This is a genomic window from Flavobacterium flavipallidum, from assembly GCF_038289905.1.
GTDB lineage: Bacteria > Bacteroidota > Bacteroidia > Flavobacteriales > Flavobacteriaceae > Flavobacterium > Flavobacterium flavipallidum.
Genome location: NZ_JBBYHU010000017.1, coordinates 1 through 57,671, shown reverse-complemented (window position 1 = coordinate 57,671; position 57,671 = coordinate 1). Strand labels below are relative to the sequence as shown.

Sequence of the window (57,671 nt, the reverse complement as noted above, 5' to 3'; positions counted from 1 at the left end):
ACAAAGCACAAAAACACATCCTTTAATCTTTTTATCGTTTAAAATATAAAATTGAAAACAAGAATTGCCATCAATGGTTTTGGTCGAATTGGCCGAAACCTTTTTCGTCTACTTTTAAATCATCCTGAAATAGAAGTTGTTGCTATTAATGATATCGCCGATACAAAAACTATGGCACATCTCATTAAATACGACAGTATTCATGGAGTTTTACCAAATCAAGTAAGTGCGGATGAAAAAGGCTTTTCAATTGATGGAACACATTTTGCCTTTTTTCACGAAAAAAACATTTCAAACCTTAATTGGTCTGATCTCAACATTGATTTTGTAATAGAATCAACCGGAAAATTCAAAACCTACGAAGACTTAAACCAACATATCATTGCGGGAGCTAAAAAAGTTATTCTTTCGGCACCATCAGAAGTAGATACCATCAAAACGGTAGTTTTAGGAGTAAACGAACATATTCTTGATGGAACTGAAAAAATCATTTCCAATGCCAGTTGCACCACAAACAATGCAGCTCCTATGATTAAGATAATTGATCAATTGTGTGGCATTGAACAAGCTTATATCACTACAATCCATTCCTTTACTACTGACCAAAGTTTACATGATCAGCCACATAAGGATTTGCGCAGAGCCAGAGGTGCCAGCCAATCGATTGTTCCTACCACAACAGGAGCGGCTAAAGCATTGACAAAAATTTTCCCTATCTTAGAAGGCAAAATTGGAGGATGCGGAATCCGTGTTCCAGTTCCGGATGGCTCACTTACTGACATTACTTTTAATGTAAAAAAAGCGGTATCCATCGAAGAAATAAATGAAGCTTTTAAATTAGCTTCGCAAAATGAACTAAAAGGAATTCTGGATTATACCGAAGACCCAATCGTTTCAGTGGATATTGTAGGGAACAGAAATTCCTGCTTATTTGACGCCCAACTTACTTCTGTAATTGATAAAATGGTAAAAGTTGTTGGATGGTACGATAACGAAATTGGTTATTCATCACGTTTAATCGATTTAATACTTTTGACTAAACCCAACTAATTGAATGAAATATAAAATCATTTTTTTACTGATTTTCTCTTTTTTATTTAATTCCGCTCTGTTTTCTCAAAACAAAGAAACAGACAGCATTAGCTATTACAACAATTTAGCCGATGCTAACATTAAAACTAACAAATACAAAGAAGTCTTTTTTTATACTCAAAAAGCAATCAATTACGCTCAGGAAAACTCCTTAAAAAAAGAGCAGGCAATTCAAACAGCCAAACTCGGTAGATTATATTTTTTATTAAAAAAACTAGACGATGCTATTGAAAAATTAACCGAAAGTATCAGTCTTTTTAAAACAATAAGACCTAATCCTGAATATGCCAAAGCGTATTATTACCTAGGACTGTCATATATTGAAAAAAAGAACTTTTTTGCTGCCGAAATTTGCATCAATAAAACAATCTCTATTTCTGCAGCACTAGACATCAAAGAAAACGATGATTTAATCCTGCTGCAAAAAGCTATAATCAACATAGGAAACAAAAAATATAATTTAGCAACAAAACAACTTGAGTTAATACTTTCCAAACCAAATTCAGCCGGAAAACTTGATACTAAAGCAGAGGCCTATTACCAAATGGGACTTATTGAAGAACAAAACTCCCGCAATAATTTAGCCCTAAGCTATTTCAACAAAGCTTTAAGTTTAAATTCTAAAAGCCAAAATGTCGAACAAAAATCGGAAATTTTACTGGCAATAAGTTCTGTTTACGATAAAATGCTCGATAAAAGCAGTGCTTATTCTTATCTAAAATTACATCTTAATTTAAAAGAAAATATTGCTATTGCCAATAATGAAAAATTAGGTATCGACGACTATGAAGCATTTAAAGAAAGTCAACGAAAAATTCATCAGGCTCGAATTGACAAAAAGAGAAAAGAACAAGAACGTACTGAAAATTTTTCCCGTTTAATCAATTATTTATCTATTGCATTAATTGCAATTCTTTCCTTGTTATGCTTTTCTTTATACAAAAACAATAAAATCAAAAAGAAAACAAATTTATTATTACAGGAAAAAAATAACGAACTAATCAAAGCTAAGGAAAAGGCCGAAAAAGCCTCTAATGCCCGAGCTGATTTCTTATCAACTGTAAGTCATGAATTGCGAACTCCTCTTAATGCAATCAATGGAATCACGCATCTTTTATTAGAAGAAAACCCTAAAAAATCGCAATTACATTACCTTAGTTCTTTACAATATTCCGGAAACTATCTCACGGCTTTTATCAATGACATTTTAGAAATTAATAAAATTGACTCTAACAAAATTGAATTAGAACATATCAATTTTAATCTTCTAAAATTATTAGAAGACATTAAAAATTCCTTAATTGAAATTGCCACTAAAAACAGAAATGAATTTATTTTGGATTTTGATTCACAAATTCCAACTCATTTTATTGGTGATCCAATTCGACTTTCGCAAATTTTCATCAACTTAATCAACAATGCACTTAAATTCACTAAGAATGGAAAAGTGAGTATTGTAGCTAAACTAAAGTCGCTCGAAAATGAAACTGCAACGATCTCTTTCGAAATCAGTGACACTGGAATTGGAATTCCGGAAGAAAAGTTGGAAAGTGTTTTTGAAAGTTTTTCTCAGGGTTCAACCGAAATCAACCGAAAATACGGTGGTACCGGTCTGGGTTTAACCATTGTAAAAAAATTATTGAATTTATTAGAAAGTGAAATCCATTTAACCAGTCAGGTTGGAGAAGGTTCTACTTTCGCATTTGATTTAAAATTAGCAATTGCTAAAAATCAAATTGAATTAAAACCTCAAAAAGAAATTAGCTTTGACCTTTCAAAAATAAAAGGTAAAAACATCTTAGTAGTCGAGGACAACAAAATCAATCAAATGATTACTAAGCGAATGCTTGAAAACAAAGATATTCACTGTGAAGTAATTGATAACGGAGAAGAAGCGATTGAAGTTATTAAAAACAATAAATTCGATTTAGTGCTTATGGATGTTCACTTACCAGGCATTAACGGAACTATTGCTACTCAAGAAGTCAGAAAATTTGATGCTACAACGCCTATTATTGCAATGACGGCAATTTCACTAAATGAAAACCGTGAAATGCTACTTTCTTTTGGAATGAATGATGTGATTACCAAACCTTTCATCCCTAATGACTTCTACTTGATGCTCACCAAGTACCTTGCGGATTAACTATTTACAATCAACTCTTTTATCAGCAATCGCACCTTAGGTTCTGCTTTACGGGCAGCTTCTAAAACTTCGTCGTGAGAAATCGTTTCTATGCTGTCTTCATTACCCATATCGGTAATAACCGAAACACCAAAAGTTTCTAAATCCATATGACGCGCTACAATCACTTCAGGAACGGTAGACATTCCTACACAATCAGCTCCTAGAATTTTTACCATTTTGTATTCTGCCAAGGTTTCAAAAGTAGGCCCTTGTAAACCCAAATAAATGCCGTCTTTGACTTCGATATTGTTTTTTTGTGCCAAATCTTTAGCCAAGGCAATCATTTTTTTCGAATAAGGCTCACTCATATTGACAAATCTCGGCCCAAAACGCTCGTCATTTTTTCCACGCAAAGGATGTTCAGGAACTAAGTTGATATGATCGTGAATCAGTACAATGTCCCCAACATTATAATTTGGATTTACTCCTCCCGAAGCATTCGAAACAATCAATTTTTGAACCCCTAAATACTTCATAACACGAACCGGAAAAGTAACTTCATGCATGGAATAGCCTTCATAATAATGAAAACGCCCCTGCATAGCCACAATTTTTTTGGCACCTATAGTTCCAAAAACCAAGGCTCCTTTATGACCTTCAACGGTTGAAACGGGAAAATTTGGAATCTCAGCATAAGGCAAAGTAAATTCAACTTGAATATCTTCGGTAAAATTGCCTAATCCTGAACCTAAAATTACACCGAATTCAGGTGTAAATTCTGTTTTCTCTTTGATGAAATTAACGGTTTGCTGTACTTGCTCCCACATATTCTAAAATCTTCTTGTCAAATAAATCAGCTGCCGAAAGCAACTTACTTTGTATTGGTAAATAAAAAAGTTGTTCCTGAGGTAATTTTCCTTTTAAACGCACATAATCTTTTTCAGTAGTTATAATAATGGCATCCTGAGCTTTAACGATAATTTCCTGAATATCATTTTCAGAAAAATGGTGATGATCCGGATATGTCAAACACAAATCATTATCATTCTCTAAATAAGTATAAAAAGGTTCCGGCTTAGCAATTCCGGCCAAAAGTAATTTCTTTTCTTCTTTAATTTCACTTACTTCAATTTTCTCCTTTTCAGAATAAATGTAATCATCATAAGCAATACAGCTAAAAAACAATTCCTGAGAATCGGATAGTTTTAATTTCTTTTTTATCAAAAGCTGTTCTGCTTCTGGAAGATTCTGTGGGCATTTAGTAACAACTACTAAATCGGCTCTTTTGGAACCAGAGCGACTTTCTCGCAAATTACCTGTTGGCAACATAAAATCATCGGCATAAATATCGCCGTAAGCCGTCAGTAATATATAAAATCCCGCTTTGACTTTCCGATGTTGGTACGCATCATCTAATAAAATCACATCCGGTTTTTCTTTTTGCCAAAGCAATTGCTCGATACCATTTTTTCGGTTAGCATCAACAGCCACCTGAATTTCCGGAAATTTTTCAAAAAACTGAAAAGGTTCGTCACCAAGGATTTCAGCATTTGCATTGGCATCAGCCAAAACAAAACCTTCAGATTTTCGTTTGTATCCGCGACTTAGTGTTGCTACTTTGTATTTTGCAGAAAGTAATCGAATTAAATATTCAATTTGTGGCGTTTTCCCTGTTCCTCCTACTGACAAATTCCCAACAGCAATCACAGGCAAATCAAAACTATAGGATTTTAAAATCCCTTTATCAAAAAGAAAATTACGAATTCCGGTTATCAAACCGTATAAAAAAGCAAAAGGAAAGAGTATTTTTCGGAGTACATTCATAAGTACGAAAGTAATTTTTTTATTTCAAAGTAAATTTGTAATTCGTTAATTTGTTTAACCTAAAAAACCAAAAGATGAAATCGAAGATTCACGAACACCATAAAAATAAAAACAGTGAGTAAAATCAAAGAAATAATTTCCGTACTCGAAGAAATGGCGCCTCTTGCCTATGCTGAAGATTTTGACAATGTAGGTTTACTAGTGGGCGATCAAACTGACGAAGCTACCGGAGTTTTAGTTTGCCATGATGCACTGGAAAATGTAATTGATGAAGCTATTGCTAAAAATTGCAATTTGGTAGTTTGTTTCCACCCTATTTTATTTTCCGGAATCAAAAAAATAACAGGCAAAAACTATGTGGAACGTGCCATTCTGAAAGCTATAAAAAACGACATCGCTATTTATGCTGTTCATACTGCTTTAGACAATCATCAGCAGGGTGTGAATAAAATTTTCTGTGATGCTTTAGGCTTAACAAAAACAAAAATATTAATTCCGAAACAGCAATTTATTCGAAAATTAATCACTTATACGATTCCTGAAAATGCTGAGAAACTTCGCAATGCCTTATTTGATGCAGGAGCTGGAAAAATAGGAAATTACGAAGATTGCAGTTTTAATTCAAAAGGAATTGGGACTTATATGGGCAATGAAGACAGTAATCCGGAAATTGGGGAACGATTCGAATTTGTAGAAAGTGACGAAATCAAAATAGAAGTTACTTTTGAAAAATATTTGGAATCTAAAATTTTAAAAGCCTTGTTCAAAAATCATGTTTACGAAGAAGTCGCCTATGAAATTTACGATTTGCAAAATGCGCATCAAAATATTGGTTTAGGAATGATAGGCGAACTGGAAAAGCCTATGGATGAAAAAGCCTTTTTAGAATTGGTTAAAAATAAAATGCAGGCAGATGGCATTCGGCATTCACAATTTTTAGGTAAAAAGATTCAAAAAGTTGCCGTGTTGGGAGGTTCCGGAAGTTTTGCCATCAAAAACGCCATTCAGGCCGGAGCGGATGTTTTTTTGACCGCCGATTTAAAGTATCACCAATTTTATGAAGCTGAAAACCGACTTATTTTGGCCGATATTGGACATTTTGAAAGTGAACGTTATACAAAAAATTATATTGTTGATTATCTTCGAAAAAAAATTCTTAATTTTGCAATCATTTTATCAGAAGAAAATACAAATCCAGTTAAGTACTTATAATATATAATATGACTAATACGAAAGAATTAAGTGTTGAGGACAAGTTAAGAGCCATTTACGATTTACAATTAATTGACTCTAAAATTGACGAAATTAGAAATGTAAGAGGAGAACTTCCTCTAGAAGTGGAAGATTTAGAAGATGAAGTTGCCGGTTTAAGCACTCGTTCTGAAAAATTAAAAGCAGAGCTTGAAGTTATTGAAGAGCAAATTAAAGCTAAAAAGAATAGCATCGATGAGCACAAAGAAGCTATTAAAAAATATACAAAACAACAAGAAAGCGTTCGTAACAACAGAGAATTCAACTCTTTGACTAAAGAAATTGAATTCCAGGAGTTAGAAATTCAATTAGCTGAAAAGCAAATGAAAGAAATGAAAGCTTCTATCGAACACAAAAAAGAGATTATTGCTCAATCTAAAGAAAAATTAGAATTGAAATCGAATCACTTAAAACATAAAAAATTAGAGTTAGATGATATCATGGCAGAAACTGCTAAAGAAGAAGAATTCCTAACTCAAAAATCAGCAGAATTTCAAGAGCAAATCGAAGAAAGATTATTAGCTGCTTACAAAAGAATTCGTTCAAGTGTTCGTAACGGATTAGCAGTAGTTTCTATAGAAAGAGGTGCTTCTGCAGGTTCATTCTTCACTATTCCACCACAAACTCAGGTGGAGATTGCTTCCAGAAAGAAAATCATCATCGATGAGCATTCCGGAAGAATTTTAGTCGACAGCAGCTTAGCTGAAGAAGAAAAAGAAAAAATGGAAAACTTATTCGCAAGTATTTAATTATATTTAAGTCCCGATTCACCATCGGGACTTTTTTATTATGAAGAAAGCCCTTTATTTTATATTTACTAAATCAATTGGTTTATACCTTAACCTATTGAGTTTTATCTTTCCTGAAAAAGCAATTCAAATTGCGCATGGCTTTTTTAGTATGCCCAGAAAAGGAAAGTTCAAAAAAAACAAAATCCCAAAATTTTTAGAAGAAGCCCAGCTCGAGACAATTTCGAACAATGGCGAATCGATTCAAACGTATATTTGGAAAGGGAATGAAACCATCATTTTATTAATTCATGGATGGGAAAGCAATTCATCCCGATGGAAAAAAACATTAGCACACCTGAAGCAATCCGGCAGTACCATAATTGCAATTGATGGTCCTGCTCAGGGATTATCAAGCGGAAAAGAATTCACCGTTCCAAAATATGCCGAATTTATTGATATCGTTGCAAAAAAACATAAAATAGACTACATCATCGGACATTCTTTAGGTGGAAAAACTTGTTTGTATTACCAATACAAATATCAAAATCCCAATATTCAAAAAATGGTTATTCTGGGAGCTCCAAGTGATTTCACTATTATATTTAATAATTTTATTACGCTTCTTAGCTTAAACAATAAGATCGTAAAAGCTTTAGAAAATAAATATGTAAACATTTTAAAACAAAGTTTACACGAATTTAGCGCACATGAATTTGCTTCAAAAATAGAAGTTAAAGGATTCCTGGCTCACGATATAGAAGATCGCATCGTACTATTCAAAGAAGGAAAAAAAATTGCTCAATCTTGGAAAAATGTCCAATTTATTGAAACAAAAGGTTTAGGCCACAAACTTCATGATGAAGAATTGTACCAAAAAATTGCGGCTTTTTTATTTCCAAAAAAATAAAAACAATTACCGGAAATAGATTCTAAACATTTTCAAAATTACAAATCATCGCATTTTCAAATTGCTTACTTTTGCAGCATGGAAGAAAATCTAAAACGTCTTAATAAATTCATTGCCGAAACCGGTTTTTGTTCGCGTCGTGAAGCCGATAAATTTATCGAAGAAGGTCGCGTGACCATTAATGGGGCTGTCCCTGAATTAGGAACGAAAGTTGGCCCTAATGACGAAGTACGTATTGACGGAAAATTAATTCATGAAAAAAGCGAAAAACCAATTTATCTGGCATTCAACAAACCTGTGGGAATTGAATGTACGACCAATTTAGACGTTCGCAACAATATTGTAGATTATATCAATTATCCCAAACGAATTTTCCCCATCGGACGATTAGACAAAGCTTCCGAAGGCTTGATTTTCATGACAAATGATGGTGATATCGTTAACAAAATTTTACGTGCCCGAAACAATCACGAAAAAGAATATACCGTAACAGTAAACAAACCCATCACCGATCGTTTTATTCAAAGAATGGGTAATGGCGTGCCTATTTTAGACACTGTAACCCGAAAATGTAAGGTGGAACAAATAAGCAAATACATTTTCAAAATCATTCTGACACAGGGCTTAAACCGCCAAATCCGAAGAATGTGTGAGTATTTAGGTTATGAAGTAACGGCATTAAAACGCATCCGTATCATCAATATTTCACTGGATGTTCCTGTGGGACGCTACCGCGAATTGACCGATGCCGAAATTAAAGAACTCAACCAACTCATCGCTCCTTCGAGCAAAACAGAAGAAGCGAGTTTACCTAAAACGGAAACTCCAAAACGAAGAACAGAATTCATCAAAAAAGATGATCCAAAGTTTAGAAGAAGAAACTCTTAAATACAAAAATCCCATCTCGTTTTAAAACAGATGGGATTTTTTTAACTTATTTTACTTCTACGAACTCATAATAGAGCGCTTTAGACAAAAAAGAATCATTTCGATGATTTTCAATTTCATAGCTCTTTTCCTCTCCTTGTTTGGGATGTAATTTCAAATATTCATTAAATGCTTTATGATTATACTCTAAACTTCTTAAAAACCGTACTTCTACTCCTCTAATAACAGAAATATTATATCGGGTAATTAAATCCCCCCAGTTCACATAACTACATAATAAAATTGTTCCATAACAATACCAAACCATTTGGTTGAATAAGTAAAAATTTTTTTTTTGCCTGATGATTTTTATAAAAGAAAAAAACAAACCAATCAAAGCCAAAATCAAAAAGGCATAAACACCTAATCGCTTATAAGTCAAACCATAATATGAAACATATTCTGCATTTTTAATTAATGCACTAACAATCAAAACTCCGTTTAAAGCAATCCAAATTTTAGCTAATTTTTTAAGCGATTTTGCTTTTGCATCAAAATTAAATCCACCTTTGAAATAAAACAAAATCACACCTACTGCCATTATAATCGAAAAAATAACCGCATTGACTCTTTCGTGTGTATCGGCACTAAGATTTGATTTTTGAACTACCTCAAAAAACTGTTCGTAATTATAGGTTGCTATAAAAACAAAAAGTAAAATATTTAATAAAAACAACGTAATCTCACCACTTTTCCTTTCAAAATCGATATCCAAAAAAGAAAATGAAGAAACTGCTTCTATCTTCTCGTTTTTATTAAAATCATTATCCAAAAGGCTGTTCTTTTCGTAACAAAATTCAGGAATCCAATAATTCCAAAAAGTAAAGGAAAAGTAAAAACCCAAAATGGCAATTACAACAAGATGCCAAACATCCAAATCCAAATAATAATCTGTGAAAAGCGATGAAAAATGATTACTGCCATAAGAGTAAACTATAAAAAACAAACCTAAAAAAACTGCTGGAATTACTCCATATGCAATGAGTTTTTTGGCCAAATTATTATTCACTTTTCGCTTAGGTAAATATTGAGAAAACATAAAAACACGGCCCAAAGTTGTTATTCCATTTAAAAAAATCAATGGAAAAACCTGAACCAACTTAAGACTGGAATCCTGAACTTTAAATTGCAAAAAAACAATTGAAAGAAATAATGCTAAAAAAGAAACAAAATCACCATACCAGGCAAAAGCAAAACAGGATAAAACCGACGTAATTACCAAAAAAAGATGAAGCCTTTGCGAAAATTTTTCCTGAAAGAAATAACAAATAAAAGCTACTAAAGCTAAGCCAAAAAGAGCCAGATTCACCCCTACTTCTTCATTGTAAAATAAAAGTGTAAAAATCAGACTACTGAGCAAAATAAAATGGATTTTTTTCATAATAAATAAATTTAAAAGTACTTTGTGTTTCAAAGTTTATTGATAAAAATTTTTTAACTATTCGATTTCAACAATATTTCAAGGCTATCTAAATGAGCTTTAAAAGCTTCGCGCCCTTTTTGAGTAACACGATAGGAAGTTTTAGGCTTCTTACCTACAAATTCTTTCTTTACTTCAATATATTGCGCTTTTTCCAATGCGGTAGAATGACTCGCTAAATTACCGTCAGTAATATTCAAAAGCGATTTCATTTCAGTAAAATCAACCCAGTCATTGACCATCAGTACAGACATTATACCTAATCTGACCCGACTTTCAAAATCCTTATTTAACTGATCTATCATTCCCATTGGTAAATTATTTGTATTTTTTGAACATTACTAATCCGTAAAAAATGTGCAAAATACCAAAACCAAAAATCCAAAACAACAAACCGTATCCTAAATAAAAAAGAGAAATACATCCAATAAGGATTTCACAAAAACCTAAATACTTAATATCTGAAAAAGTATATTTTTCAGCATTAACTAATGCTAAACCATAAAAAATTAAAGTAACAGGAGCAACCAAAACAAAGAATTGATGATAAAGTAAAGCCAGACAAAAAACTCCCCCGGCAACTAATGGAATAGCTAAATTGAACAACATCTTTTTGGTTGTTGAAGTCCAGATAGGCAAATCATTTTTTTTACTTTTTCGCACTGTAAAAAGAATACCAAAGCCTAAAGCAGAAACAAAAATCAACAATCCAATAATTATGAGTTGCAGAATTAAGTCATGTGAAAATTCAACTTCATTGCTTTCAAAATAGCCAACACCTTCTTTTTCCAATAATTGACACGCATACAAACCGCCAATAAGTGCCGAAAGTCCAGCAAAAACACCTGAAAGTCCGCTCAGGGAAATAAATCGGGAAGAACGTTCCATCATGGAACGGATATGCATTAAATCTTCTTGATGCTTCTGATTCATAATTAAAGTACTTTGAAACACAAAGTTATATTTTATTTTTGAATAACAATACAAAAAATGAGCAATTTTTATTTTTAAAATAAAATTCCCAACAAAAGAAATTCATTTGAAAACTCTTGTTGGGAATACATTGTCTTAACTATTTTTTACAACTCCTTCTCTAAAATTTTCTTTAATTCTTCATTAGAATGTTGCCCTAACTTTGGATTGATAACTTGTCCATCCTTACTCACTAACATATAATGTGGAATCCCTGATATATTAAATTTTGCGGCTAAATAATTCCATTCGTCGGTTGATAATCGATAATGCTCCCCTTTTATATCTGGAATCATAGCTGAATAAGTTTGTTCTGGAGAACTTTGATTAGTAAGATAAACAAAGACAATACCTTTATCTTTCATCTCTTCTTTCAAAGGTTTGATACGCTCAATTCCAGAACGACATGGCCCACACCAAGTGGCCCAAAAATCAACATAAACAAGCTTGTCTTTATATTTATTCATAATTTCGGCAAATAATTTATCAGCTTCCGTTTTTGGTGTTTCGTTAAGCACATAACCCGTTTTCAATTTATTTACTTGAATTTTTGCCAATGATTCATTATTACATTTTTTAATATAATCTGCAATAAAAGGAGTTTGTATGGATTGTTGTTGTCGTATTAATTCCTCTTGAGACAAAGGAGTAAGCTGATCCACTACTTTATTACAAATATCCTGAGACTTCATAATATCGGTTGCGAAACCTTCTTTGATAGTAAATAGTTCAGCTAGTTTTTTATTTCTGAAAGCAGCTCTTTTCTCATTATAAATTTGACTCAAAAGAATTTGATGTTTTTGATAAAAAGAATTAAGCGCTTCATATACAGCAAAATTTTTCTTAATTTGTTCCGGAGATGTCTCTTTTGCTAATCTTTTTTCTGCCTTTATAAAATCTTTTTCTTCTTTTGAAATTGGGATATTATTTTTGATTAAATACGCTTCTAAATCAGAAGTATTGTAAATACCATCTTTTCTTATTTCTTTAATTATTTTTTGGTGTTTGGTAAAAAAAGAAGCACTTATTTCCCCATATTTTTTCTCAAATTCTTTTTGAGCAGGTCGATTTTGAAATGCTTCAACATCTTTAAAATCAATCAATAATTGTTGTTCTTCTTTAGTTAAAGAATAACCACTTTTTTCGATTTCATCAGCGGTTTCTAAAAACGAATTTGAAAAATTCCCTAATCTTAATAAATCTAAAAACTGCAAGCTATTAATAACATTTTGGTAACTATGCGTAGAAATTACCGCTAATGGATTATTAATAACATCATCTGTCAAAAATTGATAATAATCAGCAGTAAGAGTATCTTTTTTTAGGCTGATTTCCATTTGATTATTTGGTATTTTATTTTTTAATCGAAAAGCAGTTTCTTTATCGCGCTGATAATTCATCATCTGAGCAATAGCATTGTATTCAATTTCCAATTTTCCTATTTGATAAGCTTTGCTGCCAATGGCATTTGATTTTCTTATAGATTCCAATGACTCCATTTTTTTATTAGCTATGCCTTGACAATATATTTTATAGTCTTGCGGATTCATATCTAAAATAATACGCATCATATCTTCATAATCCGAACGTCTTACATTTTGGGTTCTTAATAAATCGGCGTTTATTCTGGCTGATTCCCCCATAAAAATCGTTTGTCTATCCCCTAATAGTTGAAAAACATCTTTCCCTGGTTCCAAATAAACCGAACCATTAAAAATAGAAGAACGCACCCAAACTTCGTGTGGATAGTACAACGGAAGCTTTATAGAGAAAAAACCATTATTATTAATTTGTGCCACAAAAGTATTTTGCGCTCCGGTGATAATATCATCAATATGAATCGCGATAGTTTTTACAGCGGCCTTAGGACTATAATTCTTTATATATCCGCTATATGTTGCTGAATCAGATTTAAAAACAGGCATTTCATAAACTACATCTTTTGGAATTGTTTTTAATAGTTCATCCGTAAAAGAGTTCGAAAAAGCATTAAGTGATTTAAGATTTTCACCTATAAAATAGCTTCCTTCTTTTCCTTTTTTAACAAGCAAAGTCACATTTTTGTCTTTATTGCTAAGCCTTACTGATCCATTACCATTTTTTAAAGTTACTTTTTCATAGTTCCAAACTTGGTTTTTATAAACTACATTGTTATCAAAAAAGCCTATTTCCCAGTTTCCATTATTAGTATTAAACCAATTTCCTTCTAATTCCTTATTAATACCTGATGGATTAGGTACATCCTGTAATGCAATATCGTGTATAAACCAATCCCCTCCATCATTTGCTTCACCATATTCAATTTTAGTAACTGACTTATCTAATTTTCCAAATATCAATTTATAATTTAAAACACCTGATTCCGGAACTACATTAACTCCCTTCATCGAAACACCTTCGGCACTTTTGATAAATAACTTTTCATCTTTTAAAACATCTTTGATATACGTTTTCTTTGGAATGGAAAACTTATAACCTGAATATTGAGAAATTTGAAATGAAACAACTGTCATTGAATCTGTCATTTCAATATTATTAATAAATAAGTAAGGAACTGTAGAAAAACCCGTTTTAGGATTTTTAATGATTTTTTGTGAATAGACAGAAATCACAAACATCAAAGACATTAATACAATAAGATTTTTTTTCATGGTTATGGATAGCTTGTTAATAGTCCCGAAAGTTAAAAAGATTTATCTTACACAGTATCCTGTACTGTAGGGTAATTTGTATTTATAGATATAATTAATCATTACAATAAATTAACTTTTTCATCCCATTCAATTAATACAAGAACATGTGTTAGCCTATAATTTTGTATTTAAAAAATACCATTGAAATTTTCAGTCCCAAAAGTTCGTGATTTTAGAGTCCAAATCTTTATATCATTTTCAGCGATGATTTTTCTAATTCTGGTTTGGTTCCTAACTTATCTTACAATAGATCGAAAAATCGACAACCTCAATAATTTTAGCTATCAATCTTATCGGATTTCACAGGATTTTAGTGCCAATATCAAGCGTTTTCAGAACTTTTTACTTTATGGATATAAAGAAGAAGGATTTTATATCAATAAAAATCAAAAAGATTTAAAACAATACATTACTAATCTTAAAGAACAAAGAAATGATATTAACCAAATTTTTAAAGAATCTCAAGACCTACGTATAAAAGTTGACAGTAATACACAAGCCTACTTATTTAATAAAATTGACCAATTGATTATTACGATTCAATTGTACAAAAAACTGGCGCTTATACGAGGTTTCAAAGATTATGGAATTGAAGGTAAAATGCGAGAAAAAGCACATGATCTTGAAGAAAAAGGATATTTAACGTCATCAACTATTCTTCAATTTAGACGTCATGAAAAAGATTATCTCTTACGCTCTGAAAAAAATTATATCAATAAATTTCAAGAACTTTATAATACAACAATTGCATCGGGTGAAATCAATTCAAAAACAAAACAAATCATCAAAGAATATAAATCCTATTTTGATAAGTTAGTACTTATAAGTAACCAATTAGGTCAAACTCATGACACAGGACTCAACGGAAAAATTAATCAACTTAATGAACAAATAGAAATTAACCTTAATCAAATAATTTCCCAAAACGAAAACCGAATCAATGATTTAAAAAAACAGTTATTCTATTTTCAATTAGGGCAGTCTGTTTTAATGATTGCAATCGCTTTATTTCTATGTATTTACATTTCAAAATATTTCACTAAAGACATCAAATCCCTTTCTTTAGATATCTCGAATTTTATCTTTTCAAATTTCAAAAACACAAAATCGAGTCTTAATGAAAAATCATCTATCAAGGAAATTGATTACCTATTTACCAGCTATAGAATATTAAAAGAGAAACTAGCCGAAAATGTTATCTCACTTGAAAAAAATACAGAGGCAGCCAACAATACCGCAAAATTCAAAACCCAATTTTTGGCCAATATGAGTCACGAAATTCGTTCACCATTGAATGGTGTTATTGGCATGTTGAACATCTTAAAAACAAGTCCTCTTAACAACGACCAAACTGAATATATAGAAATTGCAGAACACAGTGCTAATCATTTATTAGGCATCGTCAATATGATTTTAGATCATTCTAAAATGGAAGCCGGAAAAATGAAATTGGAAACCTATCCTATTCATTTAGAAAAAGAATTATCTAAACTCATTCGTTTATTCGAATACCGAATTAAGGATAAAAATATAGCGCTACTTTTTAATTTTGACCAAAAAATAAACAGCAATCTTCTGGCCGATAATCTAAGGCTCCAACAAGTACTAATCAATCTATTAGACAATGCTATAAAATTTACTTCGGAAGGAAAAGTTACATTAGAAATAAGCTGTATTGAGCAAAAAGAAAATACTCAACATATCAATTTTCGGGTTATGGATTCAGGTATCGGGATTGATATAGAAAAAACAGAACAATTACTTCTGGCCTTTGAACAAGCCGACTTAACAACCACTCGAAAATACGGAGGAACTGGTTTGGGGTTAACTATTTCAAATCAATTAATCCAATTAATGGGAGGTTCCAGATTGAACATATTAGCGCTAGAAGAAGGCGGATCTAGTTTTAGTTTTTACATTCCATTTCAAATAAACACAAAAATCACTAATCTCAAACCTGATTTAGTTTCTATTACGCAGTCAGATAACTACAAAATAAAAAAAGCGCTCATTGTTGAAGACAACATAGTTAATCAAAAAGTTCTACGAAAGTTATTGGATAAAATTGATATTCCTGCAGATATAGCCAATAACGGACTTGAAGCTGTGGAGCTTTTTGAAAAATACGATTATGACATTATTTTTATGGATTTACATATGCCTGAAATGGATGGTTTTGAAGCCACTCAAAAAATACATTCGATGGCTAAATACCTATTGAAAAATGTACCAATAATCGCTGTAACTGCCAGCGCATTTGATGAAGATAAAAACAAAGCCATTGCTAATGGCATGGACGACTTTATCAGCAAACCCATTGTCCTCAGTAATCTTGAAGAAACAATTGCCAAACAAATGAGACAACATATTACAATATAAACAAGAAACCCAGAACTTTCATTCTGGATTTTTCATCATATTTTTAAAACCATCGCTTTCTTTTAAACAAAAACACTCCTAACAGTGACAACAAAAATGAAACAGAAATAACAATCCACACTCCATAGCGATTATTTTCTAAATTATTAGGAACATTCATTCCGTACAAACTCGCAATTAATGTTGGAATCATTAAAATAATCGAAACAGAAGTAAGCTGCTTCATAATAATATTCATATTATTAGAAATAACCGAAGCATAAGCATCCATTGTCCCCGTTAAAATGTCGCTATAAATATTAGTAGTTTCCTGTGCCTGACGCAATTCAATCTCGACATCTTCTAATAATTCAGGATCAAAATATTCTTTTTGAGATTTTATATTTCGAATGCGATGTAGCAAAATATCATTCCCTTTCAACGAAGTCATAAAGAAAACCAAGCATTTTTCAATTTGTAAAAGTGCCTGTAATTCTTCATTCTTGATGGATTTTTCTAAATTATCTTCAGCCTTTTTAATGTTTTGATTCACCAGTTTTAAATATTTCAAGTACCAAACACTGGAAGACAATAGTAAGCGAAGCACTAAATCAAAATGATCTTTTATATTAATTCCTTTTTTTTGAGTGTAGCTTACAAAATCAGTTAACATATCTGTTTTATAAAAACTCAAACTCACACAAATTTCATTCTTAAAAACAATCCCAACCGGAATAGTTTGAAAAGGCAATTTAACATCATTGCTTTTTACCGGAATTCTTATGATAATTAGTGTCCAGCCATTTTCAATTTCAATACGCGGTCTTTCATCAATATCTTCAATATCGTTATAAAACGCTTCGGGAATCTGAAGTTCATCAAGCAGGTATTTTTTTTCTGATTCGGTTGGACATTCAATATTGATCCAGCAGTTAGATCTCCAGGTATCAATTTTAACTAATCCGTCATTATTTTGATAAAATGTTCTCATTATAAAATGCTATAAGGGTTGAATAGCATTTTGAATAATGTTTCAAATGCTATATTAAAATAGTAATTCCGAATAATAATCGTCCATTAGAAGGATTGTTTTTTAAAAGTGGTACAAAAGTATTGTTTAAATCTTGTAACAATAGCGCTTTAAAAAAAAATTATAGTTTTTTTAATATAAAAAAAGCCCTAAACTTTCGTTTAAGGCTTTCTTTTGAAAATATTTTGTCGCTTATTTTCTACTTCTGATTTTTCGTGCCAATAAAGTATTTTTCAACAACATCGCGATTGTCATTGGTCCTACTCCACCTGGAACAGGAGTAATGAAAGACGATTTTTGGCTTACACCATCAAAATCAACATCACCTTTAATTACATAACCTTTAGGGTTAGTAGCATCTTCAACACGAGTAATTCCCACGTCAATAATAACTACTCCGTCTTTTACCATATCTGCTTTTAGGAATTCAGGAACTCCTAAAGCCGTAATAATGATATCGGCATTTTTAGTAAACTCCGCTAAGTTTTTAGTACGACTATGAGTCAAAGTAACCGTTGAATCACCAGGATTTCCTTTACGGCTCATTAAAATACTCATTGGACGTCCTACAATATGACTACGACCAATAACTACAGTATGCTTCCCAGAAGTTTCTACTTTGTAACGCTCTAACAATTCCATAATTCCAAATGGAGTTGCTGGTAAGAAAGTTTCCATTTCCAGAGCCATACGTCCAAAGTTGGTTGGATGAAAACCATCAACATCTTTTTGTGGATCAATTGCTAAAAGGATTTTTTCCTCGTCGATATGTTTTGGCAAAGGCAACTGAACGATGTAACCATCTAAATTATCATCTTCGTTCAACTCTTTAATTTTTGCCAATAATTGCTCTTCTGTAGTTTCTTCCGGTAAAGCCACTAAAGTAGAATCAAAGCCAATTTGCTCACAAGAGCGCACTTTACTTCCTACATAAGTTAAACTTGCACCGTTATTACCCACAATTACTGCTGCTAAATGAGGTACTTTTTCGCCATTGGCTTTCATTTGTTGTACTTCAGCAGCAATTTCTCTTTTAATATCTTCCGAAGTTTTTTTTCCGTCTAGTATTTGCATTTTTATTTTTAGTTATGAGTTATGGGTTCTAAGTTAAAAGTAAAATTCTCTAAAACTAAAACCGAATAATTCTTTATTGTTATAATTGTGTTTTTAAAACTGGAAGCCTTTTGTAAACTGCTTTCTGCAAACTGAAATCTAAAATCTGAATACTATTTCATTCCTGGCATACCTCCTGGCATACCCGGCATTCCTTTCATATTCCCCATCATTTTCATCAGGTTTTTTCCTCCTGGCCCTTGCATCATCTTCATCATTTTGCTCATTTGGTCAAACTGCTTCATCAATTGATTCACCTGTTCCACTTTTGTTCCAGAACCTTTAGCGATTCTATTTTTTCGCTTTACATCAATCAAAGCAGGTTTTTTTCTTTCAGCCGGAGTCATCGAATAGATAATCGCTTCAATATGCTTGAAAGCATCATCTTCAATTTGAACATCTTTCATGGCTTTAGAAGCACCTGGAATCATTCCTACCAAATCTTTCATGTTACCCATTTTCTTCACTTGCTGAATCTGAGCTAAGAAATCGTCAAAACCGAATTCGTTCTTCGCGATTTTCTTCTGTAATTTACGGGCTTCTTCTTCATTAAATTGTTCCTGCGCTCTTTCAACTAAGGAAACAACGTCTCCCATCCCTAAAATACGCTCAGCCATACGATCCGGATAGAAAACATCAATAGCTTCCATCTTTTCTCCGGTACCTACAAATTTAATTGGCTTATTAACTACTGATTTAATAGATAAAGCGGCTCCACCACGAGTATCACCATCTAATTTTGTCAAGATAACCCCGTCAAAATTTAAGATATCGTTGAAGGCCTTTGCTGTATTTACCGCATCTTGTCCTGTCATCGAATCCACCACAAATAAAGTTTCCTGTGGTTTGATTGCAGCGTGAACACGAGCAATTTCGTCCATCATTTCCTGATCAACAGCTAAACGTCCGGCAGTATCGACAATAACCACATTAAATCCGTTAGCTTTTGCAAAAGCAATTGCATTTTCGGCAATAACAACAGGATTTTTATTATCCGGCTCTGAATAAACATCAACACCTATTTGTTGTCCGACTACATGCAACTGATTAATTGCCGCAGGACGATAAATATCACAGGCAACCAAAAGTGGTTTCTTATTCTTTTTTGTTTTAAGATAATTAGCTAATTTTCCAGAAAATGTAGTCTTTCCAGAACCTTGTAAACCAGACATCAAAATTACCGTAGGTGAACCCTGAAGATTAATTCCGGCCACATCACCTCCCATTAATTCTGTCAACTCATCCTTTACTAATTTAACCAATAATTGTCCTGGTTGTAAAGTAGTTAACACGTCCTGACCAATCGCTTTATCTTTTACTCTTGCTGTAAAATCCTTAGCAATTTTAAAATTCACGTCGGCATCTAGTAAAGCACGACGTACTTCTTTTAAAGTATCGGCTACGTTAACTTCGGTAATTTTACCGTGACCTTTTAATATATGAAAAGCTTTGTCTAATTTTTCGCTTAAATTATCGAACATAGTATTATTTTTTTTGAAGTTGCAAATATACTAAGAAGTTGTAAAGGTTCAAAGTAGCATAGTAACAAAGTTTACAGAAGTTTAGCTTTTAATGCCGAGTAATAAAAAACTAAAAAGAGGCTGAAAAAATCCAACCTCTTTTTGACAAAAAAAAATAAAAAAAACCAAGTGATTAAGTTAATGAACTGTTGCCATTAATTTAATAAGTCATTAAAAAAAACAATCATTTCCTTAGAATGTTGTAGTACTGTTTGCCTGATAAGCAAATTTAAACGTATAATATCTAGTAGATGCAGAATCCAAAGGGTCTGGTGTTAGCGGTGCATCTTTATAATAGCTTAAGATTTCAAATTTTGCATATTTGCCATCATGTGTTTTCACTACAAATACTTTTCCTGCAATAGGTGAAATAAGATGCGTTGAAGAATTATAAGAATACCAGCCATTGCCACTACCAGTAGGAATTGCATAAACTCCCTGAGCATCTTGAGCAAAAGTACTTGCCAAAGGAAATTCTTTCACCTCTGCAAATGTCCCTGAAACGATACTTACTGCTGCAGCTCCTGTCCTATCAGGTTCTCCTGTAATACCTATTTTTGTTCCACCATTGACAAGAATCGTGGTTCCCTTAAAAGCAATATCCCAACTATCATCAGTTACAACTGCATTTTTTGAAAAACTGAACTTGGTAAAATCAGAACTACTAGTGGCATCAAGATTAGAAAAGGTTTGTGTTTCAACCTCTGCAACTGTATCCTCTTTATCATCATTACTACAGGAAGCTATAAAAAGGATGAATGCTAAAAGTGAAAATCTTAAAAAATTTGTTTTCATTGTAAAAGTGTTTAAATAATTATTAATTAAAAATTGATTTGAATTCTTGTAAAAATTTGTCTTCCGGAAAGATTATTAATCTGATCAGGATTTGTATAATCCAGTAAGTTATTAGTTCCAGCTTGAAGTATTAATTTATCATGAATTTTTTTAGAAATAGATAAATTCGTGAGTAGATAACCATTAACAAAATTGTCATAACGATCCAGAATCTGATTTCCATCAGTATCATAGATTCCATATTTACTTCTGTAAAAAACACGCAAATGGATATCAGTCTTTAATTTAGGAATATGATATAAAAACTTAAGATTAGCGGTGTGTTTCGATCGATTAAACAATCCTACATAATCTGATTTATTTATTTTTAGGGTTCCTGATCCTGAAGGTCTAACAAACTGAAAATCTTCAAAATCATCAATCACAGATTTATCTTTAGCTATTAAATATTGATAGCCCATGGAGAGGCTTACTGCTTTACTAAAGGTATAAGTGACATTGCTCTCTAGCCCATAGGTGAAAATTTTGTTATAATTAAAATAACTAAAAACATTCTGTCCATTTGTTTTTTGAGCTACCGCTCGAGTATCAATCAAATTTGAAATCGAATTGTAAAAAACATTTACATCTGCTTTAAATTGGTTTCTTTTGAATGAAGAGCCAAAATTGAAATTAACAGCACTTTCTGCTTTTAAAGGGTTTTTAAAATTGGTGCTAATTGTCCCTTCATTGAGTTGCCCCTGAGCTTCTAATTCTTTTAAACGCTCTTCAGCTATATTGTAACCTAAAACCGTATATCCCACGGCCGAATTAGTAAAATCAAAATACAATTGACGGAAATCAGGTGCTTTATAACCGTATCCTACCGAAGCTTTCAAGGACAAATTTTCTGTGATTATATAATTAGCCGCTAATTTTGGGCTAAACTGTGAGGCATACTCACTATGATTATCATATCTAAAACCGGCCAGAATATTCAATTTCTCTATTGGATTATAATCGAATTGTACAAAAGCATACTGAGAATTAAACGTTACATTTTCAGAAAAATAAGTCCGGTCCAAAGTTTCATGATTCAAACCTATCCCTGCTGTTATCTTATGATCATTAATTGAAAATGTAGTTCTGACCTCAGGTCTAAAAAGCCATTGATTATAATAGGATTTTTCAAAAACCACATTATTTTCATCGTTTAAAAAAGCATCGTTTTTATAATTAGTCAAATAAAATTCATATTCTGAAGCAATATTAGAATTCCATTTATGCTCTAATTTTAGTTGCGAATTCCATTCTTTCTCAGTAGCATCTCCTTTATATTGTTCAGATTCGATTACAGCCTTATTATCCATCTTTTGACTATAAAAACGATTGCTGACAATAAGTCTTAGATTTTCTGAAAAATCATAAAACAACTTAGGTTGAATGGTAGTATTATGGAATTTTTCAATATTCTTTAACCAAGTACTTTTATCCAAATCATATCCATCAGTTGAATAAAAATTAGCAAACAAGTTGGCCGCAAAATTTTCTTTTTTCCAAATCACATTGGCATTGGCATCATTTGTAGCAAAAGAACTGTAACGGAACGAATGGGTACTGTCTAAACGATCTGTTTTAGGCTTTTTAGTTATTACATTAATAACTCCACCCATAGCTTCAGAACCGTATAAAGCTGACGAAGCTCCTTTTACAATTTCGATTCTTTCTATATTTCCTACTGCAATTCTTGACAAATCGAGCACACCAGAAGTTCTCCCTACAAGCGGAACACCATCAATTAAAACCATGGTATAAGCAGCATCTAAACCCTGCATTTGAATCCCTTCAAAACCACTTTCGTCAGGAATTAGTATAATTCCCGTTTGCTCATTTAAAATCTCATTTAACCTGCTTACACCTGACTTTAATATCATTTCTGATGATATAACTGTCATTGGTAATGGCAATGTTGACAATGTTCTTGGAGTTCTGGTTCCTGTTACAACCACCTCAGCTAATTTCTCTTCAACTGCAATACTATCTTTCATTTGCCCAAAAGCAATTCCGCAAAAAAACAAGCTTATTAATGGTGTAAATAATTGTCTCATTATTTTTATTTAGTCTTAATAATTTCGACAAATATATAATTATTTTTATTTATTCTAAATAAATATTAATACATTTGCTCAAAATTTTAAAACAACAAATTGAATTATGACTACAAAAAAAACTTACTTAACTGCTGTTCTTGCACTTACAACTACATTTGGATTCTCTCAGGAAAACAAAAAACAACAAGATATTGCATCCATAAAATCATTGTGCGGTTGTTATGAAGTTAGATTTAATTTTACCGAAACCTTTCAATATGCCAAAGATTCAGCCAACTACAAACCATCGGCAACTAAACACGAAAAAGCATTAGAATGGATAGAACTAGTTGAAGACAGTCCCAATAAAATCATGTTACAACACTTATTAATTGCAGATGAAAACATGATTATAAAACACTGGAGACAAGACTGGCTTTACGAAAACACTGATTTATATTCCTTTTATAAAGACAATAACTGGAAATACAGCAAACTCAATAAAAAAGACGTAACAGGACAATGGACTCAAAAGGTATATCAAGTAGACGATAGTCCGCGATACGAAGGGACTGCAAGTTGGGTTCATATTGACGGAAAAGACTATTGGCTAAATACTGCTGATGCACCATTACCAAGAAGAGAGCATACTAAACGTAATGATTACAATGTTTTAAAAAGAAGAAACATCCATGAAATTACTTCAACAGGTTGGATTCACGAACAGGATAACGATAAAATTATTAGAGACAATAACGGGAAAGATGTGGTTTTAGCCCAGGAAAAAGGATTTGATGTATACACTAAAGTTGCCGATTCTAAATGTATCGCTGCGCAAAAATGGTGGACAGAAAACAAAGCTCTTTGGAAAAATGTAAGGAGTAAATGGGATAGTGTTTTTGCTCAAAACAAAGATCTAAATCTAGAAGAGAAAGTAGACAAGAAAACACTTTTTTCTCATTTGTTTAAATTAAAACCAGATGCTCCAAAATCTGAAAGCGATGCTATAATTGATCGCTTCTTAAAATAAATTTTAGTTGAATTTGTGTGTTAGTTTGTTTGAAAAGAGTCGGTAACTAAGGTTATCGGCTCTTTTTACATTTATTCGATTAAAAAAAAAGACTATCCTTAACGAATAGTCTCTTATCATATATATTATTTTCTAATTAATCTTCTCTATGAGATTCATGCTCAAGATGTGTTTCATGCTCTAATAAATCCCTCATTTCTTCACCTATATCATGATGATTATCATCAGAATTGGTCGTGATTTCAATTATACCATCATTGTCAGTATCTATTAGTAAATTTTGTGCTGCTAAGTTTTTAATTCTGGTAATAATACCATTTAAACTCATTTTTAGATTTATCGTTAAATCAGTAGTACTAACTGTAAAATCCTGATTATCATCTTCAAAATCTACCTCAACTTGAGACTCTCTACTACTAGAAATTATAAATTGTTTACCATTAACAGTCCCTTTAATCAAAAAACTTTTTCCCAACATTTCACCAGTAACGAGACTAGGTGTAAATTTAAATTTAACTTCTTCATATTGAGCTTCGGGAACATTCAAGGACGTAATTACTTGCGATAAACTAGTATTAGTATCTAGTAAATCAAGTAAAAATGGTCCGTTCAACCTAACATCTTCATGACTAGGATCCTCACTGTGGCGTATATCTTCTTCATCTGTTTCAAATTTTATACTACCTATATTTACTTTAAAATCGGTAAGTACAACTACTGGCTCCGAAGCTGTTGTTTTAGCAGTTACATTTGTATTAGTTACTAAGGCCGAAGCCTTTAAAGTAACATTAGCATCACTCGTACTATCTTGTGTACACGATAAAGTTGTTAAAGCAAATAGTGCCAAAATTGCTGTTTTCTTCATGATTTTTATTATTTGAGGTTATTTATTTCTACTTATTATATTTTGGTCAAATACAAATATTCCGTTTTTAAGCCACCATCACTTGTATTTCCCCTAAATCTAATTTGTGAATTATTAAATTCAAAAAGTTTCCATCCTTCATCTAATTCATGAAAAGGAGTACTGGAATCAAAATGAATTTTAAATTCCCTAACACCATTGTCCAATTTAGTTTCCCAGGTACCATTTAAAACTATTGAGGATTTTACTGCTTTAACAGTAAAGTCATTTTTAAAAACAAATTGATAGTCTTTATAAAGAGACGTTTTATCAGACTCATCATAGAAATATGAAACTTTCCAACTATTAGATGTAATTGTTCCCATAAAATCAAATGTATTATTGTTGTTTGAACTACAGTACTCAATAGCATCTTCAATAGCATCGTCAAATTGTTCATTATTATAAATACTTTCTGTATGGTCATCAACTTTAACAGATATAGGATAATTAATCGCAAAAAGTTTATTACTCGTTAAATTATTTATGAAATTATAAAAAGCTTCATCATTAGATATTACAACGGAACTGGCACTTTGATTCGAACTATTATAAACATTAAGAACAATTGGATAACTAACTTTCAAACAATTTATTTTAGTTAATAATTCTGGCAATGAATTCCAAAAAGCTAATAAACTATTATATTGTTGCTGGTTTTCAATTAATTCTTCTTCATAATCATAATAGATCATAGTAACTGGGAAACTAATTTTGACAATATCATCATCATTTGTATTTGCGTTAATGTTAGTAACAACCTTTGCATAATCATCAGCCGAATTAATTGCTATAATTTCATTATTAACAGTTACTGTGTATGGAAATTTAACCGTACAATAACTCGACTTATCGATTACATCATCTTCAGCGGTTTTCACCATCACTACTCTTTGTAAGTAAGAAGAAAACTGAGAATCTTTAGCAATTGAAACTTCTGTATTAGTTTTTTGTTCTTCTATTTCTTGCTGACAAGAAACAAGTATTAAAAGACTAAAAACCAACAATTTAACAATATTTTTATTTAAAATCAACATAGTGTTTTTTTTTCAAAAATAATAGTTTTTACTATTTGAACATTTAAAACTGTAGCCATTAATTTTTAAAAAAAATAAAAAAATATTATAATTAATAACAACTAGATTAAAAAATATGTTACTTCGTATATAAAACATCTAATGTTAAACAAACCCTACTTTTAATTAGAATATTTTTTTATAAAACCAGAAGAAACCGAAATAAAAAATGACAAATAATTACAAATCAAACACTTGCGACGAAATTATTTTTTCATCATTTTTTAAAAAAAATATTAAAGCACTCAGAAATTTTCTTTTTTACAAGTATGGAAACGAAGAAATGGCTCAGGATATAGCACAAGATGCTTTCATTAAACTTTGGCAAAATTGTGCATCTGTACCCATCGACAAAGCAAAATCATTTGTTTACACTATAGCTAATAACAGTTCGATAAATGAACTAGCTCACCAAAAAGTTGTCCTAAAATATGAGAAAAATTTTAATGGAATAGATAAGACTAACGAAAGTCCAGAATATCTATTGGAAGAGCAAGAGTTTCAAGCAAAATTAATAAAAGCCATAGAAAACCTAAACCCAAAACAAAGACAAGCATTTTTAATGCATAGAATTGATGGAAAAAAATACAGTGAAATTGCTCAGGAACTTGAAATTACAGTAAAAGCAGTTGAAAAAAGAATTCATCTGGCACTACTATCATTGCGCGAAAACATCGATTTATAAATAAAAAAGTAGGGTAAACAAATACAAAATTGTTCTTATATAACAAGAAATGATATTATGAAAAAGAATTACCTTTTAGCCAAATGGCTCAACAACGAATTATCAGCTCAAGAATTAGCCGAATTTAAAGCCAGTACGGATTTTGATAAATATCAAAAAATCAAAAAATATTCAGCACGTCTTGAAGTTGGAGAATTGGATACAGACAAAATGCTTTCCAATATTCTTCAACATGAAAAGGAAACTCCAAAGGTATTTTCAATTTCTAAAAAATGGATTTTAAGAATTGCGGCCATATTTATTCTGGGAATTGGATTAACTTTTGCAATGCAAAATTTCATTCCGCAAAGCCAGGTTGCGAATTATGCCCAAAAAACAAGCTTTTATTTACCAGACGATTCTCAGGTTGTTTTGAATTCAGGTTCAAAAATAGAATTCAAAAAATGGAAATGGAAAAGCCACAGAAAATTAGAACTTGATGGCGAAGCTTATTTTAAAGTCGCTAAAGGACGTCGATTTGAAGTAATGACTAACTTAGGAAAAGTTACTGTACTCGGTACACAATTTGATGTTAAAGCAAGAAAAAACAAATTTGATGTAACCTGCTACGAAGGACGGGTAAAAGTAAATTATAAAAACAGCCAAATTATTTTGACACATGGTCAAAGCGTAACCTTTGAAAATAACAAACAAATAAATACCACAACAACCTCTTTAAAACCGGAATGGATTGATGGTATTATAGCATTTAAAAATGAAAACATCCAAAACATTTTAGATGAACTTCAAAGACAATACGACATTACTATCCAATTAAAATCGAATACTTCTAATTCTTTATTTACAGGAAAATTACCCTCAAATAATTTAGAAGTTGCAACAAGAATTATTAGTACAACTTATAATTTAAAAGCAAGAAAAATAAATTCAACTACAATAATTTTTGAAGAGAAATAAATGCTGTTACATAAACAATTGCATTTCTTATTTGCTTGTTTTATGACTGTTTTAAGCATCTCAGCTCAAAACAAAAAGCCAACTATTGCCTTAAAAGAAATCATTACCTCCATTGAAAACCAGCATCATGTAACGTTTAATTACAGCGTGAATATTAATGAAACACATTTAATTGCGCCTGAAGAATTTCTGTCTTTGGAACAACAATTAATTTATCTGGAAAAACAAACCGATTTTTACTTTGAAAATATTGACAATAAATTCATTAATATCTCTTTAAAAACCAAAAAAAAATCCACTACACTCTGCGGTTATATTTACTCATCTATAGATAATAAACCTATAGAAAATGCGAATATAAAAACATCAGATAATAAACACATTACGTCAAATTCCGAAGGCTATTTTGAAATAAAAAAAGCTGTAAAATCAGAAATCACCATCAGTCATATTGGATTTACAACAAAAAAAATAAATCAGAACGAAATAAAAGACAATGACTGTATTAAAATAGTTCTGGAGTCCGAATTAACTACCCTTCAGGAAATTATCACCAATTCTGTTTTAGCAACCGGGATTACAAAAAATAGTGATGGTTCCTTTATTATAAAACCTAAAAAGTTTAGTATTCTTCCCGGATTAATAGAAGCCGATGTTTTACAAACCATGCAACAAATACCTGGTGTAAACAGCCATGACGAAAGTGTTGCAAACATTAATATCAGAGGTGGTACACACGATCAAAATTTATTTCTTTGGAACGGAATCCGAATGTATCAAACAGGACATTTTTTTGGATTAATTTCGGCATTTAATCCTAATCTGCCACACAACATTTCTATTTATAAAAATGGAAGTTCTGCTTTTTATGGAGAAAGTGTTTCCAGTGTGGTAGCTATATCTTCAACAGCTGAAAATTTTAAAAAAAATGAAATCAGTGCCGGAATCAACATGATTAATGCCGATTTTTACTTCAAAAAAGCAATCTCAAAAACTGCTTATATAGAAATTGCCGGACGTAAATCAATTACGGATTATCTTGAAACGCCTACCTATACAAAATACTTTGACAAGGCTTTTCAAAACACCAGTATTACTGATTTTTCACAAAACCAAAAAGTAAATTATTCCAGCGACAAAAAATTTGATTTCTATGATTTAACATTCAAATTATTCAAAAAATTGGGTCGTAAAAACACGCTTATATTGGATTTGATTTCAATAAATGACAATTTAAATGTTTTTCAAAAGGCTGCTGTCAATAATAGCTTTCAGTCTCAAAACGATGAATTAGAACAAGAAAATTTTGGCGGAAATTTAGTATTTGAACGCAATTGGAATAAAAACAACCAGACCATTATTAATGCCTCGTTTTCATCTTATGAGATTATAGCCAATAAAAAAACGTCAATAGGAAGTCAGATTGTATTTCAAAAAAATAATGTTTTAGATAATGCTCTAAAAATTGAAAACCATCATTTTTTGAGTTCTAAATTCTCTGTTAATGATGGATATCAATTCAATGAAATTGGCGTAACCAACCTAGATACAGTCAATAGCCCTCAATTTTACAGAAAAAGTAAATCTGTGTTAAGAACCCATGCTGCAATCCTCGAAAGTAAATTCAAGGATTCTATTTCAAGGATTAGTTTCAACACAGGAGTACGATTCAATTATATAGAAAATTTCAACAAATTTATTGTTGAACCGCGCTTACAATTTAATTATGGTGTATCTAAACATTTCAATTTAGAAGTATTAGCTGAGTATAAAAGTCAAAATACCCAACAGATTATTGATTTACAAAAAGATTATTTAGGCATCGAAAAAAGACGATGGGTTTTATCTAATAATTCGACAATACCCATTCAACAGAGCAAACAAATTGCCTTGAATTTTTCATTCAAAAAAAACAATTGGCTTATCAACCTGGAGAATTTTTACAAAAAAGTCGATGGTATAACCAGCTCAAGTCAAGGATTTCAAAACCAATTAGAATTTCTAAAAATCACAGGAAATTACAAAGTAATAGGTACCGAAATGTTGCTTCAAAAAAAAATCAACCCTTTTTTGGTCTGGTTAAGTTATACCTACAATAAAAACAATTATAATTTCGATAGTTTTATCCCTGCTACTTTTTCAAACAATTTCCTGATAAGTCATATGGTTTCAGGTGCTGCAATATTTGAAAAAAACAATTTTAAAATTGCTTTAGGTACTAAGTGGGCAACAGGAAGACCTGAAACAACTCCTATTAACAAAACCGCTGATCAAAATAATCCTGTTATCGAATACAATTCACCAAATAATAAAAGGCTTCCCTCGTTTTTTCAGGTCAATTTTTCAACCACTTACAAATGGGAAAGCGCTAAAAATATCCAATACAAACTTGGTCTTTCAGTAATGAATGTATTAAACAGAAAAAATGAAATTAGTGAATATTACAGAATAAGTAATCTGACGAACGGAATTGAAGAAGTTAAAACTTTCTCATTACAAAGAACTCCTAACGTCAGTTTCAGAATTAACTTCTAAAAACTCAAAACACTAATCTACAACAACTTAAAAACAATACTTCTTATTTTTTTCTTAAAAACAAAAAAAGCAAGTAGGGTAAGAAAACACATAACTGTTCTATAATTGAATCTCTAAATAAATCAATTATGAACAGAAAAGAATTTTTTGCAAGAGTGGGTTTTGGAGCTGCCTCTTTATTAGTACCAGCTTGTATTTCTGGTTTAGCCATTAGCTGTAGTAGTGAAGACGGCAGTGTACCCTCTGCTCCAACAGGAGTCGATTTCACATTAGATATATCCTCTGGTGCTCTCGCTACCGACAAAGGTTATTTAGTAAAAAACGGTATTATTATAGCTCGAGAAAACTCCACTACATTTTTAGCCGTTTCTGCCGCCTGTACTCATGAAGGAACTACCGTAAACTATGTAGGTTCTTCAAATACTTTTCATTGCCCAAACCACGGATCAAATTTCAGTAGTACCGGAACGCGCATAGATGGTCCGGCTTCAACAAATCTAAAACAATACAATGTTTCGCTTACAGGGAATACCTTGCGTGTTTATTCATAAAAATCGCTTTTTATTTATTAATCAAGACCTGAAATAAATTCCACATCTATGAAAAAAACACTTATCATCCCACTATTAGCTATAAGTTTTGTTGGACTTAGCAGTTATTATTATGTTATGCATGGCGGTTCCAGAGACCTAAAATCAGAAACAGCCAGCTACTGTGTCTCATCTTCTGATATTGCTTCTGAATTCACAGCCAATCTTGACAATTCGAATAAAAAATATTTAGAAAAAGCGGTTGCCATAACCGGAACCATAACAAAACTCCAGGATTCATTAGTAACTCTGGATCACTCAATCATTTGTGTTTTGAAAAATCCCGATTCTCAAATCAAAAAAAATCAAACTGTAGTCATCAAAGGTCGTGTGGTAGGTTATGATGATTTGTTAGGAGAATTGAAATTAGACCAATGTTTTATTTCTAAATAATCAAAATGAAATCGCCAGCGATAACAAATTTGCACACAAAAAAAAAGCAACTATAACTGCTAAAAAATAAATTTCACTTATATGAAAATCCATAAAATAATTATTTGCACTCTTTTTCTATTCAGTTTACAAACTGCAATGGCCCAAGACGATTTATTGGAACAGTTAGATACAAAACCTGTAAAAAAAGAAGCCGTAACCGCTACTTTCAAAGCCTTGCAAATTGCTAATCTCCAATCGACAAAATTACCAGCCAAAGGTGAATTTTACATATTAATTTCACATCGATTTGGCGATTTAACCGAAGGACTTCAGAACTTTTTTGGTTTGGACATTGCCAATACTAAAATTGGAGGAATCTATGGAATTGCAAACTGGCTATCGGTAGGTTTATCCCGTCATACTTTTCAAAAGAATTATGAAACCGCTCTAAAATACCGATTAGCCAATCAACTTGAAGGCGGATTTCCGGTTACAATCGTAGGCTACAATACTTTTGATGTAAACACTGAATTAAGTAAAGATGATTATCCTTCCTTAAAATTCTCCAATCGTTTGGCTTACTCAGCTCAATTACTGATTTCTAGAAAAATGTCAGAATCATTATCTCTGGAAATCGCGCCTATTTTTACACATAAAAACCTTTATAACGACATTTCCGAAAATGCTAATTTAATGTTATTAGGTTTTGGCGGACGCTATAAATTATCAAAAAGATTAAGTCTGAATTTAGAATATGATACACGACTCAATGCTAAAGAAGATAATCCGTATCAAAATCCAATAACTCTGGGATTAGACATCGAAACCGGAGGACACATTTTTCAATTGGTATTCTCCAATAGCCAGGCTATGAACGATGTTACTGTTTTTAATAATTCAACCGGAAATGGCAGCAAAGGAATCTTCTTTGGATTTAATATGTACCGTGTTTTTTAAAAAAATAAATTAAAATGAAAAAAATCATTCTATTAATAATCGTAACTATTTTAATAATACTTTATTCTTGCGATTCAAACACTTATCAGGATATTGAACAAGATCCTGCTGCGACAACACAAGATAATTCAGGTTCAACTGGCAGTACTAGCGGAAGTAGTTCCGGAAGAACTTCGGGATCAACTAGTGGTAGTACAACCACTTCTAATGTAACCTATACAACAGATGTAAAACCAATTATCACTAACAACTGTGTAAGCTGTCATTTTAGTGGCGGAGAATCTCCAGCTTTGACCACTTATACACAAGTAAAAAATGCAACAAGTGGAGGAAGTCTGCTTTGCTCAATTCAGGCTCAAGGATGTAAAGTCATGCCTCGAAGCGGAAAAATGTCTCAAATTAATATTGACTTAATCTTACTTTGGAAAACCCAAGGTTATATACAATAATCAAAATGAAAAAAACCAGTCTTATATTTCTGCTTTTCCTTATCGGAAACTATTGTTTTTCCCAAAAAATGATCACCCGTACCGGAAAAATTACTTTTGAAGCATCCATGCCCAGTTTCGAAGAAATCAAAGCCACTAATAATAGTACCTCCTCTATTCTGGACGAATCAACCGGAGATTTTGTTGCTTTGGTTTTAATAAAATCTTTCAAATTTAAAGCTCCGCTAATGGAAGAACACTTTAATGAAAATTATATGGAATCCAACACTTTTCCCAAAGCAACTTTCAAAGGAAAAATTCAAAATTTTGATGCCAAAAAATTATCAACAACAAAATCAACTTATGACTTACAGGGTGATTTAACGATTCATGGTGTAACCAAAAAAATCAACACCAAAATAAATCTGGTTTTGAATTCAGGAAAAATTACCGCTACATCAAACTTTGATATTCATCCGCAGGATTACAACATTGAAATCCCAAATTTAGTTAAAGATAAAATTGCAAAAAATGTAAATATCATCATCAATTTTATCTTAGAACCACAATAATTTTTTCCTTAAAAAAAACAAAGAGGCTATCCGAAAAGTAATTTTTAGACTGCCTCTTTTGATATTTATTTATTTCAATTTGATTACATTCTCTCAGGAACATTGATACCTAACAAACTAAAAGCATCAGCAATAGTATCTGCCACACGTTTAGATAACTGCACACGGAATTTCTTAATTTCTAAATCGGCTTCCCCTAAAATAGGCACTGCCTGATAAAACGAATTGTATTCACGTACTAAATCATAAGTATAATTAGCAATCAATGCCGGACTGTGATTTTGAGCCGCATTTTGAATTACTTCTGGAAACAATTCTAATTGTTTGATTAATTCTTTTTCCTTTTCGTGTAAAGAATCTACTTGAGCCCCATTAGAAAAATCAAAATCTGCTTTTCTAATGATAGACTGAATTCTTGCATAAGTATATTGAATAAAAGGACCTGTATTTCCGGCAAAATCAACTGACTCTTCAGGATTAAAAAGAATACGTTTTTTAGGATCTACTTTCAAAATATAATATTTCAAAGCTCCCATCCCGATGGTTTTAAACAACTTAGCCTTTTCTTCTTCTGAATAACCGTCTAATTTCCCTAACTCTTCCGAAATTTGTTGCGCCGTATTCTGCATATCCTGCATCAAATCATCGGCATCAACTACAGTTCCTTCACGGGATTTCATTTTTCCGGAAGGCAAATCAACCATTCCGTAAGACAGGTGATATAAATTATCAGCCCAGTCAAAACCTAATTTTTTAAGGATTAAGAACAACACTTTAAAGTGGTAATCTTGCTCATTCCCTACTGTGTACACCATTCCGCCTACATCCGGCATATCTTTTACACGTTGAATCGCAGTTCCAATATCCTGAGTCATATAAACCGCAGTTCCGTCAGAACGCAATACAATTTTACGATCCAAACCTTCTGCAGTTAAATCAATCCAAACCGAACCATCAGGATCTTTTTCAAAAATTCCTTTTTCCAAGCCAATTTGAACCACATCTTTTCCTAACAAATAGGTATTGCTTTCGTAGTAATAACTATCAAAATCAACCCCTAAATTTTTATAGGTTACTGCAAAACCATCATACACCCATTGATTCATGGTTTTCCAAAGTGCAACCACTTCTTCATCTCCAGCTTCCCATTTGCGAAGCATATCCTGAGCTTCCAAAATAATGGGCGCTTGCTTTTTCGCTTCTTCTTCTGTTTTTCCTTCAGCCATTAATTGGTTGATTTCTTCTTTATAAGCCTTATCAAAAGCCACGTAGAAATTCCCTACCAACTTATCGCCTTTCAATCCTGTAGATTCCGGAGATTGATCTTTACCAAATTTCTGCCAGGCCAACATCGACTTACAAATATGAATTCCTCTGTCGTTGATAATTTGGGTTTTATATACTTTTTTACCCGAAGCTTTAATAATTTCAGCTACCGAATAACCTAATAAATTATTACGAACGTGACCTAAATGCAAAGGTTTATTAGTATTTGGTGAAGAATACTCTACCATCACCGCTTTATCTTCCGGAGACGGAGTTACAAAACCATATTTTGCATTATCTTTAATTGAGTTGAAGAAATTCAAATAATGAGCATCTGAAATCACAATATTTAAAAATCCAGAAACTACATTAAATTTGGCTACCTCAGCTACATTTTCTACTAAATAGTTTCCAATTTTATTCCCTAATTCAACCGGATTGCTTTTAATGATTTTCAACAAAGGAAAAATTACCATAGTAATATCGCCTTCAAATTCCTTACGTGTAGCCTGAAATTCAATTTTATCGATGGTAACTTCAAATAAATCCAGAATGGCTTTTTGAATTGATGGCGTAAGTGTTTGTGATAATGTCATTTTGTCTTTGAATTTATAAAGTGCGCAAAGATAATCATTATGTACAGAATTGAAAATTGCTAAAGAAGATTAATTTCCTATTATAGAAAGTAATTCTTATATTTATTTGTAAGATTATATTTTTTTTTCAAAAAACAGTACTATGTATTGCAAAGTATTATTTAAAAGATATATATTTGCATTGTCAACTAAACAAAGAATCAAATAAAAAATACAATCATGAAAATAAAACTTATATTAATCTGTCTCTTTGGTAATCTGATTACTATGGGAGCACAAAATTCGATTCAGCCAAGTAAACTGGATCTTTTGGGTAGCATTTCAGGAAAGGTAATCGATAAAAAAACAAACGAACCACTTCCTTTTGTAAACATTGTTATTCAGGATAACGGTAAAGTTGTAACCGGAGGTGTTACTTCTGAGAAAGGGATATTTTTAATTAAAAACCTGGAGTTAAAACAATATGAAGTAGAAATTCAGTTTATGGGATATAAAAAAGTTACTAAAACAATTCTTCTTTCTACAAACAACAGGAACTTAAACCTCAATACCATTGCCATTGAAGAAAATGCCATTGAGCTTAAAAGCGTTGAAATAGTAGGCGAAAAATCAATTATTGAACAAAAAATTGACCGAAAAATAATTAATGTTGGCAAAGATTTAATTTCTGCAGGAGCTACTGCGTCAGAAATTATGAATAATATTCCTTCGGTTAGTGTTGATCCACAAACCAATGCGATCAGTTTAAGAGGAAACTCAAATGTAAAAATTCTAATTGACGGCAAACCTACCAATATGGATGCTGCTCAATTATTACAACAAATCCCTTCCTCTTCTATCAAACAGATTGAATTGATTACTAATCCTTCTGCTAAATACAATCCGGAAGGTATGAGCGGAATGATCAATATTGTTTTGAACAAAAACAGTAAAATTGGCTTCAATGGAAGTATTAATAACGGAGTTACTTTTGCAATAACACCTAAAGTAAATTCATCTTTTGACATCAATTATAAAAAAGGAAAAATTAACTGGTTTGCTAATTACGGTTTTAATCATGGTAATTACAATAATTATGGACAAATAAACACAACCGAAACAGATCAAGAAGATTTTCAACGCTATCGTTTTACGGACAAAAACAGCTCTCATTTGGCCAAAATAGGTTTTGATTTTTATTGGAACGAAAAAAACACCGTTTCTTTCTATACCAATCAAAACATTAATCTAGCTCAGGGTAATTCAAGTACCAATATTGATTTTGTCGACCCGAGTAAAACCGACATTACACAACTGTTTAAAAACAATGTAGACAACTATTCGCAAACCTATAATTTGGACTATAAAACAAAGTTTAAAAAAGAAGGTCACACACTTGAATTAGAAATAAATCAAAATAACGGAAACAATAAAGAAGATGCTTTTTTCAGTGATCCGAAAACAAATTATGTTACAATAAGATCCAATAATACTTTAATAAATCTGGATTATGTGAATCCGTTAACAGAAACAAGCAAATTAGAATTAGGCTTAGAAAGCAGAATTGAAAACACTAAAAATAAGTTTCTGGTTGATGAAGTTTATAATTCCAATTTTAATTATGACAGAGAAATTTATTCTGCTTACGCTACCTTTTCCAAACAATGGGGCAAATGGAACGCTCAGGCCGGAACCCGATTGGAACATTATGATGCCTCAGCACTATTCAAAAAAATCAACGAAAACGACGCCACTTTTGAAACTAAATTATTCAATGTCTATCCATCCGCATTTTTAAATTACAACCTTAGCGATAACAACTCTTTTAATCTTAGTTTTTCAAAACGTGTAGACCGACCAAGTATCAATCAATTAAACCCAATAAGAGAATGGAGTACACCTCAAATTGACTCAGAAGGAAACCCATCTTTGCTACCCCAATTCACCTATTCTTATGAATTAAATTATACCCGAAAATTCAAAAAAGGTTCTGTTACAACTGGTTTTTTCTACAGAAGAATCAATGCTGAAATCACCAGAACCTTATTTGAAAATCCAAATGATCCTTCCAAACAAATATTATCATTTGCCAACTTGAATGACAATAATGCTTATGGCTTTGAAATTTCGTCTAATGTTGATTTTACAAAATGGTATAGCGCTAATATAAGCCTTGATGCTTATAACAAAAAAATAAGAGGAATTGTTTCTGATGAATCCGTTTCGGCTGATGTAACAGCTTTCAATGCCCGAATTAACAATACATTTAAAGCTTCCAAGAATTTACGTTTTCAATTGTTTAGTATGTACAGAGGAAGGGATCTAGGCCTGCAATTACAAGGAAAACCCATGTGGAAAATGGATTTAGGTTCCAGTCTTAATGTACTAAAAGGCAACGGAACAATTTCTTTAAAATACAGCGACATCTTTAAAACAATGCGTTACCGTTTCACTGCAGAAATCCCAAAAGAACAATACGGGCAGTTTAACTGGGAAAGCCGTTCGGTTTATGTAGGATTCAATTACCGATTTGGTAGTGGAAAAAATAAAGCTGTACAACGTAAAACCAGAGACACCAACGAAACCCAAGGGGGCGGATTTTTATAAAATGTAGTTTTAAATAGTTTTCAAAAAAAGAAAAGTCCGAAGCCTGCCAACTTCGGACTTTTTGATATAATAGAATTTATTTTTACCACTTAATTATAGCACTAGCCCAAGTAAAGCCACTCCCAAAAGCAGCTAAAACAACGGTATCACCCGATTTTATTTTTCCCTGCTCCCAAGCTTCTGTCAAAGCGATAGGTACTGAAGCTGCGGTCGTGTTACCATATTTTTGAACGTTATTATATACCTGATGGTCTTCCAAATTGAATTTCTTTTGAATGTATTGTGAGATTCTCAAATTGGCCTGATGAGGAATCAACATATCAATATCAGAAACCTGTAAATTATTAGCTTCTAAAGCTTCATTAATCACTTCGGCAAAACGAACTACCGCATTTTTAAATACAAATTGCCCATTCATGTGCGGAAAATAACTTTCATCTTCCGGATTATTATCGGCTATAATATCATTGACCCAGCGTCCTCCCATTCCCGGAGCTGTTAGAGCTAATTCTTCCGCATGAATTCCTTCAGAATGCAAATGCGTAGAAAGAATTCCTTTGGTCAAATCTTCTTCGCGACTTAAAACAGCTGCCCCTGCTCCATCACCAAAAATCACAGAAACACCACGCCCCCTTGTAGTCATATCTAAACCTGAGGATTGTACTTCTGAACCAATTACTAAAACATTTTTATACATTCCGGTTTTAATATATTGATCAGCAACCGACAATGCATACACAAAACCCGAACACTGATTGCGAACATCCAATGCCCCCACGTTTCTTAATCCCAAATCTCTTTGCACTAAAACTCCCGGTCCCGGAAAATAATAATCAGGACTTAAAGTAGCAAAAACAATAAAATCAATATCCTCTTTGTCAATTCCGGCGCGTTCAATAGCAATTTTGGCAGCTTTCACCCCCATTGTCGTTGTGGTATCGTCGCCTTTAACAATATGCCTGCGTTCTTTTATTCCGGTTCGTTCCTGAATCCATTCGTCATTAGTATCCATGATTTTTGACAAATCATCATTAGTGACCACATTGGAAGGCACATAAAAACCTAAACCTGAAATTTTTGAATGATACATAGCTGTAATTATTAGATTAAAAATGTGTTCAACATTCTAACCAACAAATTACTACTTTTTCAATAAATAAAAAGATTTTTTACAATATTATAATAAAGAAAAAAAGCTGTTAACAAATCTTCAAATTCACTTCCTGATTGAATTCAAGCGAAGATTCATGTTCGAAGAAAATAACCTTTCTGTCAAAAACGGCCTTGATGAGATAGTAACCACCTTTGAAATACGACTGTTTTACCAAAACATTCATAATTCCTTTTTCATCCACTTTTAATTGATGGGGATACAATAAAAGCAATTCGTCATCGTCCTCACTTACGTTGATTAGTTGCGATAATTTCAACTCATTTACTTCTCCAAAAAGAGAGGCAACATATTTATTTATTGGATTATTGTACAAATTATAAGAATCAGCCTTATCTACCATTTTTCCGTTTTGTAACACAATCGTTTCATCGGCAAACGAAAGTGCATCAGTACTATCATGAGTTGCCACAATACAAGTAATTCCCTGTGCTTTTAAATAGGCAAATAAATTACGACGCAACGCATTTTTTCTAAAATTATCAATATGACTAAAAGGTTCGTCGAGCAATAAAACTTCCGGTTCTAAAGCCAAAACCCTAGCCAATGCCACACGTTGTTGCTGACCGCCACTCAGGTATTTGGCTTTCACATCAGCATATTCAGTCATTTCAACAATTTCTAATAACTCCTGAACACGGGCTTTTTTTTGTTCCGGATAAATATTCGACAAATATTTACCTACGTTTTCTGCCACTGTAATATAAGGCATCAAGTCAAAATCCTGTGATAAATATTTCATAAATGGCATTCCCGGAACCAAATGAAAACTTGTTCCTAAAACCTCCGTTTCATTCCAAAAAATTTGCCCATCATTTAAATCATATAAACCATAAATCAACTTCAACAAAGTACTTTTTCCACAACCGCTTTCGCCAATTATAGCAATATTTTGTCCTTTTTCAACAGTAAAATGAATGTTTTGAACCACTGGTTTTTCGGTATAACCAAAGGAAATATTTTGAACTTGAAGCATTAGAATGAATTGTTATTTTTTTGGATTGCAAAGATAGATTTCTTTGGTATAAAAAAATAAATATCTTTAAAAAGATAGCTCAAAATATTAACCGCAGATTCACAGATTTCTTTATAATAATCTGCGAATCTGTGGTGAAAAAACAAAAAAAGGTCGCCCCGAAAAGGACGACCTCTATGATTTTATTAAAACAGTAAAAATTACTTCGCTGCTTCTTTTTCTGCGTCAGCTTTCATTTTAGCATTTGCAGTAATAGCAAATTCTACACGACGGTTTTGGCTTCTTCCTTCTACTGTACCATTATCAGCAATTGGATCAGCAATTCCCATACCTGTAATATTGAAACGACTCGCTACTAAACCTTTGCTCACCAAATAATTTTTCACAGAATTAGCACGCTCTCCTGAAAGTTTTAAGTTGTAATCAGCAGAACCTGTGCTGTCAGTATATCCAAAAATAGTAATATCAGTATCAGGATATTCATTGAAAACAGTAACTAATTTGTCTAAGTTAGCTTTTGCAGCAGCAGTCAACGTTGATTTATTAGTATCAAAACGAATCGCATTTTCATTCAAGACTAATTTGATTCCTTCACCTACACGCTCTACATCAGCTCCTGGAATAGCCTGATCGATTTGTCTGGCTTGTTTGTCCATTTTGTTACCAATAACACCTCCGGCAACTCCACCTACAACACCTCCAATAACAGCTCCCATAGCTCCTTTTCCACCTTTACCAAGGTTATTCCCTAGAATTCCTCCTAAAATTGCTCCTCCAGCAGCTCCAATAGCAGCTCCTCTTTGAGTTTTATTTGTGTTTTTTACAGCTTCACAGCTCGTGAAAAGCGAACCTAAAACCATTACAAATGCTAATGCTAATACCGATATATTTTTCATAATTATCTATTTAAAATTTTATTTACTAATTAGTTTACACGTTGAAATTGATAAACTACATCTGTCATTTTTCCACCAACATCAATTCTGTCTAGCAATTGGAATGAACTTTCAGTCATATTAGCTACACGCAAAACATAACCATCTCTTACTTTTTTAGCTTTTTCACCAGCATCTAATATTTTTAAAACCACTTCTCCATTTGTATTTACAAACCATGTAATTGGTGAACTAAAAACTGGACAATCGTATTTGGTTAATGCCATATTCCCCTTGTTGTTATTAGAAACAAATTTCCAGGTACTACCTTCAAAACATTTTGAATCAGCTAGTTGAAAAGAATTTACTTTTATATAGTCTGAACCCGGATAAGTAACTGAACTAATTACCCAATTTCCTTTCATCCCTACCTGAGTTCCACGGTCCAATTTAGTGGCTGTAACTGATGAAGTTTTGCAAGAAAACAACGTTAATGCCAAAGCTGCAACTATAAATATTTTTTTCATCGTTTATCGTTTTATTATTAAACTTAGACAAAGATACAATCAAAGTTTTTACTCCGCCATATGGAATTAATTAAATTTATTACAAAATTTTAAGATAAGACATTTTGTCACCCTGAATCAGATTGGTATTTTATTTGAATAAAATTCAATCAAAATGTAAAACACTATAAAAATTTTTAAATATGACAACTGGAAAAATTAATGTTTCGGTGGAAAATATCTTTCCATTAATCAAAAAGTTCTTATACAGTGATCACGAAATCTTTTTACGTGAGTTAATTTCAAATGGTACCGATGCTACTTTAAAATTAAAACACCTTACTAATATAGGTGAAGCTAAAGTAGAATACGGTAATCCTATTCTTGAAGTAAAAATTGACAAAGAAGGTAAAAAACTGCACATTATTGACCAGGGTATCGGTATGACAGCTGACGAGGTTGAAAAATACATCAACCAACTGGCTTTTTCAGGTGCTGAAGAATTTTTAGAAAAATACAAAGACACCGCTAAAGATTCCGGAATTATCGGTCATTTTGGTCTTGGTTTCTACTCTGCTTTCATGGTTGCTTCTAAGGTAGAAATTATCACTAAATCCTACAAAGACGAACCGGCAGCCCACTGGACTTGCGACGGAAGTCCTGAATTCTCTTTAGAACCGGCTGACAAAACCGATCGCGGAACTGAAATTATCCTGCATATTGCCGAAGATTCTTTAGAGTTTTTAGAAGATTCAAAAATCAGCGGATTATTGAACAAATACAATAAGTTCATGCCTATTCCAATTAAATTTGGAACAAGAACAGAAACTTTACCTAAACCGGAAGACGCTCCGGAAGATTACGTAAATGAAACTGTTGAACTGGACAATATCATTAACAATCCTAATCCCGCATGGACTAAACAACCTGCTGATTTAACGGACGAAGATTACAAAACCTTCTACCACGAATTGTATCCAATGCAATTTGAAGAGCCGTTATTCAACATTCACCTGAATGTAGATTATCCGTTCAACTTAACAGGAATCCTGTATTTTCCTAAATTAGGTTCTGATTTACAAATTCAAAAGGATAAAATCCAATTGTACCAAAATCAGGTTTTTGTAACGGATAACGTAGAAGGAATTGTTCCTGAATTCTTAACAATGTTGAAAGGAGTTATCGATTCACCGGATATTCCGTTGAACGTTTCCCGTTCGGGTTTACAATCCGATGCTGCCGTGAAGAAAATCTCCAACTACATCACTCGTAAAGTTGCCGATAAATTAAAATCACTTTTCAACGAAAACAGAGCTGATTTTGAAGCAAAATGGAACGACATCAAAATCGTTTTGGAATACGGAATGCTTTCGGAAGATAAATTCTACGAAAAAGCAGGTGCTTTTGTATTGTACCCAACCGTGAACAACAAATACTATACACTTGAGGAATTAAAAGAAAACCTGAAAGACAAACAAACCGATAAAAACGGAAAACTGGTTGTTTTATACGCAGGAAACAAAGAAGCGCAACATTCTTACATTGAAATTGCTGAGGAAAAAGGATACGAAGTATTGCTTTTAGATTCGCCAATTATCTCGCATTTGATTCAGAAATTAGAAAACGACAATCAAAATGTTACTTTCGTTCGTGTAGATTCGGATCATATTGACAACTTAATCAAAAAAGACGATACGGTAATTTCTAAATTGTCTGAAGACGAGCAAGCCAACTTAAAAACTGCCGTTGAAGCTGTAGTTAACAAACAAACGTACACTGTACAACTAGAAGCTCTTGACAGTCAGGCAGCTCCTTTCATGATTACGCAACCGGAATTCATGCGTAGAATGAAAGAAATGAGTCAAACCGGCGGTGGCGGAATGTTCGGAATGGGCAACATGCCGGAAATGTACAATTTGGTTATTAACACCAACTCTCCTTTGGCATCGACTATTTTAAATACCGAAGACAAAGCTAATCAGGAACACCTGGTAAAACAGGCTTTGGATTTAGCTAAACTATCGCAAAACCTGCTTAAAGGTGAAGCCTTAACTACTTTTGTAAAACGTAGTTTTGATTTGATTAAATAGTATTAAGTAAATAGAATTAAGTATTAAGACCTGCAAGTGAAAACTTGCGGGTCTTTTTTTGTTTTAGGAGCAAATCAGGAATTAATTTTGTAAGAATATTTTAATATATTTGAATTTTAAATAAATTATACTTTATATCAATAAATCTAAAAATCCATTGAAAACAAACTTATGATAAACCTACTTAAAATAATTTTTATTTGTCTATTCATAAATTGGAATACCTCTACTTTTGGACAAACATTAGACAAAAAATATATTGATGATTGGATTAATGAAACTTATATAAATCCAACTATTTCAGAATATACACTTTATATTTTAAATGGAAATCCTATTGATAAAAATGATATAAATAAAGAATTCATTAAATACAAAACAAAAGATATTTCTTCAATAATTTATCTAAGAAAAGCATCTCTTCAAGAAGTATATTGTGCAATAGACGAAGGAGCAATTTTGATTAATACCTTTAATAAGAAACCTAATAAATATTTTAAAAAAGATATAAAACAAAAATTGAACAGCTTAAAAAAAGAGTTAAAAATATCTGATGTAAAATATCCTTCTGTCATCATTAACGATAGAATAGTAGATAATAAATTGGTAAAAACTGAAATAAACAAAATTGAATTAAAAACTATTCTAGATATTAACATCATTGATGTACCCGTAAATGAAAAAAAATATGGAAAAAATGCTAAGAATGGATTGATAATTATTTATACAAACTGATTACTCACAAAGACAAACAACTTTTTGGAATTACTAAATGAGATTGCTTCGTTCCTCGCAATGAACTGTGCTTAAAAGTCATTGCGAGCGATAGCGAAGCAATCTCACTAAAAAGAGTATATTAAGTCTCACTAAAAAACAGATTGAATCTCACTAACAAGAGTAAATTAAGTCTCAAAAATCGAATTACATTGCTAGTAGCTCAATAAAACTAAAAAAAACATGAAACCAGGTTTTGTATATATCATTACCAATCAATACCAAACGGTAGTTTATGTTGGTGTTACATCAAATCTTCCACAAAGAATTTTAGAACATAAAAACAAGACTCACCCAACATCCTTTTCAGCCAGATACGATGTCAACCAATTAGTTTACTATGAGCAATTTCAATGGATTGAAGATGCTATAGCCCGAGAAAAACAAATAAAATCGGGTTCAAGGGCTGCCAAAAACAAATTAATTCAATCTATCAATCCTACATGGATAGATTTATTTGAAGAAATTAGAGATATAATGACTGAATAACCCCTGATAGCGTCTAAATGTTTTCCGTACCCTTAATGATAAACAACTTTTACAGAAATAACAAGCTAACTTAATACATAACTAATTTTAAAAAAATAACAAAATGATATATTTACTATCTCTATTTTTTCTTTTACTTTCACCTTTAGTTTTCCAATTAATCTTTGGAATCAAAGTGATTAAAGAAAGTACTTCTTTCAGTTTTTTGGAAGTAATTTTGATAAGTTCTCTGGGACATGTGGCTTTTGCAATTATCAACCTTGAGCTAATGGGGGAATCTTTAAAACAAGCTACTTATAGATGTGGAATGGCTTGGTTGGGTCTTTTAATGTTGGAATACTTCGTTGGATTTGTATTATTAATCGTTATTCTCACACAACTATACATACTATATCGCAAGAATAAATCGGAAAAAAAAGTCCATAACAATTAAACATAAAAAGACCTATGAAAATACTATTAGTACTTCTAACTAGCTTTTTTGCTACAACATTAATGGGACAAAATCAACCCGGAAAACTCATTTTAATAACAAGTGGCCAACTTTCAGAATATAAAACCGTTAAAATTAACGATATCAATTTTGATTTAGTCCAGAATAGCAATCACGATACAATTTATCTTCAAACAATAGAGCCTAAATTTATAACTAAAGAAGGATATCATGTAGGAACACTATTCACAGAATTACCTATTACAATTCAACAAAACTTAATCAGATATCCGGGTCGGGGGCTATTTTTATAAATTAACTTCAGGTTGGTCAATTAGATTTTGTGAAGGATCAACGTGTACAAACAGTTATCCAACAGCGGATTCAAAAATAAGATGGATATTCAAAAGAAAATAAAAGAACCATGCACGAAAAACCAACCTTATACTTTAAAAACGATTCCGAATGGAGAATATGGCTACATGAAAATCATAGTACGCACAAGGCAGTATATTTGATTTTTTACAAAGTGGCACACGAAGCCGAAAGCATGCGCTGGGAAGAAGCCGTGAAAGTCGCTATTTGTTATGGCTGGATAGATTCAACCGTTAAAAAACTGGACGATGACCGGAGAATGCAACTTTTTTCACCCAGAAAAGACAAAAGTGTTTGGAGCAAAGTCAACAAAACTTATATTGAAGAATTGATTGCTGCCAACTTAATGCATGAAAGTGGTTTGCAAAAAATTGAAACCGCTAAAAAAAATGGTTCCTGGGAAAGTTTGGACGCTGTAGAAAATCTGGAAATTCCAGAAGATTTACAACTTGAATTTGATAAAAACCAAAAAGCTTTTGAAAACTATTCTAACTTTAGCAAAAGCTATCGCAAAAGTTATTTGTATTGGCTTAACCAAGCCAAACGATCAGCAACAAGGCAAAACCGAATTGCTCAAATTATTGAATTATGCGAACGGAATTGTAAGATGAGATAAATAAAAAGATTCAATCTGTCAGTTCGAGCGCAGTCGAGAACTATAATTACATCTCGACTGCGCTCGATGTAACAAAAAACAAATTAGCCATTCAGTAATAATACAACGACCAACTTGAGTTTATTGAATGTCATTTAATAAAGTCTTCGACAGGCTCAGACTGACAACTCAAATTTCAAATTATGAAAAAGGAAATAACAGCAACAGAATCGGAAGTTTTATTAAATACTTTAAAAAACCGCTTCGAAAAAAACAAAAATCGCCATCCTGATTTAAATTGGAATAAAATCCAAGCAAAACTGGAAGCTAATCCGGAAAAATTGTGGTCTTTATTGCAAATGGAAGAAACAGAAGGTGAACCGGACGATATTCATTACAACTCTGAAACCAACGAATATACTTTCTGCGATTGTTCTGCTGAAAGCCCAAAAGGCCGCAGAAGTCTTTGTTATGACAAACAAGCTTTGGATTCCAGAAAAGAACATAAGCCTAAGAACAATGTATTGGATGTTGCAACAGCAATGGGAATAACACTTTTGAACGAAGAAGAATATCGCTTTTTGCAAAGTTTTGGCCATTTTGATAGTAAATCATCCAGTTGGATTCAAACTCCAGAAGCAATCAGAAAATTGGGAGGCGCTATTTTTGCCGATTTTCGTTATAACACTATTTTTATCTATCACAACGGTGCCGAATCCTATTATGCAGCCAGAGGATTTCGAGGATTATTGAGAGTATAAAATTTCAACAAAAAGTATAAATGAATTACAAAACATGGTTATTCTTCTTATTTAGTATTTCGATTTTTGCTCAAAAAACAGATAATGAAGCTTTCAATAAGCTTAATCAGTCTGCTATTTGGCAATTAGAATTAAAAGATAAAGGAACTAAAAACTGGGAATCCAATTGGTTTTTGGACGGACATTTTGCTGAAATAAAAAACACTCCTAAAGGAATGTTTTTTAATGCCGGTCCCGAAGAAAGAAACGATGCGCACCATGCTGTTTTATGGACAAAAAAATCGTTTAGCGGCGATTTAAAAATCGAATATCATTTTACCCGAACCGATACCAAAACTCAATGGGCAACTATTTTATACCTGCAGGCAACCGGTACAGGCGTTGCTCCTTATGTTGAAGACATTTCGAAATGGAATGAATTAAGAAAAACCCCAGTTATGAAAACTTATTTCAACAACATGAAAGCCTTTCATATTAGCTATGCTTCTTTTGAAAATGATAATACCGATTCAAACAAAGATTATATCCGTTTACGACAATATCCTGTAAAGCCTGGTGAAAACTTTAGCACAACAACCGAAATTCCGAATCCCTATCTTGAAACAGGACTTTTTAAAACTGGAGAAATCTATAAAATCACTATTATTAAAACCGCCGAAAAACTGTATTTCAATGTAAGTGGAAAAGAAATTTCTAAACTTTTCACATGGGATATCAGTCATAATCCACAACTAAATGAAGGTCGAATTGGTCTCAGACATATGTTTAGCCGTTCGGCGATTTATAAAAATTTTAGCGTTTATACCAGAAAATGATTATCTTAAATCCCTCTAATTGAATTGTTTTTAAGTTAAAAATTATGACCAACAAAACCACTTTAAGAATTACCAAGTATTTATTTTTCCTACTCCTATTCCATATTGAAATAGTAGCGCAAAAAATCGAACATTTTTTTCCTTCCAAAGATTTAACTTCGGTGGGAGTTTATTATTATCCGGAACATTGGAATCCTTCGCAGTGGGAGCGCGATTTCCAAAACATGGAGAAAATGGGATTTGAATTTACTCATTTTGGGGAATTTGCCTGGGCACAACTCGAACCCGAAGAAGGCAAATACGATTTTACATGGCTAGACAAATCTTTAGAATTGGCTAAAAAATACCATCTTAAAGTGATTATGTGTACTTCGACTGCAACGCCTCCGGTTTGGTTGGTGCGCAAGCATCCGGATGTATTGGCTACTAATGAAGACGGTACTAAAATGGATCATGGAACACGCCAGCATGCTACTTTTTCCAGCAATTATTATCGCTCTTATTCGATGAAAATGATTGCTGAATTAGCCAAAAGATATGGTAAAGATAAAAACATAATAGGTTGGCAATTAGACAATGAACCACGTCGTTTTCTGGATTATGGACAAGATGCACCACAACGTTTTCGTAATTGGCTGAAAGAAAAATACAAAACCATCGATGTATTGAATGAAGCCTGGGGAAATAATTTCTGGAGCGGAACTTACAGCAATTTTGACGAAATCAATATTCCTAAACACGGCATTTGGGGAATGAATTTACATTCGCAATTAGATCATTATCGTTTTGCCGATGATGAAACTGCTACTTTTTTAGATGAGCAGGCCAAAGAAATCCGTAAATATTCGAATCAGGATCAATGGGTTACTTCTAATTATATTCCAATGTATGATGTGGGTTATGTAGGAGCGAGTAAAGAACTGGACTTTGTTTCGTACACACGCTATATGGTTTATGGTGGTGATTTAGGCATTGGACCAAAGGGCTACCGTGTGGGCGAATATTCCCGAATTGCAATGGCAAATGATTTTTTCCGTCCTCTTAAAGGCGCTTATGGGGTAATGGAATTGCAACCGGGACAGGTAAACTGGGGAAGCATTAATCCGCAACCCTTACCGGGAGCTATGCGACTTTGGTTATGGCATGTTTTTGCCGGCGGAAGCAAATTTACCTGTACCTATCGCTACCGTGCGCCTTTATACGGCTATGAGCAATTTCACTACGGAATTGTAGGTACTGATGGAGTTACGCCTACTCCCGGCGGACAGGAATTCAGCCAATTCATCAAAGACATAGCGACTTTGAGAAAAAAATACAATCCGAAAGCAACATTACCAAAAGATTATTTGCAACGCAAAACCGGAATTCTGTTCAATGCCGATAATGTTATGGGAATTGATTTGAACAAGCAAACCAACCAATGGAATACGTTTAATCATTTTACTAAATATTACAAGGCGGCGAAATCCTTTGGAGCACCTGTGGATTTTGTCCGTGATACCACTGATTTTTCTAAATATCCCGTATTGCTAGTTCCTGCTTATCAAATGATTGATCAGCAAATGATTGACAAATTGACTGCTTATGCCCAAAACGGAGGAAACTTAGTAATGAGCTGCCGTACAGGAATTCAAAACCGTAAAGGACATCTTTGGGAAGCCAAATTCTACGAACCCATGTGGAAATTAATTGGTTCTGAAATTGAATCGTATGATTTATTAATGCCACAATCACCGGACAAAATTAAATTCAACAATCAGGATTTTGATTGGGTTAGCTGGGGCGATTTATTAAAACCAAACAAAGGAACTGAAATCTGGGGAACTTTTCAGGGCGATTTTTATGCCGGAACTGCCGCTGTGATTTCGCGTAAATTAGGAAAAGGAACGGTAACTTACATTGGCGTGGATTCGAAAAAAGGAGATTTGGAGAAACAGGTTCTAAGCAAACTATACCAACAACAAAATATCACAATTGAAAACTATCCGGAAGGAATAATGGTCGAATACCGCGATGGTTTTGGAATTGCAGTAAACTATTCGGATAAAATGTATGAAATGAAATTGCCTGCCAATGCTGAAATTATCATTGGTACAAAATCCATGAAAACAGCCGATGTATTGGTGTGGAAGTACTAAAAAGATTTGGAACGCTGATTAAACGGATTTAAACAGATAAACACTGATTTTTTTCATTAATACCTATTTTAAAGTATGAATTGGGCGGGCTTTAGCCCGATTTACAAATTAAAGCTTTCAAAAGGCTTTAGCCAAATCTAAATCAAGATTGGGCTAAAGCTTTTTTTGTTTTCTTGATTCTAATGTCTTTTAAACCTTAAGAGAAATTATACAAAAAACAAGAAAAACACAGCTAGTTTTGTAAGATTTATTTATATTTTAGTAAAAAAGAATATGTTATTAAAATAGCGATATATACAAATTAGCAGAAAGACTTAAAAAAATCTCGTTAAACATGAAAGAAAATTATTTCAACCTTGAAGATAAAATTGAAGAAATTAAAACAAACTTTGTTCAAAAAAATGGTTGGGTAAAAATATATGAAAGCCAAAACGACGAAGATGATTCATCTGGAATTTATTGCTGTCTTATTTCAAATAAACAATTAGAATCTTATAACCAAGATTACCATTGGCCGCTTCACATTGGTAGGGAAGGAAAACCTTCTGTATTTGGAGACAATACTTATCAAACATATTCAGAAGAAGGCTTAGAACCTTTTCTTTTTTATAAATCTTTCTCTCTAATTGAAAAATCTATATCGTATATCGACATTGCAGAGGAATTTGTTTTGTATTTCAGACTTTATGAAACCGGCAGTGATAAACAAAATCGAATTTTCTACTATGTTGACGATTATGGAGAAACAGATGAAGTAATTATAATTCAACCCAATTTAATTAAAGTTAAACTAAAATATCTTAAAGAATATATTTCGATTAGAGAAATGCACTTTGTAATTTGTTACGATTTTATGCGACTTATGAGAGATATTCCAAGCACTTGGAAACTTGAATTTGGAGATAAATTATTTAAAGAAACAAATTACATATTTAGTCATTTAATTAGAAATATTGATGACAGGACACAAAGTTGGATATTGGGAAAAAACTTTATACAACCTAACGTTGAAAAAAAAAGCCATTTTGATTTAGACAATTATAAATATGAAGATTTTATTATTGGTTATGACGAAAATGGGGAATTAATCTATGAAAAATGTAACGCTGATAATATTCATTTTACAATAACTTATTTCAAAAAAGAGGTCCTTGATAAATACTATAATCATCCTGAATTATATGAGGTTGATTCCTTTTCCGTCAGTTCAAAGTTTTTTCGATTAAAAATAGATAACAATAAAAGAGACTATGTTCCCGTATTTTTAAGAGACTTATGCATACTTTCAAATAAAGAACAGCTTCATTGGAAACATTACAATATTGCTCCTCAAGAAGGAATGAATATTAGTAGCACATATTATAAAACAATGATTGCAGGTCAATGGGCAGAAAGACCCGAAGCTATCGATTTATTTTTTAAAAATAAATATGAAGAGTTCAATGAAAAATGGAAAGACAAATTTGGTTGGAATCTTTATAAACCTCTTTCAACAAAAGACAAATATCTTTTCACTTCTCTACATTCTATAACAAAGAATAATATAAAATCATTCTGTGAACAAACCCTAACTATTGTCAAATTGACTATTGATAGAATTAATGAAAAAGAAATAACTAAAAATTTGCATATTGAACAAAATGTAAAAGGAATTGGAAAATTTGAAAAATTTCTTGAAAGTAATGATTTGAAAATTCCAGATATGTTTGATTTTCTTAGGAATCTTCAAAACTTGAGGTCAGGATTGATTGCGCACAGTTTTAGTGAATCAAATAAAGAATGTAAAAAAGCAATAAAATATTTTGATTTGGAAAGTGGTAATTACACAGAAATCTTAGATGATATTTTTAAAAAATCAATTTTTACACTTAATACACTAGAAAAGTATTTTGACCTTTAGTCCTTCTGCTAACAGTGGTAACTGTAGTAAACCTCCTTTAAAAACTAAATTTTAAAATAATTATAAAAAATAAAAAACGTTAACTATTTCATTCCAAACTCAAAAAAGCTTCACCAATATGACCAATAATATCTGATGCTATAAACGATTGAAATCCGGTTTTAGGCAAAGCAATGTCAGCCGTTAATCCGTGCAGATATACTCCTAAAATAGCAGCCTGCACAGCTTCATAAGATTGTGCCAACAAACTCGTTATCATTCCAGTTAACACATCGCCGCTTCCGGCCGTTGCTAAGGCTGGATTTCCGGTGGTGTTTTTATAAATCGTTTCACCGTCAACAATATGCGTGGGTGCTCCTTTCATTACCACAATCACATTATATTGCAACGAAAAAGAAATGGTTTTTTCAAATTTTTCTTCTTCCGAATTCCATTCCCCTATCAATCGTTCCAGTTCTTTCGGATGAGGCGTAAGTATCGTTCTGGCTGGTAAAAGAAGAAACCATGCTTTGTTTTTTGATAAAATATTCAACGCATCGGCATCAATGACCAAAGGAGATTTATTGGTTCTTAGCAGTTTCAAAAAGGTCTTTTGAGTCACTTCGTCCTGCCCTATTCCGGGGCCAATTCCAATAGCATTGGGTTGAAAATCGAAATTGATATTGGAGATACATTTTCTTTTTTCATCCGTCAAAACCATCACTTCAGGAATCGAAATTTGGACAATATCATAACCACATTTTGGAACAAAAGCAGTTACTAATCCGCAGCCTGTTTTCAGTGCCGCTTTCGAAGACAGACAAACAGCTCCCATTTTGCCATAACTCCCACCAATAAGCAAAGCATGTCCCTGAATTCCTTTATGTGTATCTACGGCTATTGGCTTGTAATACTTTAGAATTTCTTTTTTATCGAGCAAAATACCTGAAAACATAACTATGACTTTAGAATAGAATAGTCTAAGTTAACTTTATTTCAGCAATAGAAAATATAAATTTTTAGTATTTTTTTATACTTTTCACTATCTCTTTCATAACTTCTAACTTTAGTGGCTACATCTTTGTCACTCAAAATAAAAACGATAAATTAGCGCCATCAAAATTTACACAAAAATCATAATGAAAAATACTGCGCTAACGCACATCCACGAAGCTTTGGGAGCAAAAATGCTACCTTTTGCTGGCTACAATATGCCTATTACTTACGAAGGAGTAAATGCTGAACACGAAACCGTTCGTAATGCCGTTGGCGTTTTTGATGTTTCACACATGGGAGAATTTTTTCTTTCTGGACCTAATGCTTTGGCCTTGATTCAAAAAGTAACTTCTAATGATGCCGCTGTTTTAACTGACGGACGTGTACAATATTCTTGTTTACCAAACAATGAAGGAGGAATCGTTGATGATTTATTGGTTTACAAAATCAAAGACGAAGAATATTTATTAGTAGTAAATGCTTCAAATATCGAAAAAGACTGGAACTGGATTTCCTCTCACAATGATTTGGGTGTTACTATGGTCAATCGTTCTGACGATTATTCATTGTTAGCCATCCAGGGGCCAAAAGCAGTAGAAGCATTACAATCGTTGACTTCTGTAGATTTAGCATCCATTAAATATTACCACTTTCAAATAGGAGATTTTGCAGGATTCAATGATGTTATTATCTCTGCGACAGGATATACCGGTGCAGGAGGTTTTGAAATTTATTGCAAAAACGATCAGGCAGAAGCTATTTGGAACAAAGTATTTGAAGCTGGAGCTCCTTTTGGAATCCAACCGATCGGTTTAGCAGCTCGTGATACTTTACGTTTAGAAATGGGATTCTGTCTTTATGGAAACGATATCAACGACACGACTTCTCCAATTGAAGCTGGTTTAGGATGGATTACCAAATTCAACAAAGAATTTACCAATTCAGCCAGTTTAAAAGCGCAAAAAGAAGCTGGTGTTAGTCGAAAATTAATTGGTTTCGAAATGCAGGAAAAAGCAATTCCACGTCATGATTACGAAATTGTTGATGCTAATGGAAACAACATCGGAATTGTAACATCCGGAACAATGGCACCTTCTTTAGGAAAAGGAATCGGAATGGGTTATGTTACAACTGAAAACAGCGCTGCAGATAGTGAAATTTTCATCAGAATCCGTAAAAAAGATGTTTTGGCTAAAGTGGTAAAAATGCCATTTTATAAGAACTAAAACTACAATTTATACAAAAAAGCACTAAATTTTATAAAATTTAGCGCTTTTTTCCTTTTTTCAAAAATATTTTTTTTAGTGTTCAAATTTTATTAAAGCATTATCAATTTAAGAATAATCCTTCTTTTATTTTCTGAATAGGTATTGAAAAACCAAGTCCTTCATATCCTAAACCAGCCAATTTTGAATTTACTATCCCTATAAATTCACCACTTTTTTTAACCAATGCACCTCCACTATTTCCAGGATTAACACTTGCATCAATCTGAATATAAATATTGTTTTCATTCTTTCTTGTTCCTGAAACAATTCCTTTGGTAAGAGTTTGACCTAACTCTGTTGATGCTGGAGTACCAATTACAAAAATATCGTCACCTACCATATACTTATTATCATTAAGACTAAAAGAGCTTTTAAATGTTGCGTCTACTTTTATTAATGCCAAATCAAGTTGTTCATTTTTTCTAATTAATTTTGCCTCAAACTCTTTTCCATTACTATCAAGAACTGTTATTTTTTCGCTACCCGAAACGACATGAAAATTTGTTACAATATAACCATCTTTAGAAACAACGCAACCACTTCCATGACTTTTTTCCCTTTTAATTGTAACAGAAGAAGATAATGCATCTTCTATATTATTTACTTTTTGATCTGTCTGCAGAGTCAAATAGTCAAAGTGTATTTTTTCCTCTTTATCCTTTTTAATAATTTTTTTAACTTCTGATTCATTCATAAAATTGTAAAAAGATTGTTCGATAGCATTTTCAACACTCTCTTTAATACTTTCTTTTTTATCAATTACAAATTCACCGGACTTAGCTGTAAATTTTTTCTTGAATTTCGACTGATCATATAAATCAAAAATTTCCCATTCAATTTCTGCCTTTGTTACAAGCCATCCTACTTCTCTATACATATGGTAAGCATAAAGATTATCAAATTCAATTTTTGAAATATTTGCACTTATATACAATGTGTTAGATTTATTTTTAAAAACTGTATTAGAATTATCAGAATAATTATTTTCATTCAAAATAGTTTGAACTGCTTCAGAAAAAATTGAGTTATCAAATTTTACATCTTCATCGATTCCTCCTATCTGTTTTGATTTATCATTTGTTTTATTATAATTTTTACTTTTAATTCTCTTAATTTTTAAATCTTCTTTTTTAACATCAAATGAAGTATTCTTTAAATAAACAAATTTATCATCTTCATTTCTTCTTGAAATGGCCAATGGTTTCTCATCTACAACCAACTCTTTCTTATAATCATATGATTTTACATGTCCATCCAAAAATGGAGGATAGATTAAAATACCAAATGGAATCCAAGACATGATATAAAAAGGTGATTTTTTTGTTTGATAAAATACTTTATAGACAGGCTTATATCCTTCACTAGTAATTTTTATTTGCTTAACATAACCATCTCTTTTCACTTTCGAAACAACATTCATTCCTTCTCCTTGTGAGACTCCGTCAACAAATACTTGTGATTTAGGAAACTTGTTAACCACAGTAACCTTTTGATTTACTGGATTTAAAATACTTGCACAACTTGCAAAAAGAACAGAAACAACTGTTAAAAATAAAAGTGATTGTAATTTTTTTCTCATCGGATTTTTTTATGCAATTATAAAAAAAATATTACTAATAATTCATAAAATATACTTTAAAAAAATAATGTTTTTAATTTGTTTTAAGTATTTAGATAAATTATTTTTGTATAAAAATTCAGAAGAAAAACACAAATAATGGGAAGAGCATTTGAATTTAGAAAAGGAAGAAAAATGAAACGTTGGGCTGCTATGGCCAAAACGTTCACCAGAATTGGTAAAGATATCGTTATGGCCGTAAAAGAAGGCGGTCCAAATCCTGAAACCAACTCTAGATTAAGAGCCGTTATCCAAAATGCTAAGGCAGCAAACATGCCTAAAGACAACGTAGAGCGTGCTATTAAAAATGCTTCTAACAAAGACACTGCTAACTATAAAGAAATATTATTCGAAGGATATGCACCTCACGGAATCGCTATCTTGATTGAAACAGCTTCTGACAACAACAACAGAACTGTAGCGAATATTCGTAGCTATTTCAACAAATGCAACGGAACGATGGGAACTCAGGGTTCGGTAGAATTCATGTTTGACCACACTTGTAACTTCCGTATTCCAAAAGAAGGTTTAGATGCGGAAGAATTAGAATTAGAATTTATTGATTTTGGTGCTGAAGAAGTTTTTGAAGACGAAGACGGAATTTTAATCTATGCGCCTTTCAACAGCTTTGGAACTATCCAAAAAGAATTAGAGAACAGAGGTATCGATATTCTTTCTTCAGGTTTTGAAAGAATCCCTCAGATTACTAAAAAACTAAATGCAGATCAAGTTGCTGATGTTGAAAAATTAATCGAGAAAATCGAAGAAGATGATGACGTAATGAACGTATATCACACTATGGAAGAAAACGAAGAATAATCTTCAACCAAAATATATTTGAGAAAGAGTTTAGCAGTCTTGTTAAACTCTTTTTTTATGGCGTTCCCTTCGGGTCGGGCTTTCCGCTATATCTTTTTATTTTGTCAAATTCAAAAAATGTTGAAAGACAAAATAAAAAGGATGCCGCTTCACACGAGCGAAGTGAACTGACGAAGCAATCCATAACGCAAAACCGGAAACTATAGAAAAATTATTCTATCGATTTCCATCTTTTATAAAACAAAGGATATTCATAAGACAACATACAAATCCACCCTACCAAACAAGCCAAGGCGATACCTTCAATTCCAAAATAAGGAGCTAAAATATAAGCTGCAATTACTCTCCCTAACATTTGTGAAAAGGTAGCATTCAAAGTAATTTTCATCATCCCTAACCCCCTAAAATACCCCTGAATTACATTCGTAATTCCTGGAAGCACATAAAGCAACACCATCACTTTTAAATATTTCATACCTTCATGAATAATACCGTTGGCTCCTTCACCTACAAACAACGAAATAAGTTCTTTTGAAAAAAACAAAACTACTCCCATTGCCAAAACGGAATACAGAACTTCCATTTTGAAACCTACGCGAAAACCTCTCCTTATTCGGGCAAAATTTCTTTTACCATTATTTTGAGCTATAAACCCAGTAGTCCCATGCGCAATATTTTGTTGGACAACCATCACAAAATCATCAATTCGGGTCACTGCATTAAAAGCAGCAATAGCAACCACACCTAATGGATTTACCGCACCTTGTATTAAAAACTTGCCTAAATGCAACGTAATTTGTTGCATAGCTGCCACTGAACTATAACTAACGATTGTTCGCAACAAATCTTTATCAAAAACAAAATCCTTTGATTTAAAACGTAAAATTGGAATCCGAAATCGAACATAAAGAATACAAAATAATGCTGCTATTGCTTCTGCTAGTACCGTTGCCCAGGCAGCACCTTGAATTCCTTTATGCCACTCCACTACAAAAACATAATCCATAACAACATTTAACAATGCTGAAAGTATCAAAAAATAGAGCGAAGCTTTAGAATTCCCCATACTTCTCAAAGTAGAAGCAAAAATATGATAGATAAAAGTAAAAACTAAACCTATAAAAATGATTTGTAAATAGGAGGTGGCATCATCTAAAATAACCAAAGGCGTATTTAAAAAAAGGAGGATCGCTCTTGAAAAAACAAATCCAAAACCAATTAAAACTAAGGTAAAAACACCACCAGCAATAAAGGAAGTCGAAACTACTCTTTTCAATTTAGAATAATCCTGTTCACCAAAACTTTGTCCCATCAATACTGACATTCCCAAGCAAATTCCAATAATTAAAAAAAGTAAAATATTCATTACTGGACTGGCAGCACCTAATGCAGCCAAAGCATTAGCCCCAATATACCTTCCCACAATTATTGAATCGGCTGCGTTGTAAGACAGCACAAAAAAATTACCAATAATTAAGGGCAAAGTATAATGAATAATCTGCGGAGTAATCGCTCCGCGGGTCATATCCACTAATTTTTCTTTACTCATAGTTTTATAAACCTTATCTAGTACCAAAAATATAGGATCAATCTCAAAACCTGGGGGCAAATATTTAAAAAAAAAGAAGAACTTTGTCTTTATAAGAATTATTGATGACTTCTATAGAACTTTTAAAATTTATGCTGCCTGATTTTTTAGTAGAATA

General features: G+C 32.3%; 51 protein-coding genes (1 of these 51 running past the window's edge). 30 read left to right on the top strand and 21 right to left on the bottom strand.

The genetic code is table 11. The features are described 5' to 3' along the window. The 3 genes in view from lipA to AAEO59_RS09690 are tightly spaced (at most 25 nt apart) and all read left to right on the top strand, a layout consistent with a single transcriptional unit that may run on beyond the window. Positions 1-26 carry the final stretch of a lipoyl synthase gene (gene lipA, locus AAEO59_RS09700; protein ID WP_341700539.1) on the top strand. The gene continues 874 nt to the left of window position 1, outside the view, so only the last 26 of its 900 coding nucleotides appear in the window; the start codon falls outside the window, past its left edge; the stop codon is at positions 24-26. Positions 27-51: 25 nt separating this feature from the next. Continuing rightward, positions 52-1,050, top strand: coding sequence for a type I glyceraldehyde-3-phosphate dehydrogenase (gap, locus tag AAEO59_RS09695; RefSeq protein ID WP_341700538.1), 999 nt, complete (start codon positions 52-54; stop codon positions 1,048-1,050). Positions 1,051-1,054: 4 nt separating this feature from the next. Further along, positions 1,055-3,238 carry a tetratricopeptide repeat-containing hybrid sensor histidine kinase/response regulator gene (locus tag AAEO59_RS09690; RefSeq protein WP_341700537.1) on the top strand — a complete coding sequence of 728 codons (2,184 nt, stop codon included), beginning with the start codon at positions 1,055-1,057 and terminating at the stop codon, positions 3,236-3,238. Here the strand turns inward: AAEO59_RS09690 and AAEO59_RS09685 are convergent. Both AAEO59_RS09685 and lpxK read right to left on the bottom strand, forming a co-directional pair. After that, the gene (locus tag AAEO59_RS09685; protein WP_341700536.1) at positions 3,235-4,047 is read right to left on the bottom strand and encodes a purine-nucleoside phosphorylase; all 813 of its coding nucleotides are present in this window, start codon (positions 4,045-4,047) and stop codon (positions 3,235-3,237) included. The two genes, AAEO59_RS09690 and AAEO59_RS09685, sit on opposite strands and share 4 nt — an antisense overlap. Beyond that, positions 4,019-5,044, bottom strand: coding sequence for a tetraacyldisaccharide 4'-kinase (gene lpxK / locus AAEO59_RS09680; RefSeq protein WP_341700535.1), 1,026 nt, complete (start codon positions 5,042-5,044; stop codon positions 4,019-4,021). The genes AAEO59_RS09685 and lpxK overlap by 29 nt, the downstream gene beginning before the upstream one ends. A 153-nt stretch (positions 5,045-5,197) precedes the next feature. Between lpxK and AAEO59_RS09675 the strand changes: the two genes are divergently transcribed. The 4 genes from AAEO59_RS09675 (at position 5,198) to rluF (ending at position 8,821) form a co-directional block, all read left to right on the top strand. Continuing rightward, entirely contained in the window at positions 5,198-6,256 is a 1,059-nt protein-coding gene (locus AAEO59_RS09675; RefSeq protein ID WP_341700549.1) for a Nif3-like dinuclear metal center hexameric protein, read from the top strand. Positions 6,257-6,264: 8 nt separating this feature from the next. Next, complete coding sequence (locus AAEO59_RS09670) at positions 6,265-7,044, top strand: zinc ribbon domain-containing protein (protein WP_341700534.1); 780 nt, start codon at positions 6,265-6,267, stop codon at positions 7,042-7,044. Positions 7,045-7,084: 40 nt separating this feature from the next. Then, on the top strand, positions 7,085-7,933 hold the full coding sequence (locus AAEO59_RS09665; protein WP_341700533.1) for an alpha/beta hydrolase: 849 nt from the start codon (positions 7,085-7,087) through the stop codon (positions 7,931-7,933). A 78-nt stretch (positions 7,934-8,011) separates the two neighbouring features. Further along, positions 8,012-8,821, top strand: coding sequence for a 23S rRNA pseudouridine(2604) synthase RluF (gene rluF / locus AAEO59_RS09660; RefSeq protein WP_341700532.1), 810 nt, complete (start codon positions 8,012-8,014; stop codon positions 8,819-8,821). A 46-nt stretch (positions 8,822-8,867) separates the two neighbouring features. Here rluF and AAEO59_RS09655 read toward each other — a convergent pair whose 3' ends face one another. From AAEO59_RS09655 to AAEO59_RS09640, 4 genes are all read right to left on the bottom strand, one after another. Beyond that, positions 8,868-10,241, bottom strand: a complete 1,374-nt coding sequence (locus AAEO59_RS09655) for a DUF4153 domain-containing protein (RefSeq protein WP_341700531.1) — start codon at positions 10,239-10,241, stop codon at positions 8,868-8,870. Between the two features lie 53 nt (positions 10,242-10,294). Continuing rightward, a complete protein-coding gene (locus AAEO59_RS09650) occupies positions 10,295-10,591 on the bottom strand; it encodes a winged helix-turn-helix domain-containing protein (protein ID WP_341700530.1) in 297 nt (98 codons plus the stop codon). Between the two features lie 7 nt (positions 10,592-10,598). Then, on the bottom strand, positions 10,599-11,213 hold the full coding sequence (locus AAEO59_RS09645; protein WP_341700529.1) for a hypothetical protein: 615 nt from the start codon (positions 11,211-11,213) through the stop codon (positions 10,599-10,601). A gap of 146 nt (positions 11,214-11,359) precedes the next feature. Then, positions 11,360-13,903, bottom strand: a complete 2,544-nt coding sequence (locus AAEO59_RS09640; RefSeq protein WP_341700528.1) for a TlpA family protein disulfide reductase — start codon at positions 13,901-13,903, stop codon at positions 11,360-11,362. 183 nt (positions 13,904-14,086) lie between these two features. Between AAEO59_RS09640 and AAEO59_RS09635 the strand changes: the two genes are divergently transcribed. Then, positions 14,087-16,324 carry a response regulator gene (locus AAEO59_RS09635; RefSeq protein ID WP_341700527.1) on the top strand — a complete coding sequence of 746 codons (2,238 nt, stop codon included), beginning with the start codon at positions 14,087-14,089 and terminating at the stop codon, positions 16,322-16,324. A gap of 43 nt (positions 16,325-16,367) precedes the next feature. Here AAEO59_RS09635 and AAEO59_RS09630 read toward each other — a convergent pair whose 3' ends face one another. The 5 genes from AAEO59_RS09630 to AAEO59_RS09610 all read right to left on the bottom strand — a co-directional run bounded on the left by AAEO59_RS09630 (position 16,368) and on the right by AAEO59_RS09610 (position 22,848). Then, positions 16,368-17,294: a magnesium transporter CorA family protein gene (locus AAEO59_RS09630; protein WP_341700526.1), complete on the bottom strand. Its 927-nt coding sequence runs from the start codon at positions 17,292-17,294 to the stop codon at positions 16,368-16,370. Positions 17,295-17,525: 231 nt separating this feature from the next. After that, complete coding sequence (locus AAEO59_RS09625; protein WP_341700525.1) at positions 17,526-18,407, bottom strand: bifunctional 5,10-methylenetetrahydrofolate dehydrogenase/5,10-methenyltetrahydrofolate cyclohydrolase; 882 nt, start codon at positions 18,405-18,407, stop codon at positions 17,526-17,528. Between the two features lie 152 nt (positions 18,408-18,559). Continuing rightward, positions 18,560-19,927, bottom strand: coding sequence for a signal recognition particle protein (gene ffh, locus AAEO59_RS09620; RefSeq protein WP_341700524.1), 1,368 nt, complete (start codon positions 19,925-19,927; stop codon positions 18,560-18,562). A gap of 231 nt (positions 19,928-20,158) precedes the next feature. Next, positions 20,159-20,761 (bottom strand): HmuY family protein, encoded by a 603-nt coding sequence (locus AAEO59_RS09615; RefSeq protein ID WP_341700523.1) that lies wholly within the window; start codon positions 20,759-20,761, stop codon positions 20,159-20,161. A gap of 26 nt (positions 20,762-20,787) precedes the next feature. Continuing rightward, complete coding sequence (locus AAEO59_RS09610) at positions 20,788-22,848, bottom strand: TonB-dependent receptor plug domain-containing protein (protein WP_341700522.1); 2,061 nt, start codon at positions 22,846-22,848, stop codon at positions 20,788-20,790. 106 nt (positions 22,849-22,954) lie between these two features. Between AAEO59_RS09610 and AAEO59_RS09605 the strand changes: the two genes are divergently transcribed. Continuing rightward, positions 22,955-23,860 carry a DUF6607 family protein gene (locus tag AAEO59_RS09605; RefSeq protein ID WP_341700521.1) on the top strand — a complete coding sequence of 302 codons (906 nt, stop codon included), beginning with the start codon at positions 22,955-22,957 and terminating at the stop codon, positions 23,858-23,860. A gap of 136 nt (positions 23,861-23,996) precedes the next feature. Here AAEO59_RS09605 and AAEO59_RS09600 read toward each other — a convergent pair whose 3' ends face one another. After that, positions 23,997-24,725, bottom strand: coding sequence for a hypothetical protein (locus tag AAEO59_RS09600; protein WP_341700520.1), 729 nt, complete (start codon positions 24,723-24,725; stop codon positions 23,997-23,999). A gap of 35 nt (positions 24,726-24,760) precedes the next feature. Beyond that, on the bottom strand, positions 24,761-25,801 hold the full coding sequence (locus tag AAEO59_RS09595) for a hypothetical protein (protein WP_341700519.1): 1,041 nt from the start codon (positions 25,799-25,801) through the stop codon (positions 24,761-24,763). A 208-nt stretch (positions 25,802-26,009) separates the two neighbouring features. On the opposite strand from AAEO59_RS09595, the gene AAEO59_RS09590 reads away from it, so the two are divergent. The 8 genes from AAEO59_RS09590 (at position 26,010) to AAEO59_RS09555 (ending at position 32,939) form a co-directional block, all read left to right on the top strand. After that, positions 26,010-26,525, top strand: a complete 516-nt coding sequence (locus tag AAEO59_RS09590; RefSeq protein ID WP_341700518.1) for an RNA polymerase sigma factor — start codon at positions 26,010-26,012, stop codon at positions 26,523-26,525. A gap of 57 nt (positions 26,526-26,582) precedes the next feature. Further along, a complete protein-coding gene (locus AAEO59_RS09585) occupies positions 26,583-27,482 on the top strand; it encodes a FecR family protein (RefSeq protein WP_341700517.1) in 900 nt (299 codons plus the stop codon). Then, positions 27,483-30,017 (top strand): TonB-dependent receptor, encoded by a 2,535-nt coding sequence (locus tag AAEO59_RS09580; RefSeq protein WP_341700516.1) that lies wholly within the window; start codon positions 27,483-27,485, stop codon positions 30,015-30,017. A 128-nt stretch (positions 30,018-30,145) separates the two neighbouring features. Continuing rightward, positions 30,146-30,568 carry a QcrA and Rieske domain-containing protein gene (locus tag AAEO59_RS09575; RefSeq protein ID WP_341700515.1) on the top strand — a complete coding sequence of 141 codons (423 nt, stop codon included), beginning with the start codon at positions 30,146-30,148 and terminating at the stop codon, positions 30,566-30,568. A 48-nt stretch (positions 30,569-30,616) separates the two neighbouring features. Further along, positions 30,617-31,000 carry an OB-fold protein gene (locus AAEO59_RS09570; protein WP_341700514.1) on the top strand — a complete coding sequence of 128 codons (384 nt, stop codon included), beginning with the start codon at positions 30,617-30,619 and terminating at the stop codon, positions 30,998-31,000. Positions 31,001-31,081: 81 nt separating this feature from the next. Further along, the gene (locus AAEO59_RS09565; protein WP_341700513.1) at positions 31,082-31,939 is read left to right on the top strand and encodes a DUF5777 family beta-barrel protein; all 858 of its coding nucleotides are present in this window, start codon (positions 31,082-31,084) and stop codon (positions 31,937-31,939) included. 14 nt (positions 31,940-31,953) lie between these two features. Then, positions 31,954-32,388, top strand: a complete 435-nt coding sequence (locus AAEO59_RS09560; RefSeq protein WP_341700512.1) for a cytochrome c — start codon at positions 31,954-31,956, stop codon at positions 32,386-32,388. 68 nt (positions 32,389-32,456) lie between these two features. Continuing rightward, positions 32,457-32,939, top strand: a complete 483-nt coding sequence (locus AAEO59_RS09555; protein WP_341700511.1) for a YceI family protein — start codon at positions 32,457-32,459, stop codon at positions 32,937-32,939. An 83-nt stretch (positions 32,940-33,022) separates the two neighbouring features. On the opposite strand, the gene argS is transcribed toward AAEO59_RS09555, so the two are convergent. Further along, complete coding sequence (gene argS, locus AAEO59_RS09550; protein WP_341700510.1) at positions 33,023-34,801, bottom strand: arginine--tRNA ligase; 1,779 nt, start codon at positions 34,799-34,801, stop codon at positions 33,023-33,025. Between the two features lie 219 nt (positions 34,802-35,020). Between argS and AAEO59_RS09545 the strand changes: the two genes are divergently transcribed. Beyond that, positions 35,021-37,387 carry an outer membrane beta-barrel family protein gene (locus AAEO59_RS09545; protein ID WP_341700509.1) on the top strand — a complete coding sequence of 789 codons (2,367 nt, stop codon included), beginning with the start codon at positions 35,021-35,023 and terminating at the stop codon, positions 37,385-37,387. An 82-nt stretch (positions 37,388-37,469) separates the two neighbouring features. Here AAEO59_RS09545 and AAEO59_RS09540 read toward each other — a convergent pair whose 3' ends face one another. The 4 genes from AAEO59_RS09540 to AAEO59_RS09525 all read right to left on the bottom strand — a co-directional run bounded on the left by AAEO59_RS09540 (position 37,470) and on the right by AAEO59_RS09525 (position 40,936). After that, entirely contained in the window at positions 37,470-38,477 is a 1,008-nt protein-coding gene (locus AAEO59_RS09540) for a beta-ketoacyl-ACP synthase III (RefSeq protein WP_341700508.1), read from the bottom strand. A 109-nt stretch (positions 38,478-38,586) separates the two neighbouring features. Next, positions 38,587-39,534, bottom strand: a complete 948-nt coding sequence (locus tag AAEO59_RS09535) for an ABC transporter ATP-binding protein (protein ID WP_341700507.1) — start codon at positions 39,532-39,534, stop codon at positions 38,587-38,589. 200 nt (positions 39,535-39,734) lie between these two features. Continuing rightward, the gene (locus AAEO59_RS09530; RefSeq protein WP_341700506.1) at positions 39,735-40,430 is read right to left on the bottom strand and encodes an OmpA family protein; all 696 of its coding nucleotides are present in this window, start codon (positions 40,428-40,430) and stop codon (positions 39,735-39,737) included. Between the two features lie 29 nt (positions 40,431-40,459). Continuing rightward, positions 40,460-40,936, bottom strand: a complete 477-nt coding sequence (locus AAEO59_RS09525; RefSeq protein WP_341700505.1) for a hypothetical protein — start codon at positions 40,934-40,936, stop codon at positions 40,460-40,462. 182 nt (positions 40,937-41,118) lie between these two features. Here AAEO59_RS09525 and htpG point away from each other — a divergent pair, with 182 nt between their 5' ends. From htpG to AAEO59_RS09475, 10 genes are all read left to right on the top strand, one after another. Continuing rightward, positions 41,119-43,005, top strand: coding sequence for a molecular chaperone HtpG (gene htpG / locus AAEO59_RS09520; RefSeq protein WP_341700504.1), 1,887 nt, complete (start codon positions 41,119-41,121; stop codon positions 43,003-43,005). Positions 43,006-43,176: 171 nt separating this feature from the next. Next, complete coding sequence (locus tag AAEO59_RS09515; protein WP_341700503.1) at positions 43,177-43,740, top strand: hypothetical protein; 564 nt, start codon at positions 43,177-43,179, stop codon at positions 43,738-43,740. A 222-nt stretch (positions 43,741-43,962) separates the two neighbouring features. Beyond that, complete coding sequence (locus tag AAEO59_RS09510; protein WP_341700502.1) at positions 43,963-44,268, top strand: GIY-YIG nuclease family protein; 306 nt, start codon at positions 43,963-43,965, stop codon at positions 44,266-44,268. 103 nt (positions 44,269-44,371) lie between these two features. Continuing rightward, positions 44,372-44,701 (top strand): hypothetical protein, encoded by a 330-nt coding sequence (locus AAEO59_RS09505; RefSeq protein ID WP_341700501.1) that lies wholly within the window; start codon positions 44,372-44,374, stop codon positions 44,699-44,701. 14 nt (positions 44,702-44,715) lie between these two features. Continuing rightward, positions 44,716-45,015 (top strand): hypothetical protein, encoded by a 300-nt coding sequence (locus AAEO59_RS09500; RefSeq protein ID WP_341700500.1) that lies wholly within the window; start codon positions 44,716-44,718, stop codon positions 45,013-45,015. 110 nt (positions 45,016-45,125) lie between these two features. Next, positions 45,126-45,692, top strand: a complete 567-nt coding sequence (locus AAEO59_RS09495; protein ID WP_341700499.1) for a YdeI/OmpD-associated family protein — start codon at positions 45,126-45,128, stop codon at positions 45,690-45,692. Positions 45,693-45,874: 182 nt separating this feature from the next. Further along, positions 45,875-46,432: a DUF4256 domain-containing protein gene (locus AAEO59_RS09490; RefSeq protein ID WP_341700498.1), complete on the top strand. Its 558-nt coding sequence runs from the start codon at positions 45,875-45,877 to the stop codon at positions 46,430-46,432. Positions 46,433-46,452: 20 nt separating this feature from the next. Then, complete coding sequence (locus tag AAEO59_RS09485) at positions 46,453-47,247, top strand: DUF1961 family protein (RefSeq protein WP_341700497.1); 795 nt, start codon at positions 46,453-46,455, stop codon at positions 47,245-47,247. 44 nt (positions 47,248-47,291) lie between these two features. Next, positions 47,292-49,385 carry a beta-galactosidase gene (locus AAEO59_RS09480; RefSeq protein ID WP_341700496.1) on the top strand — a complete coding sequence of 698 codons (2,094 nt, stop codon included), beginning with the start codon at positions 47,292-47,294 and terminating at the stop codon, positions 49,383-49,385. A gap of 334 nt (positions 49,386-49,719) precedes the next feature. After that, complete coding sequence (locus AAEO59_RS09475; RefSeq protein WP_341700495.1) at positions 49,720-51,285, top strand: hypothetical protein; 1,566 nt, start codon at positions 49,720-49,722, stop codon at positions 51,283-51,285. A gap of 88 nt (positions 51,286-51,373) precedes the next feature. On the opposite strand, the gene AAEO59_RS09470 is transcribed toward AAEO59_RS09475, so the two are convergent. Further along, positions 51,374-52,219, bottom strand: a complete 846-nt coding sequence (locus AAEO59_RS09470) for an NAD(P)H-hydrate dehydratase (protein WP_341700494.1) — start codon at positions 52,217-52,219, stop codon at positions 51,374-51,376. A 184-nt stretch (positions 52,220-52,403) separates the two neighbouring features. On the opposite strand from AAEO59_RS09470, the gene gcvT reads away from it, so the two are divergent. Then, complete coding sequence (gene gcvT, locus AAEO59_RS09465) at positions 52,404-53,486, top strand: glycine cleavage system aminomethyltransferase GcvT (RefSeq protein ID WP_341700493.1); 1,083 nt, start codon at positions 52,404-52,406, stop codon at positions 53,484-53,486. Positions 53,487-53,589: 103 nt separating this feature from the next. Here gcvT and AAEO59_RS09460 read toward each other — a convergent pair whose 3' ends face one another. After that, a complete protein-coding gene (locus tag AAEO59_RS09460; RefSeq protein WP_341700492.1) occupies positions 53,590-55,107 on the bottom strand; it encodes a S1C family serine protease in 1,518 nt (505 codons plus the stop codon). Between the two features lie 138 nt (positions 55,108-55,245). Between AAEO59_RS09460 and AAEO59_RS09455 the strand changes: the two genes are divergently transcribed. Further along, positions 55,246-55,965 carry a YebC/PmpR family DNA-binding transcriptional regulator gene (locus tag AAEO59_RS09455; RefSeq protein ID WP_341700491.1) on the top strand — a complete coding sequence of 240 codons (720 nt, stop codon included), beginning with the start codon at positions 55,246-55,248 and terminating at the stop codon, positions 55,963-55,965. A gap of 211 nt (positions 55,966-56,176) precedes the next feature. Here the strand turns inward: AAEO59_RS09455 and AAEO59_RS09450 are convergent, their stop codons facing one another. Then, positions 56,177-57,514: an MATE family efflux transporter gene (locus tag AAEO59_RS09450; RefSeq protein WP_341700490.1), complete on the bottom strand. Its 1,338-nt coding sequence runs from the start codon at positions 57,512-57,514 to the stop codon at positions 56,177-56,179. Positions 57,515-57,671 lie beyond the last annotated feature (157 nt).

Excerpts from the sequence above, each read along its gene's own strand:
- AAEO59_RS09650 (WP_341700530.1), bottom strand. The coding sequence starts at position 10,591 with ATGGGAATGATAGATCAGTTAAATAAGGATTTTGAAAGTCGGGTCAGA.
- AAEO59_RS09515 (WP_341700503.1), top strand. The coding sequence starts at position 43,177 with ATGATAAACCTACTTAAAATAATTTTTATTTGTCTATTCATAAATTGG.
- AAEO59_RS09615 (WP_341700523.1), bottom strand. The coding sequence starts at position 20,761 with ATGAAAACAAATTTTTTAAGATTTTCACTTTTAGCATTCATCCTTTTT.
- AAEO59_RS09580 (WP_341700516.1), top strand. The coding sequence starts at position 27,483 with ATGCTGTTACATAAACAATTGCATTTCTTATTTGCTTGTTTTATGACT.
- AAEO59_RS09665 (WP_341700533.1), top strand. The coding sequence starts at position 7,085 with ATGAAGAAAGCCCTTTATTTTATATTTACTAAATCAATTGGTTTATAC.
- AAEO59_RS09555 (WP_341700511.1), top strand. The coding sequence starts at position 32,457 with ATGATCACCCGTACCGGAAAAATTACTTTTGAAGCATCCATGCCCAGT.
- AAEO59_RS09575 (WP_341700515.1), top strand. The coding sequence starts at position 30,146 with ATGAACAGAAAAGAATTTTTTGCAAGAGTGGGTTTTGGAGCTGCCTCT.
- AAEO59_RS09505 (WP_341700501.1), top strand. The coding sequence starts at position 44,372 with ATGATATATTTACTATCTCTATTTTTTCTTTTACTTTCACCTTTAGTT.
- AAEO59_RS09510 (WP_341700502.1), top strand. The coding sequence starts at position 43,963 with ATGAAACCAGGTTTTGTATATATCATTACCAATCAATACCAAACGGTA.
- AAEO59_RS09450 (WP_341700490.1), bottom strand. The coding sequence starts at position 57,514 with ATGAGTAAAGAAAAATTAGTGGATATGACCCGCGGAGCGATTACTCCG.
- ffh (WP_341700524.1), bottom strand. The coding sequence starts at position 19,927 with ATGTTCGATAATTTAAGCGAAAAATTAGACAAAGCTTTTCATATATTA.
- AAEO59_RS09480 (WP_341700496.1), top strand. The coding sequence starts at position 47,292 with ATGACCAACAAAACCACTTTAAGAATTACCAAGTATTTATTTTTCCTA.
- AAEO59_RS09605 (WP_341700521.1), top strand. The coding sequence starts at position 22,955 with ATGACTACAAAAAAAACTTACTTAACTGCTGTTCTTGCACTTACAACT.
- AAEO59_RS09470 (WP_341700494.1), bottom strand. The coding sequence starts at position 52,219 with ATGTTTTCAGGTATTTTGCTCGATAAAAAAGAAATTCTAAAGTATTAC.
- AAEO59_RS09685 (WP_341700536.1), bottom strand. The coding sequence starts at position 4,047 with ATGTGGGAGCAAGTACAGCAAACCGTTAATTTCATCAAAGAGAAAACA.
- argS (WP_341700510.1), bottom strand. The coding sequence starts at position 34,801 with ATGACATTATCACAAACACTTACGCCATCAATTCAAAAAGCCATTCTG.
- AAEO59_RS09590 (WP_341700518.1), top strand. The coding sequence starts at position 26,010 with ATGACAAATAATTACAAATCAAACACTTGCGACGAAATTATTTTTTCA.
- AAEO59_RS09595 (WP_341700519.1), bottom strand. The coding sequence starts at position 25,801 with ATGTTGATTTTAAATAAAAATATTGTTAAATTGTTGGTTTTTAGTCTT.
- AAEO59_RS09535 (WP_341700507.1), bottom strand. The coding sequence starts at position 39,534 with ATGCTTCAAGTTCAAAATATTTCCTTTGGTTATACCGAAAAACCAGTG.
- AAEO59_RS09690 (WP_341700537.1), top strand. The coding sequence starts at position 1,055 with ATGAAATATAAAATCATTTTTTTACTGATTTTCTCTTTTTTATTTAAT.
- gcvT (WP_341700493.1), top strand. The coding sequence starts at position 52,404 with ATGAAAAATACTGCGCTAACGCACATCCACGAAGCTTTGGGAGCAAAA.
- htpG (WP_341700504.1), top strand. The coding sequence starts at position 41,119 with ATGACAACTGGAAAAATTAATGTTTCGGTGGAAAATATCTTTCCATTA.
- AAEO59_RS09490 (WP_341700498.1), top strand. The coding sequence starts at position 45,875 with ATGAAAAAGGAAATAACAGCAACAGAATCGGAAGTTTTATTAAATACT.
- AAEO59_RS09640 (WP_341700528.1), bottom strand. The coding sequence starts at position 13,903 with ATGAAAAAAAATCTTATTGTATTAATGTCTTTGATGTTTGTGATTTCT.
- AAEO59_RS09655 (WP_341700531.1), bottom strand. The coding sequence starts at position 10,241 with ATGAAAAAAATCCATTTTATTTTGCTCAGTAGTCTGATTTTTACACTT.
- AAEO59_RS09540 (WP_341700508.1), bottom strand. The coding sequence starts at position 38,477 with ATGTATCATTCAAAAATTTCAGGTTTAGGTTTTTATGTGCCTTCCAAT.
- AAEO59_RS09630 (WP_341700526.1), bottom strand. The coding sequence starts at position 17,294 with ATGAGAACATTTTATCAAAATAATGACGGATTAGTTAAAATTGATACC.
- AAEO59_RS09625 (WP_341700525.1), bottom strand. The coding sequence starts at position 18,407 with ATGCAAATACTAGACGGAAAAAAAACTTCGGAAGATATTAAAAGAGAA.
- AAEO59_RS09460 (WP_341700492.1), bottom strand. The coding sequence starts at position 55,107 with ATGAGAAAAAAATTACAATCACTTTTATTTTTAACAGTTGTTTCTGTT.
- AAEO59_RS09670 (WP_341700534.1), top strand. The coding sequence starts at position 6,265 with ATGACTAATACGAAAGAATTAAGTGTTGAGGACAAGTTAAGAGCCATT.
- AAEO59_RS09525 (WP_341700505.1), bottom strand. The coding sequence starts at position 40,936 with ATGAAAAAAATATTTATAGTTGCAGCTTTGGCATTAACGTTGTTTTCT.
- AAEO59_RS09610 (WP_341700522.1), bottom strand. The coding sequence starts at position 22,848 with ATGAGACAATTATTTACACCATTAATAAGCTTGTTTTTTTGCGGAATT.
- AAEO59_RS09585 (WP_341700517.1), top strand. The coding sequence starts at position 26,583 with ATGAAAAAGAATTACCTTTTAGCCAAATGGCTCAACAACGAATTATCA.
- AAEO59_RS09500 (WP_341700500.1), top strand. The coding sequence starts at position 44,716 with ATGAAAATACTATTAGTACTTCTAACTAGCTTTTTTGCTACAACATTA.
- rluF (WP_341700532.1), top strand. The coding sequence starts at position 8,012 with ATGGAAGAAAATCTAAAACGTCTTAATAAATTCATTGCCGAAACCGGT.
- AAEO59_RS09530 (WP_341700506.1), bottom strand. The coding sequence starts at position 40,430 with ATGAAAAATATATCGGTATTAGCATTAGCATTTGTAATGGTTTTAGGT.
- AAEO59_RS09560 (WP_341700512.1), top strand. The coding sequence starts at position 31,954 with ATGAAAAAAATCATTCTATTAATAATCGTAACTATTTTAATAATACTT.
- AAEO59_RS09485 (WP_341700497.1), top strand. The coding sequence starts at position 46,453 with ATGAATTACAAAACATGGTTATTCTTCTTATTTAGTATTTCGATTTTT.
- AAEO59_RS09545 (WP_341700509.1), top strand. The coding sequence starts at position 35,021 with ATGAAAATAAAACTTATATTAATCTGTCTCTTTGGTAATCTGATTACT.
- AAEO59_RS09565 (WP_341700513.1), top strand. The coding sequence starts at position 31,082 with ATGAAAATCCATAAAATAATTATTTGCACTCTTTTTCTATTCAGTTTA.
- AAEO59_RS09600 (WP_341700520.1), bottom strand. The coding sequence starts at position 24,725 with ATGAAGAAAACAGCAATTTTGGCACTATTTGCTTTAACAACTTTATCG.
- AAEO59_RS09675 (WP_341700549.1), top strand. The coding sequence starts at position 5,198 with ATGGCGCCTCTTGCCTATGCTGAAGATTTTGACAATGTAGGTTTACTA.
- AAEO59_RS09570 (WP_341700514.1), top strand. The coding sequence starts at position 30,617 with ATGAAAAAAACACTTATCATCCCACTATTAGCTATAAGTTTTGTTGGA.
- AAEO59_RS09455 (WP_341700491.1), top strand. The coding sequence starts at position 55,246 with ATGGGAAGAGCATTTGAATTTAGAAAAGGAAGAAAAATGAAACGTTGG.
- AAEO59_RS09645 (WP_341700529.1), bottom strand. The coding sequence starts at position 11,213 with ATGAATCAGAAGCATCAAGAAGATTTAATGCATATCCGTTCCATGATG.
- AAEO59_RS09475 (WP_341700495.1), top strand. The coding sequence starts at position 49,720 with ATGAAAGAAAATTATTTCAACCTTGAAGATAAAATTGAAGAAATTAAA.
- AAEO59_RS09495 (WP_341700499.1), top strand. The coding sequence starts at position 45,126 with ATGCACGAAAAACCAACCTTATACTTTAAAAACGATTCCGAATGGAGA.
- lpxK (WP_341700535.1), bottom strand. The coding sequence starts at position 5,044 with ATGAATGTACTCCGAAAAATACTCTTTCCTTTTGCTTTTTTATACGGT.